We start from the raw sequence: 57,671 nt of genomic DNA, 5'->3' as shown, positions 1-57,671 counted from the left end.
ATCAAGAAATGCCTTTGGACCTTGCGTCTACTGGGATGTTGCAAGTGATACAAATCCTTGCATACTCTTGTTTCTTTGAGCCGCCGCTACTGTTGCTTGATGAACCAGATGCTCACCTTCATGCCGACAGCCAGACTAAGTTGTTGATAGCTCTACAAGGGCTTTCAGAGCGGCTCAATATTCGTATTCTCCTAACCAGTCATTCCCCTCAACTCATTCAGAAGATGAATAGGCAAACGGAGATACAAGTGGTCTGGTTGGAAGATGGCGCAAAAGTCGAACTAGATGACAATAACTTACCTGCAGTACCCCTAATGATGAGTTTAGGGGCCATGGGAATCGGAGCTGACGCGTTTGCACCGGAAAAAACAGCCATAATACTTACTGAAGATCGTAATGCGGACTTGGTAAAAATATATGCAGAGGCAAATGGTGCCGGTGATAGCTTTGCCATTCTGTCATACAATGGCTGTGGCAATTTACAAGGAGCGCGGCAGTTGGCTGTGTTACTTCGAGACCTGAGGCCCGAAACTTGTGTAATCATTCATCGGGATCGTGATTTCCGAACCCCTGAAGAATTGCTCTTCGAACAACTTTTGTTCGAAAGTTGGCTAAATGAAGAAGGTGCTTCTGATATCGTGGAAGTGTTCACTGAGCTTAACGATATCGAACACAAATTCGCTTCCATTGAACATCTTCAAAACAAGTTTCCCGACAGTGATGAGAATGACCTTCAACAATGCATAGACGACGCAATTTCGGAAAAACGAGATGATTTTGTGAGCGCTCTAGATCGGGCGCGTCTTGTTATCGCTGACCGACTCTACACCCAACGGATGCGGGGTAAGGTGAATAAGTGGGGTGAAGCTGGAATGCCTCAGAATTGTCCGGCAGCGAGCAGCTTTCGACCGGCAAACGGCAACGACCCGTTCCCTTTCGAAGTTTGTCATGGAAAAGGTCTTGAAATGCGAGTCCGTGAAAAACTTCATGCCTTGTTAGGCGGCAGCACAGCGGATATTAAAGTCAAACTACAGACCTCCTCACAGGCGTTACGGGATGAGGGATGGGCGGCAGTAATTGAACCAATAGTGAATTAAGATTTGCTATCTAATCCCGAACTTAAGATAAGAAACGGCCAAGTCAATATTAGACCAAGATCCGCTACAGTATCGATCTAGCCGCACCCTAGTTTTGGAAGGCTTGGAGAGAACTGAATTGAATTGGAGTTTGTAATGACTCTCAGTGTCTCCTATTGGCACTTCGCGACATCAGTGGCGTGTCGTTCGCTGGACAATTGTCAAAATTAAAAACGGTAAAAAGTCCGCAAAGCAGACACTACTCTTTGCCCCCCCCAAAGATTCAAAAAACTTATCCCCGCGCACAAATCCCATGCCTAAACTACACCCATCTTCTTTGAAGCCTTTGGGGTGCTGACGAGCATTCGGGCGGTGAAAATGGCACGGCGAACAAATCCAATATTGCGCTCAGACCAATCACCAAAGGAAGAGGCTAAGATATGACAGGGGGCGCCCTTCATATCGTTTATGTTGATTTATCCAGCCTGACACCGATGGCAGCTGTAAGTCGCATGGTGGGTATTGTTTCTCACCTTCACCCTTAACGGGTGATCATCAAATGATCGCAAGAGATCAAAACAGTTTTGATGGTGTGCTCGAAAAGGGGATAGAAGGGTTTAGCACCCCGGGGTATTTCAACATATGCGTCAAAAACTTAGTTGCACGAGGCGTTTATTGTCTCATTTTTTACTCTACTCAAACGAGCCAATATGCGCCTCGTGCTCCCAATCTCTTATCCCGCAAATGGCATGCGCCATGTTGCGCTAAAGCTGTTTGAATCGTTGACAGGTTGGATTGGGAATACTAGAACAAAATAAGAACAAGAGGCGGGGCGAAAAGTGAGCAAGCACACAACCAATTACGAGAATGCGTTTATTCAGGTTTCGCCTGATAGTGCGGCAATGGTTGGCACTTCGCCAACACGCGCCGGTACAATTGCCGCCATGCAATATGAGCGATTGATCAACGCCCCTTATCAAATAACAAGTGATGAATTGCTCTTTGGCATTTATGCGGATCGTGGTGGGTTGTCGCAAGAGGAATGGGGGGCAGAAAGAGTGGCGTTCTTTGCAAAGGGCCAGCCCTGTTTGCGGGTTTCGCCCTTGGTCAAAACATTTGGCTGGGGCGTGCACCACGACAAAAACGGTCGGGTAGCGATTTACCCCGTTGAGGGTGATCGATATGCGCAATTTGTAGCTGATCCCAATATAGAAAACATCAAAGGAATGCGTAACAAGCGCAAAGGGAACTGACATGCCAACTCTATTAAAAATTGATTATGTGGAACTGCCCGGTTCAGATTTGACTGCCTCCAAACACTTTTTTGCAAAGGCGCTCGGGTGGAAGTTCACCGACTATGGGCCGGAGTATTTTTCATTTGATAATGCGGGTCTTGACGGGGGAATGGATGGCACCAAAGACGCGGTAACCAAGCCGCTTGTTGTGCTTAAGGCTGACGATTTGGAAGCAGCACTTGCCCAAATTGAGGCGGGTGGCGGAGAAATCGTGCGTCCCATTTTTGCCTTTCCCGGTGGACGCCGGTTTCACTTTAAAGAACCTAGTGGCAATGAAATGGCAGTTTGGGGTGAATAATGGGTGATGACGTAAAAGCCTTTGTGCGGTTGGCAGACTTAGAGACCACACCGTTCTCGCACGGCAAATCCTATGAATCATACGATGCGCCGGTTGCCAAAGCGCTGGGGCTGACCAAACTTGGGGCCGCCTATACTGTTGTGCCGCCGGGCAAAACGGCATGTCCTTATCATGTGCATCATGCTGAGGATGAGATGTTCATTGTTCTGTCTGGTAGCGGAGAATATCGATTTGGCGACACTGTCCATCAGGTGCAGGCAGGTGATGTGTTGGGTGCCCCGGTTGGTGGCGCAGAATTTGCGCATCAATTGTGGAATAGGGGAAACGAGCCGCTGATTTATCTCGCGATATCGTCCAAAGCCGATGTTGATGTTTGTGAATATCCAGATACGGGCAAGTTCGCCGTGATGAGCGGCAGCGGGAAAACCCGTCGGCATGGGCAATCTGCTTTTGCTTTTGTTGGTCGGGCTGAGCAGGGGCTGGACTATTTTGACGGCGATGCGGACGTCTAGGTTGGGCCGATTATTGGAAATGTGTGATTTTGCCGTCTTGCCGAACTTTCATTAATAACGCACACTCAATTTGTCGAAAGGAGAAATGCAAATGAAAGTTAGCGATATTCTTCACGCGAAGGGCAGTAACGTTCTCACAGTGACACGTTCAGATACGGTGGCCAAGGCCGTTGATATTCTGGGTGAACACAACATTGGTGTTGTTTTGGTTCTGGGTGATGTTGGCGAACTTTGTGGTATTCTTTCCGAGCGCGATATCGTGCGCCGATTGCGCGAATCGGGGAGCTCTGCACTTGAGGGTGCAGTAGGCAAATGTATGACCCCGGATCCATTTACTTGCGATATGGAAGCCACAGTGGATGAACTGATGGGCATTATGAGCCAAAAGCGCATCCGGCATATGCCTGTTGTGGATGGCGGCAAGCTGGTTGGTATGATTTCCATCGGTGATTTGGTCAAACGCAAAATCGAGCAGGCCGAACGCGAAGCGGCGGCAATGCGCGAATATATAGCCTCTTAGGCAACACGGTTTGGGAGCGGTGGGGTTCTACCGCTCTGCGACGTTTATGGGGTTGGCCTCGCGGCCCATGAGTTCTTGGATTTGGGCGATCGTTTGCTCAAATTTCCGGCGATATTTATTGGGCAAAGCCTTGTCGCGTGGCAAACGCACTTTGAGTGGGTCAACCGTGCGGCCGTTGATTTTGATTTCGAAGTGGAGGTGAGGGCCGGTTGAATAGCCGGTGGAGCCAACATAACCAATGACCTGCCCCTGTCGAACGCGAACGCCTGGTTTCATACCTTCTGCGATGCGGGTCATATGCGCGTAGGCAGTTTCATAGCCATTGGCATGACTAAGCGAAACGAAACGGCCATAGCCTGAAACCCATTGCGCGCGTTTAACAACGCCATCGCCGGAAGCATAAATTGGTGTGCCTGTTTTTGCTGATAAATCAACACCGGTGTGCAGCTTATAGGTTTTAAAGATCGGATGACGGCGATAGCCGTAATTCGAACGCAGATTGCCCCCACCCTGCAGCGGCCGACGCATCAAGAACTTCTTGCCGGTTTGGCCGTTCTCGTCAAAATAATCCACTATGCCGTCGTCGGACTGGTGCCGATACATATGCCGTTCAACATTGGCCAGTTTTAAGCCAACATAAAGCAATTCCTTTTGTCCTTGCTGGTCTGGTTCGGAAAACAACAATTCGACAGAATCACCGGCGTTAATTTTTTTGGTGAGGTCCAAGTCATAAGCAAACATGGCGATTATGCGCTCAATGGTTGCATCCGGGATGTCATGCTTGCGGCCCGTTTCAAAGATCGAGCGATAAAGCGAGGGAAGATTGGCAACATCGATTTCTTCACTATCCTTTTCAGGAAAGTCGATGGCCGGTGGCGCGAGCCCCAATACATATTGTCCCTTATCTGTTCGGGCAACGGTGACGATATGCTGGGCGGCGCTGGTATAAACACTCATGCGATATGGCAGTTGGGTCGGAGCACCGGTTTCACTTCCAAACAGAATGCGCAGCTTGAGGCCCTTGTTCAGCGTGGTTGAAGGGAAAACATTCTTGATCGCACCTTCAATGCTGTCGACCATTCCTTGGGTGAAGCCGTTTTTAAGCAGGACATCTGCCAGTGGTGCATTCTTGCGCACAGTCAACACACGTTCAGTTCGTGAAATGGAATTGGAACCATCAATATTGGTGCGCGGCACGATAGAGACGTTTTCTGCTACCGACGAAAATCCATCCCGCACAATAGAAAGTGGGTTGATGTTTTCAACGTCTGTTGATGCATAAGCAAGGGCAGCACCATCAAAACCGGTATAGGCGCCTTCCACTGTTGAGCGCACGAAGTCGGCGGCAATCGCATCGGTAATTGAAGCCCTGGGCGCATTCACAAGAGACAAAGACGCCTGTACAACGGTAACTTCGCCTTCCACTTCAGCCCCATAGATATCTGTATTGATGGTGCGCGTGTCACTTGGCAAACTCACCGGTTGGTTGCGGCTCAATAAAGCCACGGGATCGTAGACGGGGATGTCTTGGGAAAGGGCGGTCGCCGATGTGGCCAATGTGGCGCGGATGCGCTCAAAAGGCTGGCGCTTGATTTTGGCCACGCCGTCCACAGTTTCCCGGATCGAGGCTTCAATCGTCTCTTTGTCCGAACGGCTAGCGGCAATAGGCCGGACACGATCGGTCTTCATCACCACAACAGCCTGTGTCGGTGTTGGGGCTGGCTCGATGCCTAGAGCATCATAAGGAGTGGAAAATGTGCCTTTGCCGTCAAACGACACATAAAGCACCGCCGCCATTAGGAGCGCGCCAGTCAAACCAGTTAAAATGGTGCCGCTGAGCCATTTTAAAGAAACCTCACCGCTTTCGGGCAATTTCGAGCGCAGCACATTCACACTTAATGCTGCAGCGTCACGGAACCCGGCAGACTTAAGAAGTGCTCGATCTTGTTTGCGTTTAACTGCGTTCAAAACGTAACTTGCCTTCTAGCGTGCTGTTCTTGGCGCTTGATCGCCAAATTAGTTGCTTCTGGTGTAACGGACCGGCGATTTATGACACGAGTTCGGACCCATATTCAATGCACCATATGATCGTGTGGCGCTCACTCGTGGATATAAACCTCCACCATAAGCTGTATTGGGCGGCAAATGCGGCGAAACTTCGTCGGTATTTCCAATTATATTATGATCGATTTGACCAAGGTTTGGGGCCCAAAACCCCAGCTTTGCTGAGGTCCTGTGCTAAGGGGGGCAAGTGAGCAATAGAGATTGTCAAAAAACCTTCATTTTTCTGCCCAGCACCTGTTGACTCTGAAAAGGCCCAGCCCTATAACCCCCCAGCACTGAGAGAAACGACGTCGCAAGATGCTGTAGACACTCAGTTAACTGGTTGAAAGATAAATAGAACTTTGACTTTCAATTGAAGATGGATGGGTACTTTCAAGTACCAAAATTCATCAAGACCTTTGTTATCGTGTTCAAACGTAAGTTCGAATTTGTTAATAAGGTAACTGTTTGAAGAATATGAATTATTTTTCAAATGGGCATTGTAAAGCCTCGTTATTTGGTTTATCAATGTTTTTCTTGGAAATGAGCTGGCTCTGTCCGCTTGGTTTTAAGAAAATGTTTCATCGAAAAACAGTTTGTTTTTTGTTGAAATTGGTGGTTGACAGGTTGGTTTGCTGATCTTATAACCCCGGAGCGCTGATGAGACTGATTGGTTTTATTGAGTGTTTCCTGAATTGGGCAGCGATTTTGTTGCCGGGCTTGTCCGGTGAGATAGATTGTTGTTGTTGATTTAGGGTGATGATTTTGACGTTTATGCCATTGGTATGAGGGTCTGTTCTTTGACAGTGTGAAGAAGAAGAAAGAGAAACGTGGACGGCGAGGTCCTTGCGGATTGATCGAAAGATTGATCATACAAGACTTCGATGGGTGTACGTTTCTATTAGAGAACACCAAATTACCTTTGCGCTGCGAAGCGCATAGTGACAAGTGGTGTCCTCGTCAAAACGTGCATTGCGTCGACAAAAGTCTATATCAAACTTGAGAGTTTGATCATGGCTCAGAACGAACGTTGGCGGCAGGCTTAACACATGCAAGTCGAGCGCTTCACTTCGGTGAGGAGCGGCAGACGGGTGAGTAACGCGTGGGAACATACCTAATAGTACGGAATAACGATTGGAAACGATCGCTAATACCGTATACGCCCTTCGGGGGAAAGATTTATCGCTATTAGATTGGCCCGCGTTGGATTAGCTAGTTGGTGAGGTAACGGCTCACCAAGGCGACGATCTATAGCTGGTCTGAGAGGATGATCAGCCACACTGGGACTGAGACACGGCCCAGACTCCTACGGGAGGCAGCAGTGGGGAATATTGGACAATGGGCGCAAGCCTGATCCAGCCATGCCGCGTGAGTGATGAAGGCCTTAGGGTTGTAAAGCTCTTTCGCTAGGGAAGATAATGACGGTACCTAGTAAAGAAGCCCCGGCTAACTTCGTGCCAGCAGCCGCGGTAATACGAAGGGGGCTAACGTTGTTCGGATTTACTGGGCGTAAAGCGTACGTAGGCGGATTAGTAAGTTAGGGGTGAAATCCCGAGGCTCAACCTCGGAACTGCCTTTAATACTGCTAATCTAGAGATCGGGAGAGGTGTATGGAACTCCTAGTGTAGAGGTGGAATTCGTAGATATTAGGAAGAACACCAGTGGCGAAGGCGATACACTGGCCCGATACTGACGCTGAGGTACGAAAGCGTGGGGAGCAAACAGGATTAGATACCCTGGTAGTCCACGCCGTAAACTATGAGAGCTAGCCGTTGGGAAGTTTACTTTTCAGTGGCGCAGCTAACGCATTAAGCTCTCCGCCTGGGGAGTACGGTCGCAAGATTAAAACTCAAATGAATTGACGGGGGCCCGCACAAGCGGTGGAGCATGTGGTTTAATTCGAAGCAACGCGAAGAACCTTACCAGCTCTTGACATACCTATCGCAGTCTCCAGAGATGGAGACCTTCAGTTCGGCTGGATAGGATACAGGTGCTGCACGGCTGTCGTCAGCTCGTGTCGTGAGATGTTGGGTTAAGTCCCGCAACGAGCGCAACCCTCGCCCTTAGTTGCCAGCATTTAGTTGGGCACTCTAGGGGGACTGCCGGTGATAAGCCGGAGGAAGGTGGGGACGACGTCAAGTCATCATGGCCCTTACGGGCTGGGCTACACACGTGCTACAATGGCGGTGACAGAGGGCAGCCACTCCGCGAGGAGGAGCTAATCCCTAAAAACCGTCTCAGTTCGGATTGCACTCTGCAACTCGGGTGCATGAAGTTGGAATCGCTAGTAATCGTGGGTCAGCATACCACGGTGAATACGTTCCCGGGCCTTGTACACACCGCCCGTCACACCATGGGAGTTGGTTCTACCCGAAGGCGCTGCGCTAACTTTTGAGGCAGGCGACCACGGTAGGGTCAGCGACTGGGGTGAAGTCGTAACAAGGTAGCCCTAGGGGAACCTGGGGCTGGATCACCTCCTTTCTAAGGATTGACCTTCAAAGCTTCGGCTTTATTGGACTTTCATTGGATAAGATTGGTTTAGTCAAAACCGATCGCAAAATACAAGCGGGATTTCGCCGCCTTCGTTTCTCTTTCTTCACATTAAGTGACGTTCATCACGTGATAGTGTTTTACGTGCCGCCGTCGCAGCCTTTGGCTGCTACCCCGGCATCCCCGCCAATTGGTTGGGTAAAACGTGAGCACTATAGGCTTCGGGCCTGTAGCTCAGTTGGTTAGAGCGCACGCCTGATAAGCGTGAGGTCGGTAGTTCAAATCTACCCAGGCCCACCATATTCCTTAATTAAGATCCGCCAACTTGTTTGTTGGGTCTAAATAAGGGGCCATAGCTCAGCTGGGAGAGCGCCTGCTTTGCAAGCAGGAGGTCGTCGGTTCGATCCCGTCTGGCTCCACCATTTATTTTGGATGCTGGATGTTGGTATCGCCGGTTGAACATTAAGTCACTTAATAGAAAGAACAAGTTTTGCATAACTGACGCGAGTTGGTTTTGCATGATCTTATATATCGTAAAGAGAAAGATAGTTTGTTTGTTTGACCCACACCCGGGGAGAACGAATTATCTTCGTGAAGTTAAATTTAAATATGATCTAACCTTATCATATTCGACGGTCCATTATGCCTTGCACGAGGCGGATTGCGGATATTGATAATGAGAACAATCAAGTGTCTTAAGGGCATCTAGTGGATGCCTTGGCGCACACAGGCGATGAAAGACGTGATACGCTGCGATAAGCGTCGGGGAGCTGCGAATAAGCTTTGATCCGACGATTTCTGAATGGGGCAACCCACTCCGTAAGGAGTATCCCGCAAGGGAAGCAAACCCGGGGAACTGAAACATCTAAGTACCCGGAGGAAAGGACATCAACCGAGACTCCGTTAGTAGTGGCGAGCGAACGCGGACCAGGCCAGTGGCCTATATGTAAAAACAGGAAAGAGCTGGAAAGCTCTGCCATAGTGGGTGATAGCCCCGTACTGGTAAAAAGCATATAGGTCCTCGAGTAAGGCGGAACACGTGAAATTCTGTCTGAACATGGGGGGACCACCCTCCAAGCCTAAGTACTCGTGTGCGACCGATAGTGAACAAGTACCGTGAGGGAAAGGTGAAAAGCACCCCGACGAGGGGAGTGAAATAGTTCCTGAAACTGGATGCCTACAAACAGTCGGAGCCCGCAAGGGTGACGGCGTACCTTTTGTATAATGGGTCAGCGACTTAATTTAACATGCAAGCTTAAACCGTTAGGTGTATGCGCAGCGAAAGCGAGTCTGAATAGGGCGTTGAGTATGTTGGATTAGACCCGAAACCAAGTGATCTAGCCATGGGCAGGCTGAAGGTGCAGTAACATGCACTGAAGGGCCGAACCCACTTCTGTTGAAAAAGAACGGGATGACCTGTGGCTAGGGGTGAAAGGCCAATCAAACTTGGAAATAGCTGGTTCTCCGCGAAATCTATTTAGGTAGAGCGTCAGACGAATACTCCAGGGGGTAGAGCACTGGATGGGCTAGGGGTCCCCAACGGATTACCAAACCTAACCAAACTCCGAATACCTGGAAGTAATATCTGGCAGACACACCACGGGTGCTAAGGTCCGTGGTGGAAAGGGAAACAGCCCTGACCGACAGCTAAGGTCCCAAAGTCATGGTTAAGTGGGAAAGCTTGTGAGATTGCACAGACAACCAGGAGGTTGGCTTAGAAGCAGCCATCCTTTAAAGATAGCGTAACAGCTCACTGGTCAAGCGATCTTGCGGCGAAAATGTAACGGGGCTCAAACCATGCACCGAAGCTTCGGGTTTACAATTTATTGTAAGCGGTAGCGGAGCGTTCTGTAAGTCTGCGAAGGGATACCCGCGAGGGGTCCTGGAGGTATCAGAAGTGCGAATGCTGACATGAGTAGCGATAAAGAGTGTGAGAGACACTCTCGCCGAAAGTCCAAGGGTTCCTGCGCAATGCTAATCAGCGCAGGGTTAGTCGGCCCCTAAGTCGAGGACGAAAGTCGTAGACGATGGGAAACAGGTTAATATTCCTGTACCTGGTGGTAGTGACGAATCTATAGATCTGTCAGTCCTTATCGGATTGGTTCTGGCAGTGAGTAGGTTCCAGGAAATAGCTCCACCAACAAGACCGTACTCTAAACCAACACAGGTGGACAGGTAGAGAATACTAAGGCGCTTGAGAGAACTATGCTGAAGGAACTCGGCAAATTACATGCGTAACTTCGGGATAAGCATGACCATATGGGAGGCAACTCTCATGTGGTGGCACAGACCAGGGGGTGGCGACTGTTTACTAAAAACATAGGGCTCTGCGAAGTCGTAAGACGACGTATAGGGTCTGACGCCTGCCCGGTGCCTGAAGGTTAAAAGGAGAGGTGAGAGCCTTGAATTGAAGCCCAGGTAAACGGCGGCCGTAACTATAACGGTCCTAAGGTAGCGAAATTCCTTGTCGGGTAAGTTCCGACCTGCACGAATGGCGTAACGACTTCCCCACTGTCTCCAGCATAGACTCAGCGAAATTGAATTCCCCGTGAAGATGCGGGGTTCCTGCGGTTAGACGGAAAGACCCCGTGCACCTTTACTATAGCTTCACACTGGCATTCGTGTCGGCATGTGCAGAATAGGTGGTAGGCTTTGAACTATAGACGCCAGTTTATAGGGAGCCAAAATGTGAGATACCACCCTTATCGTCATGTATGTCTAACCGCGGCGTAACAGCGTCCGGGACAGTGTGTGGTGGGTAGTTTGACTGGGGCGGTCGCCTCCCAAAGAGTAACGGAGGCGCGCGATGGTGGGCTCAGACCGGTCGGAAATCGGTCGTCGAGTGCAATGGCATAAGCCCGCCTGACTGCGAGACTGACAAGTCGAGCAGAGACGAAAGTCGGTCATAGTGATCCGGTGGTCCCGCGTGGAAGGGCCATCGCTCAACGGATAAAAGGTACGCCGGGGATAACAGGCTGATGATGCCCAAGAGTCCATATCGACGGCATTGTTTGGCACCTCGATGTCGGCTCATCGCATCCTGGGGCTGGAGCAGGTCCCAAGGGTTTGGCTGTTCGCCAATTAAAGCGGTACGCGAGCTGGGTTTAGAACGTCGTGAGACAGTTCGGTCCCTATCTGCCGTGGGTGTAGGAATGTTGAGAAGAGTTGCCCCTAGTACGAGAGGACCGGGGTGAACAGATCTCTGGTGGACCTGTTGTGGCGCCAGCCGCATAGCAGGGTAGCTATATCTGGACGGGATAACCGCTGAAAGCATCTAAGCGGGAAGCCTCCTTCAAAACTAGCATTCCCTTGAGAGCCGTGGGAGACCACCACGTTGATAGGTCAGGTGTGGAAGCGCAGCAATGTGTGAAGCTTACTGATACTAATAGCTCGATTGGCTTGATTGTTCTCATTAATCAATGCCCGTAATACACCAATACCAACAACATCATCCTAGGCATCAAAACCTAGAAAATATGTTCCTGTATTACATTTGCAAAAATGTAGCGAATATGGTTCGTAAAGAACCAAACAAATTTAACTTCACAGCTTTTGTTTTTTGCTGACTTGGTGACTATGGCGAAGCGCCCAGAACTCGATCCCATTCCGAACTCGAATGTTAAATGCTTCAGCGCCGATGGTACTTTGTCTTAAGGCACGGGAGAGTAGGTCGTCGCCAAGTCTGCTAAAAACAAAAGCTAGCTCTTTACGAAATATAATTTAAAAAAACGCCCTCCAGTGAAAACTGGGGGGCGTTTTTGCGTGCTAAAGGGAGAAGGGGGGAGAGGAGATAATGTCATTGTTCAATAGTGTTCCCGTCTATATTGCCGCATTTTTTTTGATCATTAATGTTTTGACCTTCTTTGCGTTCGCGCTAGATAAATATTTGGCAAAGAGGGCCTTGTGGCGCGTATCAGAGAGTGCGCTTCTAACGCTTGCTGCGTTTGGTGGGGCAGTGGGCGCCACGTTGGCTCAACGTCTTCTTCGACATAAAACTCAAAAGCAACCCTTCAAAACGATTTTGATGTTCATTTCAGTCATCCAGCTGTTGCTCATTACTTGGTTTGGATTCGCTTCCTGATGAAACTGCTCATTAACTTGGTTCCAATTGTGCGTGTGTCTGTAGATAAGTGTCGCCCGAATCAAAAGATAATGCAGGGTGCGAACGGCTTTCCTTCAATGTGCTGCAAGCACAGCCGATTTTATGGAGGCAGAATCAGATGATCACGCCTTCAATGACGTTGGAAATTCCGGCAATTAGCGGCGTCCGAATCGGAAACGCTTGTTAATTGAATGTCGTACGGGTGCAAAAAGCGACAAATAGGCCCGGCGGAGGACAAAAGAATCATGCCCGAACTCTCATAGGGGCGCGAAGTCTGAAGCACTGAAGTCGATGTTTCTCTCGAACCACGGCGTCGCTGACTATCTCAAAGCTCTTAAGTCTGAAAACGAACGTGATGTTCCAGGTCTAATACATAGCTCTTGGCGCCGATATTGATTTGGATAATGCAGTAATCTGTACCCCTCCGACGGGAACCTTGTGAACGCGAACTAGAATCGGCTGGCTGGAGATTATCGTTTGCGCTCTGGGAATCGGCGCATCCATCTCCAGGAAGCGGAATTCCATCAAAGATATGTATGCGGTGTGGCAGATAACTAGGGTGTTGAACGTGTAGCTAACCCACAAAACCCCCGGTTTTCTTGATTTGATTGAGGACTGTCAAAAAAGGTTCAATTTTCTCGTTTGTGTTGTTGACTCTATGAAGGTGCGGTCCTATAACCCCCCAGCACTGAGGGAAACGCACCGCAAGGATGTTGGTCTCTTTAGTTAAGCTCTTGAAAAATATAAGCAATTGTATGATTGAGAACTTAAAGGTTAGAACAAACTACTCGTTCTAACACTTGCTTGGCTCGGAGAGTAGTGAAGTTACAAACTTCATTAAAAAGATGAGCTAACTATTTGAAAGACCGACGAAAGTTTTTCAGATAGGGTGTTGACAAGTCATTTGGTTGACCTTATCAACACCGACACTGAGTTAGATTGGTTTTAAACCAATTTGGTTTGGTTCTTAGTTAGAAACTAGATTGGTTTTTATCTCAGAAAAGTGGTTGACAGGTTGGTTTGCTGATCTTATAACCCCGGAGCGCTGATGAGACTGATTGGTTTTATTGAGTGTTTCCTGAATTGGGCAGCGATTTTGTTGCCGGGCTTGTCCGGTGAGATAGATTGTTGTTGTTGATTTAGGGTGATGATTTTGACGTTTATGCCATTGGTATGAGGGTCTGTTCTTTGACAGTGTGAAGAAGAAGAAAGAGAAACGTGGACGGCGAGGTCCTTGCGGATTGATCGAAAGATTGATCATACAAGACTTCGATGGGTGTACGTTTCTATTAGAGAACACCAAATTACCTTTGCGCTGCGAAGCGCATAGTGACAAGTGGTGTCCTCGTCAAAACGTGCATTGCGTCGACAAAAGTCTATATCAAACTTGAGAGTTTGATCATGGCTCAGAACGAACGTTGGCGGCAGGCTTAACACATGCAAGTCGAGCGCTTCACTTCGGTGAGGAGCGGCAGACGGGTGAGTAACGCGTGGGAACATACCTAATAGTACGGAATAACGATTGGAAACGATCGCTAATACCGTATACGCCCTTCGGGGGAAAGATTTATCGCTATTAGATTGGCCCGCGTTGGATTAGCTAGTTGGTGAGGTAACGGCTCACCAAGGCGACGATCTATAGCTGGTCTGAGAGGATGATCAGCCACACTGGGACTGAGACACGGCCCAGACTCCTACGGGAGGCAGCAGTGGGGAATATTGGACAATGGGCGCAAGCCTGATCCAGCCATGCCGCGTGAGTGATGAAGGCCTTAGGGTTGTAAAGCTCTTTCGCTAGGGAAGATAATGACGGTACCTAGTAAAGAAGCCCCGGCTAACTTCGTGCCAGCAGCCGCGGTAATACGAAGGGGGCTAACGTTGTTCGGATTTACTGGGCGTAAAGCGTACGTAGGCGGATTAGTAAGTTAGGGGTGAAATCCCGAGGCTCAACCTCGGAACTGCCTTTAATACTGCTAATCTAGAGATCGGGAGAGGTGTATGGAACTCCTAGTGTAGAGGTGGAATTCGTAGATATTAGGAAGAACACCAGTGGCGAAGGCGATACACTGGCCCGATACTGACGCTGAGGTACGAAAGCGTGGGGAGCAAACAGGATTAGATACCCTGGTAGTCCACGCCGTAAACTATGAGAGCTAGCCGTTGGGAAGTTTACTTTTCAGTGGCGCAGCTAACGCATTAAGCTCTCCGCCTGGGGAGTACGGTCGCAAGATTAAAACTCAAATGAATTGACGGGGGCCCGCACAAGCGGTGGAGCATGTGGTTTAATTCGAAGCAACGCGAAGAACCTTACCAGCTCTTGACATACCTATCGCAGTCTCCAGAGATGGAGACCTTCAGTTCGGCTGGATAGGATACAGGTGCTGCACGGCTGTCGTCAGCTCGTGTCGTGAGATGTTGGGTTAAGTCCCGCAACGAGCGCAACCCTCGCCCTTAGTTGCCAGCATTTAGTTGGGCACTCTAGGGGGACTGCCGGTGATAAGCCGGAGGAAGGTGGGGACGACGTCAAGTCATCATGGCCCTTACGGGCTGGGCTACACACGTGCTACAATGGCGGTGACAGAGGGCAGCCACTCCGCGAGGAGGAGCTAATCCCTAAAAACCGTCTCAGTTCGGATTGCACTCTGCAACTCGGGTGCATGAAGTTGGAATCGCTAGTAATCGTGGGTCAGCATACCACGGTGAATACGTTCCCGGGCCTTGTACACACCGCCCGTCACACCATGGGAGTTGGTTCTACCCGAAGGCGCTGCGCTAACTTTTGAGGCAGGCGACCACGGTAGGGTCAGCGACTGGGGTGAAGTCGTAACAAGGTAGCCCTAGGGGAACCTGGGGCTGGATCACCTCCTTTCTAAGGATTGACCTTCAAAGCTTCGGCTTTATTGGACTTTCATTGGATAAGATTGGTTTAGTCAAAACCGATCGCAAAATACAAGCGGGATTTCGCCGCCTTCGTTTCTCTTTCTTCACATTAAGTGACGTTCATCACGTGATAGTGTTTTACGTGCCGCCGTCGCAGCCTTTGGCTGCTACCCCGGCATCCCCGCCAATTGGTTGGGTAAAACGTGAGCACTATAGGCTTCGGGCCTGTAGCTCAGTTGGTTAGAGCGCACGCCTGATAAGCGTGAGGTCGGTAGTTCAAATCTACCCAGGCCCACCATATTCCTTAATTAAGATCCGCCAACTTGTTTGTTGGGTCTAAATAAGGGGCCATAGCTCAGCTGGGAGAGCGCCTGCTTTGCAAGCAGGAGGTCGTCGGTTCGATCCCGTCTGGCTCCACCATTTATTTTGGATGCTGGATGTTGGTATCGCCGGTTGAACATTAAGTCACTTAATAGAAAGAACAAGTTTTGCATAACTGACGCGAGTTGGTTTTGCATGATCTTATATATCGTAAAGAGAAAGATAGTTTGTTTGTTTGACCCACACCCGGGGAGAACGAATTATCTTCGTGAAGTTAAATTTAAATATGATCTAACCTTATCATATTCGACGGTCCATTATGCCTTGCACGAGGCGGATTGCGGATATTGATAATGAGAACAATCAAGTGTCTTAAGGGCATCTAGTGGATGCCTTGGCGCACACAGGCGATGAAAGACGTGATACGCTGCGATAAGCGTCGGGGAGCTGCGAATAAGCTTTGATCCGACGATTTCTGAATGGGGCAACCCACTCCGTAAGGAGTATCCCGCAAGGGAAGCAAACCCGGGGAACTGAAACATCTAAGTACCCGGAGGAAAGGACATCAACCGAGACTCCGTTAGTAGTGGCGAGCGAACGCGGACCAGGCCAGTGGCCTATATGTAAAAACAGGAAAGAGCTGGAAAGCTCTGCCATAGTGGGTGATAGCCCCGTACTGGTAAAAAGCATATAGGTCCTCGAGTAAGGCGGAACACGTGAAATTCTGTCTGAACATGGGGGGACCACCCTCCAAGCCTAAGTACTCGTGTGCGACCGATAGTGAACAAGTACCGTGAGGGAAAGGTGAAAAGCACCCCGACGAGGGGAGTGAAATAGTTCCTGAAACTGGATGCCTACAAACAGTCGGAGCCCGCAAGGGTGACGGCGTACCTTTTGTATAATGGGTCAGCGACTTAATTTAACATGCAAGCTTAAACCGTTAGGTGTATGCGCAGCGAAAGCGAGTCTGAATAGGGCGTTGAGTATGTTGGATTAGACCCGAAACCAAGTGATCTAGCCATGGGCAGGCTGAAGGTGCAGTAACATGCACTGAAGGGCCGAACCCACTTCTGTTGAAAAAGAACGGGATGACCTGTGGCTAGGGGTGAAAGGCCAATCAAACTTGGAAATAGCTGGTTCTCCGCGAAATCTATTTAGGTAGAGCGTCAGACGAATACTCCAGGGGGTAGAGCACTGGATGGGCTAGGGGTCCCCAACGGATTACCAAACCTAACCAAACTCCGAATACCTGGAAGTAATATCTGGCAGACACACCACGGGTGCTAAGGTCCGTGGTGGAAAGGGAAACAGCCCTGACCGACAGCTAAGGTCCCAAAGTCATGGTTAAGTGGGAAAGCTTGTGAGATTGCACAGACAACCAGGAGGTTGGCTTAGAAGCAGCCATCCTTTAAAGATAGCGTAACAGCTCACTGGTCAAGCGATCTTGCGGCGAAAATGTAACGGGGCTCAAACCATGCACCGAAGCTTCGGGTTTACAATTTATTGTAAGCGGTAGCGGAGCGTTCTGTAAGTCTGCGAAGGGATACCCGCGAGGGGTCCTGGAGGTATCAGAAGTGCGAATGCTGACATGAGTAGCGATAAAGAGTGTGAGAGACACTCTCGCCGAAAGTCCAAGGGTTCCTGCGCAATGCTAATCAGCGCAGGGTTAGTCGGCCCCTAAGTCGAGGACGAAAGTCGTAGACGATGGGAAACAGGTTAATATTCCTGTACCTGGTGGTAGTGACGAATCTATAGATCTGTCAGTCCTTATCGGATTGGTTCTGGCAGTGAGTAGGTTCCAGGAAATAGCTCCACCAACAAGACCGTACTCTAAACCAACACAGGTGGACAGGTAGAGAATACTAAGGCGCTTGAGAGAACTATGCTGAAGGAACTCGGCAAATTACATGCGTAACTTCGGGATAAGCATGACCATATGGGAGGCAACTCTCATGTGGTGGCACAGACCAGGGGGTGGCGACTGTTTACTAAAAACATAGGGCTCTGCGAAGTCGTAAGACGACGTATAGGGTCTGACGCCTGCCCGGTGCCTGAAGGTTAAAAGGAGAGGTGAGAGCCTTGAATTGAAGCCCAGGTAAACGGCGGCCGTAACTATAACGGTCCTAAGGTAGCGAAATTCCTTGTCGGGTAAGTTCCGACCTGCACGAATGGCGTAACGACTTCCCCACTGTCTCCAGCATAGACTCAGCGAAATTGAATTCCCCGTGAAGATGCGGGGTTCCTGCGGTTAGACGGAAAGACCCCGTGCACCTTTACTATAGCTTCACACTGGCATTCGTGTCGGCATGTGCAGAATAGGTGGTAGGCTTTGAACTATAGACGCCAGTTTATAGGGAGCCAAAATGTGAGATACCACCCTTATCGTCATGTATGTCTAACCGCGGCGTAACAGCGTCCGGGACAGTGTGTGGTGGGTAGTTTGACTGGGGCGGTCGCCTCCCAAAGAGTAACGGAGGCGCGCGATGGTGGGCTCAGACCGGTCGGAAATCGGTCGTCGAGTGCAATGGCATAAGCCCGCCTGACTGCGAGACTGACAAGTCGAGCAGAGACGAAAGTCGGTCATAGTGATCCGGTGGTCCCGCGTGGAAGGGCCATCGCTCAACGGATAAAAGGTACGCCGGGGATAACAGGCTGATGATGCCCAAGAGTCCATATCGACGGCATTGTTTGGCACCTCGATGTCGGCTCATCGCATCCTGGGGCTGGAGCAGGTCCCAAGGGTTTGGCTGTTCGCCAATTAAAGCGGTACGCGAGCTGGGTTTAGAACGTCGTGAGACAGTTCGGTCCCTATCTGCCGTGGGTGTAGGAATGTTGAGAAGAGTTGCCCCTAGTACGAGAGGACCGGGGTGAACAGATCTCTGGTGGACCTGTTGTGGCGCCAGCCGCATAGCAGGGTAGCTATATCTGGACGGGATAACCGCTGAAAGCATCTAAGCGGGAAGCCTCCTTCAAAACTAGCATTCCCTTGAGAGCCGTGGGAGACCACCACGTTGATAGGTCAGGTGTGGAAGCGCAGCAATGTGTGAAGCTTACTGATACTAATAGCTCGATTGGCTTGATTGTTCTCATTAATCAATGCCCGTAATACACCAATACCAACAACATCATCCTAGGCATCAAAACCTAGAAAATATGTTCCTGTATTACATTTGCAAAAATGTAGCGAATATGGTTCGTAAAGAACCAAACAAATTTAACTTCACAGCTTTTGTTTTTTGCTGACTTGGTGACTATGGCGAAGCGCCCAGAACTCGATCCCATTCCGAACTCGAATGTTAAATGCTTCAGCGCCGATGGTACTTTGTCTTAAGGCACGGGAGAGTAGGTCGTCGCCAAGTCTGCTAAAAACAAAAGCTAGCTCTTTACGAAATATAATTTAAAAAAACGCCCTCCAGTGAAAACTGGGGGGCGTTTTTGCGTGCTAAAGGGGAAATGAACGGGGGGCTCAGTTTAAGGAGCGCGCACTTCCTTTAAACGGGTTTAAGACCTGCTTCGAAGTTATCCGTGGTTTTGGTCTGAACGCCTGTCGCGGACCCTTCCACTGAGCACCCTACAATATGAAATCGAGTGCTAGTGGACTTAGTAGCTTTGCCGTTGTGAACGGCTGATTTGATTGTGTGCTTCTACTGCTTTTTGCGCGTTGCCGCGTCTATGTTGCTTGAGTTCTAATTTTGTCTGAGCGGTTGAACTCATCATCCGCACGTAAGCCTACAAACTTGAACCACAATTGAGCTTGGAAACCCGTGTTGGTTTAAGCCTCAGGTTCCAATATCTGTAAGACTTACATTCAATGCTGTGCTTGCGTCTTGGTGTTTGTGCGCACATTCGCCGCTAAGCCGTAAAGACCGGCCACTGAAACTGCGAGGCCCGCCATTACCATCCACATGGTGAAACCACCAAACTGATGCAACAAGAAGCCGCCAACCACCGGGGCGGTTACAAAACCCATAGAGGCTAAAGAGGCCGCGCCGACATAGCTGCCTTTAAGGTGCTCTGGGGCCATACGATCAATAATGATGTTAAGGGTGGGGAAGAGGATCGTTTCACCTATGCTTAAGACAAACATCGCGCCGATAAGCCAATAGGTCGGGGAGGTAGGCACAAACGCAAATCCCAAAAAACCGAGGGCAAATAAGACGACACCGGCCATGGCTCGAACGAGAGGGCGCACGTTCTCTAAAAGTTTGAGGAAAGCGAATTGGAAGATGATGATGGTCGCGCCATTTACAAAAATCAGCGTGGCATAGAGGGTGGTCAGGTTGAGCACGCTTTCTTGACGCAAATATTGAACAAGGCCGGCATCAATTTGCCCATAGGCGATGTGTGAGATGAGCGTTGCTGCGACGAACAGCATGAAGGCCTGATCTTTGCGCAAAACCCCCAAGGCGTCGCCAAAGCGCATGGCTGTACCTGCTTTGGTTCGCTTTATCGGTCGCTCCACCCGGAAAATGATGGCGGCAATGACAAAGTAGACGACATATAGACCTGAAACGATCAAGAAGGTGGATTGCTGACCTGTTGCCCCTGCAAAAGTGCCCAACAGTGGGCCGGTGGCTGCCCCGATATTGAGGAAGAAATAGCGCATATGCAGCGCCATGTCTTTGACTTGGCGGTCTTCCACCATATCGGTCATAAGGGCGCGACCCGGGCTTTCCACCATGCCGCGGCCAAAACTTTGAATAACGGTGCCGGCAAATAGCCACCACAAATGATCCGCAACACCCAAAATGAACATGGAAATAATATTGATGGCCAATCCAGCCAAAATGATCTTTCGACGGCCAATGATGTCTGAGAGGAAACCTACGTAAAAACCGAAGAATACACCCACGGCTGCAGACCCGGCGAGAAATATGCCGATTTGAAATTCGTTCAGACCGAATTTTTGATGCAATAATATGGCAAGAAACGGCCAGACCATAAACAGCACGAAGCGCGAAGCAAAAGTGGCTAAAATGATCAACCAAATGGTTTTGTTAAAATGGCGCACCGCGGCAAACATGGCCAAAGTCCGATCGGTTTGATGATGACGTTAGGGGCGTTGAAAACGCGAAGGATGGCGACCAAATCAGTCGCGCTTAATATGTGAGAAATCTTTAAATGGCGCAATAGTCAGTTTTGCGCGATGCGCCGATCCGCAAGTGTCGAGGTTGTAAATCATATTTTGGCAAATTGATCGGTTCAATCACCTCATATTAGGAAAAGACTGTTTCCAATTGTTGGGTTATTCTTGCTGATTGTACAACTATATTGAACCGATGAATGGGGCGGCGCATGGACCGCCCATCAACGTCGGGAGACAGATATGTCTATTCGTCCAGTTAAGAAAACAGTTTTGGCAAAGCCTACAATGGAAGGCGCGGGGGTGAAATTGCACCGCGCATTTGGGTTCCATGAACCGCGTGAGTTGGATCCGTTTTTGTTGTTCGATGATTTTCGCAATGAACAGGAAGAAGATTTTATCAAGGGCTTTCCTTGGCATCCACATCGGGGCATTGAAACAATCACCTATGTGCTTTCTGGCTCTGTGGAGCATGGCGATAGCCTGGGGAATAAGGGTGAGTTGAATGCAGGCGATGTGCAATGGATGACCGCAGGGTCGGGCATTATGCACCAAGAAATGCCTAAGGGTAATGCCGATGGGCAAATGCACGGGTTTCAGCTCTGGGCCAATCTGCCCGCGTCAATGAAAATGACGTCACCACGCTATCAGGATGTAGAAAGCAGCGATGTCCCCACTATTGTTGATGATGACGGCACGTCGGTTCGCGTTGTTGTTGGTGATTTCTGGGGAAAAAAAGGCCCGGTGGATGGCATTGCAGCTGACCCCCAATATTTGGATATTTCGGTGCCTGCCGGGGTGCGCAAAACCTTCAAGGTGGATACCTATCGCAATACGTTTGCCTATGTTTTTGCAGGGGCTGGCAGCTTTCGAGATGCGTCAAATCCGGTTGGGGTGTTGACCGAAAAAGAGGTGGCGGGCGAAGAATTGCACATTCGCGATTTGAGTGGCGACCGCACACTCGTCTATTTTGATACCGGTGATGAGGTGGTGGTGCAAGCTGGTGATGAAGGCGTGCGCTTTTTGCTGATTTCGGGCAAACCTTTGCAAGAGCCGGTCGCTTGGCACGGCCCGATTGTGATGAACACGCGCCAAGAATTGATTGAAGCGGTGAACGAATTGCAGGCGGGTACATTCATCAAACAAAGCGGCGCCAACTGGCTTGAACAATAAGTCTTTCGGCTCCGGATATTGCGTATATGCACATATTCAGAGCCGTATTCGATGCTTGAAATTCTGATTGGGAATCAACGCAGTTAGATTTTTCAAGAGTAGAAATGAAGCAAAAAGGAAAAAAGTTCGCTATATGTTCTGGTCTTGTTGTGGCATATGAGGGCTATGAACCATTTAAGATTTTGCGATTTGCCATTTGACGAACAAAGCTGCGCGCTTAAGGAAATCATCCGCTCCTATCCTGAATTGATGGATGTGTTGGCGCGCGCACGCGACATGGATTTGCCCGATCATTGGATTGTGTCCGGTGCTATTTACAACAATGTTTGGAACTATCTCACCGAGCGCCCCTATATGCACGGGGTGAAGGATGTGGATGTTTTTTATTTTGATTCCAAAGACTTGAGCTATGAGGCCGAGGACAAAGTGATCAAGCGTGCGGATGCGGTTTTTGCGGATTGTAATCCACCGGTTGAGTTGCGCAATCAGGCACGGGTGCATCTTTGGTACAAGGACCATTTTGGTCAGGACTATTCTCCGCTTGTTTCCGCGGAAGAAGGTATTGATCGCTTTGCGTCAATCACGCATGCGGTTGGGGTGCGTTTGCGGAAAAACGACCAGTTGGAGCTTTATGCGCCCTACGGGTTGAACGAGATTTTTTCGTTTCGGATCACCCCGAACTATGTGCTGCATAACGAAAAAACGCATATCGAAAAGGGCGTGCGTGCCCTGCAACATTGGCCTGAACTGACCATTGTGCCATGGGACGCTCAGGCGCTAGATTTCAAGGATAAACGGCAAGCTTCCTAACGATTTTCCATTGGCAAGAATTTCGATTTTGTGGCTACCAGGATAAAAGGTGCGCGTGGTTATGGGCTTAATCATGTGCGTCTTTTTAATTTTTAGCACGTCGTGTGGCTTTAGAGTGCCCGTTTTCAGCTTGAACACTTTTGGTGCCAAAGTCCCGTTGGCTTTCATAAAATGAATGGCGTAATCCAATATGATTGGCTGCGGTTTATCGCTTTTGTTTTCAATGACAAATTGAAACACCAAGGCTTCACCCAGTTTGACTTTGTCGCTTTGCACTTCGAAGTCTGAGAACCTAGCATCAAGCGCTTGGTAGCCAAGGGCTTCAAGCGTTGGCTGATGGCCCTGTTTGATTAAGGTGCGGCAGGCATGACGAACCAAACGTTCCCGATTTTTGCTCGCGCCTTTGAGCCAGTCCTTTGCAATCTTTGCTACCAAGTCGGGTTGGTTTTTGGCAATGTCGTTTAAGTTGTTGGCCACAGATCTGCGTACATATTCTTCCGGGTCGTCTTTAAGCTTTTCCAAAATGTTTAGAACGGGCGTTGGGTCCTGAACAAATGTTTGTAGGCGTATGCCCCAAGGCAATAAGGGGCGACACCCTTCAGAAGCGAGGCGTCTAACGTGCGCGTTGTTGCTTTTTGCCCATTTGGCGAACTGGCGCATAGCACCTTCTTGGTTAGCTATGATGAACGGGCGCACCGCAAATTCTGCGCTGAAGCGTTTGGTCAGCTCTTCTAAAACATCAAAGCTGGTGGTTGGGTTGTTTAAACCAACTTGAGCCACAAAATCAGCCATGGGCATAATGGCAAAACCTGAAAGCCCGCTGTCTTGTTCTTGTGTAGTGCCCCCATCAATTGGGGCTTGTGACCCTAGTGTTTGAATGAGAATAGGGCCGGATACATCTATTGTATTTGGTAGAGTTGCAACCAATGCGTCGCGAATTTGGTTGGATCGTTGTTTGAGTTCGAGATTTTCAAAATCAGCACTTGCGAGGGCAATAAATTTGTCTTGATCAAAGGCGGGGTAGGCGTTGCACAGCAACGCCCCCATTTTTTCAATCAGCGGAATATTGAAGAAATTCTTGAACGGTTCGGGCATGGATTACATGTTGGTCCAGTCAAGATAACCAGCAAGCGCAATCGCGCGGTTGGCCGTTTTGTCGAGCACGCAACCGGTGAAAAATGTGGTGCGGATTGTGCCTTCTTTCCAATAGTCATAATTGAAGTCACAGTCTGTGTCCCGGAAAGTGATCCAAGCCCTTTGTGCGTCGCGCAATTTGCTAAACTGTTCAGCGGATAGGTTTGCTTTGAGATCTTGATAGAGAAAGTTGAGATAGCTGTCCCACCATGCATTTTCGCGCATGGTGCATTCAGCCATGCCTACGGTGGAGGAGCCGTCGGGCGCGTCCATGCAAACGCGTGATGCAGCGCCAATGCATTCACGCAAGGAGACATCATCGCCAGAGCTTTGGATATCGTGCACGGTTTCAATGCATTGTTGCATTTGAATTTCGTCTTCACTGGTAAAATCGTCTGCGACGCTGGCGCTTGCAGGGATAAGAAGAACAGTGGCGGCAAGTGGCAACAGATATTGTTTCATGCTTCAGTCCTCGATTTGGGTTGTGCTGCTGGGCAGTTGCGAAATGGCGCGTCGAGCAGCTGAAAAATATTCGCGGTAGATGATAAAGCCAATGGTGCCCACGGCCATGACAATGCCCACAGTGCTTGAAAGGAACCAACCAACGTTCGCGATGGAAAAATAGTAGGCGCGAATGCCTGAATTAAAGTGGCGCGCCCCTTGGGTGTTCAAATTGGCCATGGCCCGCACTTCTGCTGGATCGGCGTTTGTGGAATGGTCCGCTGCGCCCATCAAAATGCAAAAATGATTGAAGTGGCGCAACGACAGGGTAAATGACAAAAAGGCCATAACGGTCATCACCAGCATCACCACAAAGTGGGACTGATAGTCAAAATCTGTGTAGACATCACCCCAGCTCAAAGACCGAAGGGTGGGCAAAAGTTCGTTTAATTGTCCGATGACGGCGAACATGGCCAGAATGAGCAACACCGAAGTAGAGGCGAAAAATGAGACCGCGCTCATGATGTTGCCGGTCAAAATGCCGTCAATTGGGGTGTCGCGCCGCACAGCATTTTGTACCCAGCGCAGCCGCTGGCGCGCCATAAGGGCGGACATTGAGGTGCGTCGGGTTTCAATCGCCTTGCTCAATAGGCCATAGAATGCCCAAAAGATCAGCGGCAAAAATGTAGATAACAATGTCATGTGTAAGCGATTTCACTCCCCAGTTGCACCAATAATAGCGCAATTGGGGGGCTTGGCGAGATGATAATTTGTCAAAGTTTTTCGGTACGCTGCACAGCGGTTTTCAGCAACCATGCAAGAACAAGGATGTGCACAACAATTGCCACTGCCAGAACGAGCGCAGTTGGCAGGTAGCTTTGTGGGGAGAGCGCAAAAATCTCACCTATCCAATAGCTCGGAAAGAGCCCACCCAACAGTCGCCAAGGCGAAGGAATTGCAGCGATCAAGGGGAAGAGCATTAAAAGGTTGAGGAGCTTGGACAATGCAAGCCCTTCAACTTTGTTCCCGGCAAGGGAAAGCAAAGTAAGCGCCACAATTGCCGTTTCAATGGCGACAAGAAGGGCGGCGAACAGTTGGGTGCTAAGTGCGTGTTCTGGGTATATTTGTATCATACCAAAAAGCCCGAGCATGCCGCCAATCGCGCTAGCGATGGCAAGGCGGTAGCTCATAAACCCGATTTTGCCGACCGATGTTGTTTCGATGGCGAGCAAGGTATGATCATCCCGATCTTCAAGCAGCAAAAAGCCCGCGACCCACCCCACAAGCGAGGCTGGCAACAGCAGCGCCATTGGGGCGATATATGCGGATAAATTTGGAATTGAGAATAACCCAATGCCCAATTGGTCCAACTTGGCACTATATGCGGCAAACAAGGGGGCAGGCACGGCGCTTAACAAAGTCGCCAGCAGTAAAATCGGATCGCGCGAAAGATTTTGCGCATCACTTTTGAACAGTAACCAGAACCTTTTCACCGCTGATTGTTGTTGCATCATGGTTTTGATCCTAGTTCCTGTTTAAGGAAATTTGCGCTCCCAATGAAACAGACCGTCGCGGCCACCAAGCAACCAAGGGCGCAAATTCCTAAAACTGGAAATGCTGTTGGTTCTGGGTCAAAAGCGACGAGCAGAAGTTTGAGCTGGGCGACAGGCGGGATTGCATAAACAAATAGTGGCAAAGGATCAACAATCAGCAGCGCCGCGGGTGCCACGAGCGGTGTGATGATAGGAACTGAACCAATGAGATAGCCGCTGACGGTTTTGAACTTCAGGGCAGCGATGGCCCCTGCGGATATGAACATAATGGAGGTGCAAATGGTGGCGAAAATCACAAGCGCGGCATTGTGCCATGCCAATTGCGCGGCGACTGAAAGCACGCAAACTGCTGCCACAGCCACAATGGTGAGGCTGATGGATTTTGCCGCGAGATATTGAGTGGCTGAAATGGGTGACATGGCTAGTGCCAGGCGCACATTTTCGCTTTTCTCGAGCATCATCAAGCCGCCCAAAAAGAAGAAGCCAAGCACGGCCGGGTCAGAGTAAATGATGATCGCGATCACCCAGTGGGGCAATGCGTCTTGAGCAACAAGAATGATGGTGGTGTATAGCCCAATAACAACAGCATAGGCTGCGATTATGCGATATCGCCATTGCAGCTGAAAATCTGTGAGCAACAGTTTTATGAAAGGGCCATTCATTGGTTCACAACCTTGATGAAAACCTCGTCAAGGCTTGCCTCTTTGGTGTGTAAACTCAAGATATTATCGTTGTGCATGAGTTCAAGGAATGCTGGATTGCGTCCAATATTGGACATTGGAAATTCGTGATGTTGTTGGGCCGATTGTGTGCCGGTTATAACTTCCAGCGTGCGGCTGCCGAATTTTCGTTTCAGCTCAGATGGTGTGCCCGTTAAGGGAATGGTGCCTTGATGCAAAAAAGCAATCCGGTCGCACACTTCGTCGGCTTCTGCCATATTATGCGTGGTCAAAAAAATGGTCTTGCCTTCTGACTTTAATCTTTTGATGAGATCGCGGGTAAGGCGCGCACGTGCCGGATCTTGCCCCGTCGTTGGCTCATCTAGAAATAAAAAGTCGGGATCGTGCAATAAAGCGCGGCAAAGGTTGAGCCGCATTTTCATGCCTTTTGAAAAACTTGCGACACGTTTGTCGGCATCGTTGGCAAGGTCAACAAGCGACAGACAATCGATTATTGGCATGGTGGGTACATTGTATAGCGCGCTAAAAAGCTGCAAATTTTCGCGTGCAGTTAGTCGCTGATAAAGGGCGGGCAATTCAAAACTAACGCCGATGCGGTCATAAAAGCTTCGATCGATTTGTGTGATGGGTTGGCCAAACATTTCCACTTTGCCCCCATAGCCATTTAATAGGCGCATGAGGATGCTTTGGGTGGTGCTTTTGCCCGCGCCGGATGGTCCCAAAAGGCCAAAAACTTCGCCTTTTGAGATGCGAAAGTTGACGTCTTTGAGCGTTTGAGTGGTTGCTTTTGGGTAGGTGAAACTCAGGTTTTGAACGTTGAGCATAACTTATGCCCCTTTGTTTGAAAGTTTGAAATGCAACAAGTCATTTAGGTGGGCCAAGGACGCATCAAAGGATTCAACGGGCAGCAGATCGGCCTGCATTATTAAGCAAAAGATCAAAACCGAGATTTCCGCCATTGTGTTCACTTGTGCAGAAGTGCAGTAGCCCCGGCTCTGCATTGTTTTGGTGAGATCATCAAAAAAAGCAAAGTCGCCACTTTGGTGCTTGGCCATTTGTTCTGGCCCCATTTTTCTGGCCAAATGCTCTATTTCGCCCGGTTGCAGCATAACGCCGATAAATGGGTCAGTTCTGATGGCATTGACGGTTATGTCAAAAAGACCATCAATCAGGCCTTTCTCTTCGCCACTAAATGTTTCGACAAGTTGTTTCATCGCGTCGCGATAAATGCGTTCGCGCTGCTCAACAATGGCTAAAAACAACTGCTCTTTGGTGTCGTAGAAATTATAAAATGACCCCTTTGATATGCCTACAGCGCGGCAAATGTCTTCAATTCGCGCAGCCCGCAGTCCACGTTTTGAAAACTCAAGGTTTCCAACCTCACAGAGCGTTGCCATGATTTGTTTGCGTTCTTTTTCGCTGAAGTGTTTGGCCATTGCGCGTGCTTTTTCTCGTTACTCAATAAAGTGCGATGTTTTCACCGCGACAGTCGGGGTGTTGTATTCTTGTTTTGCCATTTGTTTTTTGCTTTTTCATTCATGGACTTGGCGGCACAATGTTTGAGTAAACCAGTCAGCTTGTTTGGAACGTTTCAAAACTCGCAAAACATTCTTTTCTAGAACCCATTTTGCTCAAAAAAACACCGACACATGTAGGTCCTTTTCATGCGCACAAAACAACCATATCGGCAGTTGGGAGTCAATGACCAAATAAATCATTTGGTCATTGGCGTGTAATATCGAGTGTTGATGTGTGGGTTTTTTTTGGGGGAGTGACTAGGTCAGTCTTAGGTGGGTTATGCAGCAAGTGGCAGGGGTGGCCCTTAGTGGGGCGCTGGGTGAGGGCGCGCGCTGTGGGGTGTATATGTTGCCTTTTTCAGCCCATCAAAGCTTGTTTTCTCGGCTTGTAACGCGCAGATTTTGATGTGCGCGCCAATTTGTGGAAGCAGTCAGCTGGCAATTTGCTGAAATTGAGTGTCTGGCTGTTACGGATTGAGCTATCTTTTCGCGATGGCGGGTAGTCAACGCATCGCGCTATCATGGTGCGTGGCGGAACGCACTAGGCAAACAGGGCATCAATGGTTTTACAAAGGGCGTTGGTGAGTTCTTTTTTTGAAGAGGTGGCAGCAGAGGCCGCGCGCGCTGTTATGCCGTCAAATAGTGCCAGCAAGCAAAAAATGGCGCTTTCAATATTGGCAGTTTTTACTATGGTGCCGCGCTCTTGCGCGGTTTGAAAAATGGCTGATAGGTCGGTTTTAAATTGTTCTTCGACGGTTTGGAACGCGCTATTTACCTCGGGGTTTCGCGTGGCTTCGCTGCTGATTTCAATCATTAGGCGGGCAAAATCTTCATCAAGGAGCGTGTCAAGAACATCTGGCAGAGCGTTTTTTAGTCCACGCACAGGGTTCTCAAGGGCGCGCAGGAAGTCGATCAGCTCCAAGTTTTGTTCGTGTTCTTGGGCGGCAATCGCTTCGATAATAGCTTGCTTTGACGGGAAATACCGATAAAGCGCGCCCGGGCTAATTTTGCCCGTTTTGCAAATGTGGGCCATTGAGGCATTGTGAATGCCTTTTGCGATGAAACACTTTTTTGCTGCCGCAAGAATTTGTTTTTTGCGGGTCTTGTGTAGCTCTTCGTTTTTGGTGCGGGCCATTCGGATATCCAATTATCAGAGCGATAGTTCTAAAATAGAATTGCGTTCGTCTCAAGTTATGTTATTAAGCGAATGATTGTTCGTTAAATGAGGGCGTTATGCGTTTTAAACATATTTCAATTGGGGCTGGGGCCATTTTGGGTGTCGTTTTGTTGATGCTGACCTTTTTGTTTTTGCTTCCTGATCAGCGTTATTCAGAGAATGATTTCCGGTTTGACTTCCGGGGCACCGAAATTGCGGGAAAGCTGATCTTGCCGTTGGTCCCAACAAACGGCCCCATTGACTGTTTGGTTTTTGTGCATGGGGACGGGGCCATGTCTTTTGATGGGACGGGGTACTTCGAGCCGTACTTTTCTCATTTTGCACAAAAAGGCATGTGCGCGCTTTCGTGGCATAAGCCGGGGGTCGACGGCGCAGAGGGTGAGTGGTTGGACTATTCGATGGCTGACCGGGCAGCATTGGTTGAAGCTGGGGTTGCCGCCCTGCGCTCAAACAGCGTGCAGCCCATCGGGCGGGTTGGTTTGATCGGGTTTTCACAAGCAGGTTGGGTGCTGCCTAAGATTGAGCCGATAAAGAACGACATTGCGTTCTACGTGTTTGTATCGCCAGCGGTGAATTGGATGGAACAGTCTGCCTATATGACCAATTTGCGGAACAAAAACACGACCCCGGATTTAGTGAAAGTGCGAAACAACCAAGCCATCGATGAAATGGTGCTGGCAGGAGCGCCTTATCGTCAGTTCGAACAATATGCTGCAAAGCATAAGGAGATCGACAAAGAGGAGTTTTCGCCAAAAAGGTGGACTTTCATAACCAAGAACGCCCGATCAGATTTATCCCAAGATATAGGTCAACTTAACGATGTGCCCGTGTTGTTGTTGACCGGTGCGCGGGATGGGCAATTGGATGCGGCAAAAACGGATGCAACGTTTAAAAAGCTGTTGGGCGAAAAACTTGTGCGCCACCAATTTGAAACGGCCGGGCACAGCATGATCCAAGTTGACCAACGCAAACCAATGGATGGTTTTGATGGGTTTTGGGTTTTGCTAAAGGTTGGCTTTATGGGCCGAGATGCATTTGTTGAGGGGTATTGGGCGGCAATGGATGAGTTCATCGCCGCCGTTTTGAATTAAGGGCTAAATCGGGCGCGGATATTGCACATAGATTTGTTTGATGCCCTCTAGCACGTCCTCACTGAGCACAATGTCTTTGGCGTCGATATCGGTTTTCAATTGTTCCATATTGGTGGCACCAATAATAACGGAGGTCATGAACGGGCGATCAAGGGCAAACTTTAAGCCCATTTGGCAAACGTCCAAACCGTGTTCTTTTGCCAATGCCATATAGGCACGGATGGCGGGTTCAGATTGGGGAGAGTTGCGGTAGGTTGCACCCACCGATAATTCGCCCCGTGTGCCTTTAGGGATTTGCCCATCCAAATATTTGCCCGACAAGGCGCCCGCTGCCAACGCCGAATAGGCAAGCAAGCCGACATTTTCGTGATGGCTGACCTCTGCCAAATCGTGATCAAAATAGCGGCGTAGCAAACCATATTCGTTTTGAATTGACGCCACACGGGGCAGATCATTTTGTTCGGACAAACGCAAATATTGCATGGTGCCCCACGCAGACTCATTGGATAGGCCAATATGGCGGATTTTTCCGTCGCGCACCAATGCATCTAAGGTTTCAAGCACCTCAAGCATGTTGGAAAGCTCGGCTTGGGTGTCTTGCGAAAACGGGTCAAAATCATGGGCATTGCTGAAATGATAATGGCCGCGGTTTGGCCAATGCAATTGGTACAGATCAATATAGTCGGTTTGCAGCCGTTTCAGGCTATCTTCCACCGCTTTACGAATGGAGCTTGCGTTGATCGGGCTGCCATCGCGAATCCAGGGCACGCCTTCGCCAGCAATCTTTGTGGCTAAAATGACTTTGTCGCGGTTTCCCGAATTTTTGAACCAGGTGCCGATATATTGTTCGGTAAGTCCGTAGCTTTCTGGGATGGTGGGTACAGCATAGAGTTCGGCTGTATCAAAGAAGTTGATTTCCCGATCCAGTGCGTAGTCCATTTGTTGATGGGCTTCTTGTTCAGTGTTTTGTCGGCCCCAAGTCATGGTGCCCAAGCATATCTCAGAGACCTTTAATTCAGTGCGGCCAAGTTTGTTGAATTTCATCTGATGTCTCGCAATTTGGTGAGGACGCACAACCTAGCCCAAAGCCCCCCTAAGACACAAGATTGGACCGGCTCGAACTGGCCGAAAAAGTTTTTTTCAGTTTTATGTCATTAAGGGTTCACATTCAGATCAAAGCACCCTATATAGGCGCTGCACCCGGTAATCACCGGGCACAAAAACGACATCGTCGTTTTCTTCAAGACAGTATCTGTCTTATTTTTGGCGCGGGGTGGAGCAGCCCGGTAGCTCGTCAGGCTCATAACCTGAAGGTCGTAGGTTCAAATCCTACCCCCGCAACCAAAAATTCCATAAATCTTCCAGTTCGTTGCTATTCTTTCAGCAAAATGCTCATGTCAGGCAGCAATCTATTTTGGTTGTTGAACAGGTGAGGAAATTTGATGTTTCGAAATGTTTGTGCCGCCTTGGTTGGGTTTGTCATATTGGTCTTGGGAAGTGCTTCTCCCAGTGTTGCAGTAAACTGTGATGCATCCAAAACAACTTCAGAAATGCAGGTTTGCCAAACGGCCGCTAAAGTTAGTGCGATTGAAAAAATTCGGGCTGCTTATCAAAATGCGCTTGTTGGGTTGAGTGAAGATGATCAGACGTTGCTTTTTGAAACGCAAACAGCATGGGACACCTTTAGAGATAAAGAGTGTGTTCGCCTGTCTAAAATCGTTAGCGAAGGCACGATGCGCAGCTTGGCGGAATTGTCTTGCATAATCAAAATGACCACAGAACGAGCAGATGTGCTGAACACAAACCCACTTACCGGTGAAATTGTTGAACCAGCTGTTGTGCAGGAAAAATCCAGTTTGGATGTGACTAGTCCGGCGCGCGAAATTTTGGACCTCGCCAACGCGCACTTAAGCGGTCAGTCCTCGGAGTCATATTTTTCGAACGATCGAATTGATCGTCTATATAGCGCTGGCTTTGTTGAAAAATATAAAAAAGCGGCGGCTTCGATGGCGGCCAAGGGGTACTCTGTCGTTTTTGATTACGATGTAATTATCCAAGCCCAAGATGGGTGCCCCCTTGAGAACCTGTCGCTTAAGACTTTTCCAAAGAGTGGGCAAACCACGATCGTGATGGCGACGTTCCAATCCAAAGCCTGTTGGGATAATTCAGAACAAAATCAAGCCTATTCAGAAGTGCGCTTTGAAATATTGGAACAGAATGGACGGGCGGTAATTAATGACATTTATGTTGTCGTTGAAGGCGGCGCCTATATGTCGGTCCAAGAGGAAATGGAAAAGTTTTGAGTAAGAACTCCCATCTCTAAGTTGTTTTGATTGGGGCGCCAACTTTGCTTTGCAGCGCGCACGATTTCCAATATGAAGAGTGAATGAAAAAGGTTCTCTCCTCCCTGCCCATCGATGATGTGCTGGACCAACTTTCCACAACGTTGAATGAGCAGGCTTTCGCTATTTTGGTTGCAGCGCCAGGTGCTGGTAAAACCACGCGTGTGCCGCTTGCTTTGCTCGATGCTGAATGGCGCAACGATGGGCGTATCATAATGCTCGAACCTCGACGAATTGCCGCTAGAGCCGCAGCGCATCGTATGGCGCAATCGCTGGGCGAAAAAGTTGGCGAAACTGTTGGCTACCGCGTGCGGCTAGATACGCGCGTGAGTGCAAAGACGCGCATAGAAGTGGTCACCGAAGGGGTTTTTACCCGCATGATCCTTGATGACCCCGAACTCAATGGAGTTGCGGCGGTGATTTTTGATGAGTTCCATGAACGCAGCCTTGACGGCGATCTTGGACTGGCTTTGGCGCTAGATACTGCCATCTTGCGACCTAAATTGCGCATTCTCATTATGTCGGCAACACTTGATAGCGCGCAAATGTCTAAGCTGTTGGCAGATGCACCGCTTATTGTCAGCGAGGGGCGCGCATTCCCTGTTGAAACGCACTATGTGCCGCCAAAGCCAAATGTGTTTGTTGAAGACCATGTGGTGTTAACGGTGTTGAACGCACTACAAGAAGAGCATGGCTCGATCTTGGTGTTTTTGCCCGGCCAAGCCGAAATTCGCCGGGTTGCTGAGCGGCTTTCTTCAGCGGTCTCTGACACTATAGACATTGCGCCGCTCTATGGACGATTAACACCTGAGCAGCAAGATCGGGCGATCGCACCCGCCGTTGAGGGGCGACGTAAAATTGTAATTGCGACATCAATTGCGCAAACTTCTTTGACCATTGAAGGTATTCGCATTGTTGTTGATAGCGGCTTGGCGCGGGTGCCGGTTTATGAGCCAGCGACCGCTTTAACACGGCTTGAGACCCGCACGATTTCGCAAGCGGCTGCCACCCAAAGGCAAGGGCGGGCCGGACGAACCCAAGACGGCGTTTGTTATCGCCTTTGGAGCAAAGGCCAAAATGCAGCACAAGCCGCATTTGATACGCCAGAAATTTTGGCCGCCGACTTAACTGGTTTGGTGCTCAATCTTGCTAGTTGGGGCGTCACCGACCCAAATCAAATGCAATTTGTTGATCAGCCGCCTGCGCCTGCATGGGCAGAAGCTGTTGCGCTGCTAAAGGATTTGGATGCGCTGGACGAGCGTGGACAGATCACTGATCATGGCCGTGCTTTGGTGGGGTTGCCCCTCCACCCGCGCCTTGCGCATATGGTGCATCAAGGCAAAACCTGTGGCAACGCCCAGCTGGCCGCTGACATTGCAGCGCTTGTTTCGGAACATGGACTTGGTGGCGATGCGATTGATATCGAAGAGCGTTTGCGCATTTTTTTGTCAGATCGGAGCCCCCGGGCGACGGACGCGAAGTCTTTGTCAAAGCGATGGGCGAAAGAGGTTGGCGAAGGCGGCAAGCAAACGCGTGAAACGAGCGTTGGACAATTGATCGCTTATGCTTATCCGGATCGCATCGCGCAGGCCGCTGGTCGCCCCGGACGTTTTCGGCTAGCAAATGGGCGCGCAGCTTCATTGCCTGCAACTAACCCGCTCGCGCAGCAAAAGTTTTTGGTGGTCACTGATATTACCGGACAAGCTGCAAATGGGCGCATTCGCGCGGCTGCAGGAATTGATCTTGTAGAGATTGAAGAGAGTTTTTCGGCTCATATAGTTGAAGAAACCCGCTTAGAGTTTGACACTCAATCCCGCAGCGTTCGCGCGCGCCGTGTGCGGGCGCTCAAGCAGGTTGTGTTGGCCGAAGCGCCTGCCAAAATTGAAGATCAAGATGCTGCAGCAGCCGTTCTTTGCACGGCGATAAAGGCGTTGGGGCTAAATGTTTTGCCATGGACAAAGTCACAATTGGCCATTCGAGCGCGAGCGAATTATTTGCATCAAACGCTTGGTGCGCCTTGGCCCGATCTTAGTGACTTGGCTTTGCAAAAAGATGTTGCAAGCTGGTTGCAGCCATACCTTTTTGGGGAAACAGCCATTGCCAAAATCTCCCCGCAAGTTTTGGACAGTGCGTTGTTGGCTTTGTTGCCGTGGGGCATGAGAAACCAGATGGATGAGTTGTTGCCCACTCATTTTGAGGTGCCCACGGGGTCTCGCATTGCGATCAACTACGCGCACGAAACCGCCCCTGCGATTGAGGTGCGGGTGCAAGAATTATTTGGTCTTTCCAAGCATCCAAGCGTTGCTGAGGGTAAAATTCGATTGTTGGTCATACTGTTGTCGCCCGCGCACCGCCCTATACAGATGACCCAAGATTTGCCCGGATTTTGGCAGGGCTCATGGGCCGATGTGGCCAAAGATCTAAAAGGGCGATACCCGCGTCATTTCTGGCCGGATAATCCTGCCGCAGCAAAAGCGACCTCGCGCGCGAAGCCACGGGGGAGTTAGAGGCGTTTGCGTTTGAGCGGAGCCCTGTGCATTTGATCGGGGCCCATCGGATTATTGAAAGGTGGCTTAGCTCGCCAGCTTGATATCAACTGCATCTGGACTTGTGTGCTGTTCTTCTAAAATGAAAATCTCAACTATTTGATCAAGAGCGATTGCTTGCTCTTCAGTTTGTTCGATTGCCGTGTTGGTTTCTTCCACCAGTGCGGCATTGTGTTGGGTCATTTCATCCATTTGCCGGATCGCTGAAGAGACCTCGTCAATTGAAGAGGCTTGGCTTCGGCTTGCTATTGAAATCTCCACGACCAAGTCACGGTTTTCTTGCACCGCCGCTAGCATTTCTTCTATTTTTTTAGATGCGTCGGCAACGAGTTGTGTTCCATTGTCTACCTCTGATGAACTCTGTTCAATCAGTGCTTTAACGTCTGACGACGCTTCAGCTGCGGACTGTGCCAGCCGACGCACTTCAACCGCAACAACGGCAAAGCCTTTGCCTGCTTCGCCTGCCCGGGCAGCCTCGACGGAGGCGTTTAACGCCAGCAAATTGGTTTGGAAAGCAATGTCATCGATCATGCCGATAATATTTGAAATTTTGGCCGATGAAGAGGCGATGCGTTCCATTGCGTTGGTTGCGTTTTCCATGACCTGGCCGCTGCTTGTCGCAATTGTGGCGGTCAGCGCAGTTTTTTGTTTTGCATCCTCGGAGCGGCGGGCGTTTTCGTCCACCGCCGTTGAGAGCTGTTCCATCGCCGCGGAGGTTTGTTCGATTGCGGAAGCTTGGCGGGTTGTGCGATCAGCGAGATCATTGGACCCGGTTAGGATTTCGGATGTCGCAGCTTTTAGACCCCGCGAAGTTACGCGCAATTGGCCAACAATTTCACAAAGTTTTTCAGCAACGTCATTGGTGTTGGATTTCAGTTTATGAAATGCGCCTTCATATTGTCCTGTAACCCGCTTTGAAAGGTCTGCTTTTGAAAGCGCTGCAAGAACTTCGCCCGTTTCGTTCAAGCCTCGGTCAACTGTAGCAACAAGGTCGTTTACGCCCTGTGCGAGATGGTTGAGTTCCTCATCGGGGAATTCTGCGCTGACCCGCTTATCGAAAATACCTGCGCTTGCCGCACTGACAACATTACCAAAGGCGGCTTGTAGTTCTTGCATCATTGACGCTCGTTCAAGCTTGCGCAAATTTTCAGCTTCAACCTCCTGGGCAGCGTTGGCCTCCATTTTGATTGCATTGTCCTTAAACACCAGAACAGCATTTGCCATTTTGCCAATTTCGTCTGCACGATCAGTTTGTGGGACCTCTGTCTCTAATTCGTTTCGCGCAAGAGAGCGCATAGCTGTCGTAAGTCTGGCAATTGGATTGGTGATTGAGCGCGATATTGCAATGGCTAGCCCTGTTGTAATGAGCATTAGGATTAGTCCGGACATCAACATGAAGTTGCGTAAGGCGACAATGCCCATGCTTGCCTCTTGTGTGCCTTGCATGGCAATAACGGCCCACTTGGTGGTGCCAAACTCGATCGGCGTTGCCGCTACCCGGGTGTCCACGCCCAGTTGGTTTTTCCAGTCGCCGACAAAAGTGTTTCCAGCAAGACCCGCTTTGGCGGATTCGCTTTCGTTTGAAGTAGTTAGAATATCATTTTCGGGTGTAAAGCTGCTGTTATTTCTAAGCAGATAATCTTCACCAACAATTATGGTTTCACCGGTTTCGCCAAGACCTGTTTTCTCATTCATAATGTGGTTAATGCGCCCTATAGGCATTTGCATTGCTGCAACCCCGATTTGTTTTTCGTCCATGTAAACCGGTGAAGACATAAAGGCCGCAGGCGCATCAAAGCTTGGGGAGTAGGGTTTGAAGTCAAAGAAGTTGATTGTGTTGGGTGCTTGCTTTAGCGCAGCTCTAAAAGCCTTGCCCAAATCTGTATTCTTCCACTCGTCGCCGCTATTGGAAAAATTCGTCGCAAAGTCGGCTTCCTTAAATACGGAGTATACTAGCTCGCCATTCATGTCGAAAAGAAAGATGTCGTAGTAGCCTTTGGTCTCCAATAACTCTCTGAAGACAGGATGAAATTGGCCATGGGTCGTATCGTATGATGTTTTTGTCGGCGCTTGATCAAGTAAATGCTTTTCGCCAACTTTGTTCTTGTTGTCTGTTATATAAGCCCTTTTTAGTGTGGCATTTGCGCTTGACCCTAACTCTGCATAGTTCGCGGTAAACTCGGCCAGAGCGGTTGCCGTCTGTGGATTGCTGGAGAACAGTCTTAGATCGTCCTCCAAGTCATACAGATAGTTTTCAAGGGTATTGGCGCGGCTTTTTGCAATGGTCTCAAGCTTGTTGGTAGTCGTGTCCATCAGCGCGGAGGATGCGGTGGACAAGCTAATGCCACCCATAATCAATACGGCTGAGAGCGAGATGCCAGCAAAAGCAATGGGTAGTTTTGTAGAGAGGCTTAAGTCTTTAATTGATTGAAACATACTTGCACCATTTTCAGAAATGGCCAGATGACAGTTTGAGCAAAAAAATGTTTTTGTTTCTATTATTGTCGAATGCGCCAAACAGCTCTGGCAAAGAAAAATACTAAATATTGCTTTTTTATACGGATTAATACCTAACCTATTGTTAAAGGCGAAAATCGGCAAATGTGCAGGTTGCGCCTGTTGATGGTGTCCCTACAATGCGATCAACTCAAAAACTGGTTGTAGTTGCAAAATGAAAAATGATTTCGGTGATATCCCGTTTAGCCCGCAAATGTTGCAAAGCCTTTTAAGAGAAATGGGCGACGGGGCCATTGCAATTGATGCGCTGGGGCATATCATTTGGATCAACAATAATTACCATAAAATGTTGGGTATCCCTAAGGGGATAGATCCGCGCGGGCGCGATATTGAAGAGCTTATTCCTGAGAGCCGATTAAAGGAAGTGGTGCGCACAGGAAACTCGATTTTAATCGACATTATGAATTTTGATGATCAACAATTTGTGGTCAGTCGGTTTCCATTAAAAGACAGCGCGGGCGTTGTTGCGGGTGCCATTGGATTCGTGCTGTTCGACAAAGTTGGTCCCTTGGCTCCGTTGATGAAGAAGTTTGAAATCTTGGGCAAACGCTTGAGTTTAGCTGAGCAAAAATTGGCTCAAGCCCGCCAAGCCAAATATAGCGTTGCGAGCATTATCAATCGGTCGCCAAAAATCGATAAGGTGAAAGAGCAAACCCGCGCGGTGGCGCAACATGATAGCCCGGTGCTTTTGCGGGGGGAAACGGGCACCGGCAAGGAGCTGTTTGCCCATGCCATTCACAATGCGTCGGCTCGGCGCTCTGGCCCATTTGTGGCGCTTAATGTGGCAGCAATTCCTGAGGCTTTGCTGGAGGCTGAGTTTTTTGGGGTGGCGCCGGGAGCTTACACTGGGGCCAGTGATCGTCAACCAGAAGGCAAATTGGCATTAGCGCGGCATGGCACCCTATTTTTGGATGAAGTGGGGGACATGCCCTTGGCCTTGCAGGCCAAACTGTTGCGCGTTCTGGAAGAAAAAGAATTTGAACCTGTTGGATCAAACATCATCCAGCCCGTTGATGTGCGCATTGTGGCTGCGACTTCGCTTGATCTAGAGAGCATGGTGAAAAAGGGCACCTTCCGGCGAGATTTTTATTATCGGTTGAATGTGCTCAAGATTGATATTCCGCCTTTGCGACAACGCATCGAAGATGTGCCGGTGTTGTGCGACTATTTCCTTGAAGAATTTGCGCAGCGCGCCAGTGAGCCATTGCGCCTGATGGCGGACAGTGGGGTGCAACATCTGATGCGCTATGATTGGCCGGGCAACGTGCGCGAATTGCGCAATGCGATCGAGCGGGCTTGTGTTTTGTCCAAAGCCCAGGTTCTGGGGGCTGACGCATTTGAGGAAATACTGCCCGCTGATGATGTTTCGTCGCCGAGCAAAGCACCTTATCAAGAGCCGGGCATGGACGCAGCGGATAATCTACCATTGCAAATTGCACAGCTTGAGCGGCGGGCAATAGGAGATGCGTTGCGCATATGCGCTGGGCACAAGGGCAAGGCCGCCAAGCGGTTGGGCATTTCGCGTTCTCAGCTTTACGATAAGCTCAAACTCTATGATTTGTCGTAAAGTCAAACATAATTGTATGTTTTTCAGACGATGCGCGTTTTCTCATTCATTTCAAATAGTTGAGCCTAGTTTTTATCCATTTTGTGTGAGAACAACACATTTTTCAAGCGACATAACCTTGTCCCATCATTGGTATAACTTGCTGAAATAATTACACTAATCCCTTTTCGGAATTGTTGGCACGGCCATTGCAATGAAATGGTGTGGATCGCGCACGCGAAATTTAACAGCGTGCGGTCATTTCCATTAAAGGGAGGAATAAATGGATCGTTCTAATTTCAAAAGTGTTGCGCAAAAAATCGCTGCACCTGCCTTGGCTGCATTGGCAATGTCAACAGCTGTTCTGCCAACCCAAGCTGGTGAGCCGCTGCGTTGGCGTGTGCCGGTGGCGTTTGGTACACATTTGCCAGCGCTTGGCGACAATATCAATTATGTGGCTGAAGCACTTGATGCGGCAACAGCGGGCGAAGTGCAGTTCAAAGTGTTTGAACCTGGCAAATTGGTGGCACCCTTGTCGATCACTGAAGCGGTGAAAGACGGCAAAATGCAAGCCGGTTACACTTGGCTTGGTTATGATCAGGGCCGCATTCCATCTGCCCCTTTGCTTGCGGCGCGTCCGTTCGGCATGGAGCCTTGGGAATATACAGCTTGGTGGTATGAAGGTGGTGGGCAGGCGTTGGCTGAAGCCGTTTATGCTGAGCACGACGTGCATCCAATTTTGTGCGGTATTATTGGCCCCGAAACTGCTGGTTGGTTCCGTAATGAAATCAAATCACTTGAAGATATTGATGGGCTGAAAATCCGCTTTGCGGGTCTTGGCGGCAAAGTGATGCAAAAACTTGGTGCGTCTGTAACGGTGTTGCCCGGTGGTGAGATTTTCCCCGCGTTGGAAAAAGGTGCCATTGATGCGACCGAGTTCTCCATGCCCGCGATCGACCAATTGCTGGGTTTTGATAAGATCATCAAAAACAACTATTTCCCCGGTTGGCACCAAACTTACACAGCCTTCCATTTGGTTGTGAACGCCGAGCTTTGGGCCGGATTGCCAAGCGATCGCAAAGCGTTGATCGATATGGCTTGTACTGCTGGTGTAATTCGCAACCTTTCAAAAGGTGAGGCCATTCAAGGCGCCGTGATTGCTGGTTTCCCTGAAAAAGGCGTGACCGCCAACACATTGCCCGAAGAATTGCTGCGCGAGTTGCAGGTGATTACGCAAGAAGTGTTGGAAGAAGAAGCGGCAAATGACGAGCACTTCAAGACCATCTATGAGTCTCAAGAAGCTTTCTCTGCGGACTACAAGAATTGGAAAAGCCTCGCGTACCTACCACGCGATTTTTAAGCGCACGCGTTCTTAAAAACAGTTGGTCGTTGGGTTGTGGGGAGGTCTGCTGTTCGAGCAGATATGTAAATGACAATTAAAAAAGATCTGGACCATCCAGAACATATGCTCGAAGAGCCGGGCCATGCCTATGGCGAGTTTTTGCCAACAACGGCTTTTTCAAGAATTACCGATCGCGCCTTGCGTGCGATCGGCCATGGTGTCAGCTGGGTTTGGCTGTTGCTGTTGGCCACCATCGTGATCAATGTTGTGTCGCGCTATGTCTTTGGCAAAGGGCGCATTGAGTTTGAAGAAATCCAATGGCATTTTTATGCAGTTGGGTTCTTGGTCGGGCTTTCCTATTGCCTGACCACAGACGATCATATTCGGGTTGATGTGATTGCTGAGGTATTCTCCAAAAAGGTCAAAACATGGGTCGAAACGTTGGGTATTATTTTGCTGCTGATCCCATTTTTGGTGTTTGTAATTATCTACGCTGTGCCGTTTTTCACCTACTCATTGTCGATTAATGAGGTCTCAGGGTCGCCCGGTGGGCTGCCCGCTGTGTGGGCCATCAAGTCTTTCCTCATCATCGGCTTCGTTTTGCTGCTGTTTGCGGCTCTGTCGCGGCTCAGTCGGGCGGTTGCCTTTTTGACCGGAGGCGGTGAAACGCTACCGCCTCAAGATGGAGGGCGATGATCATGGAAATCAATGAAATTATCTGCATTTCGATGTTTGCCTCCTTTATTCTTTTGCTGTTCACAGGCTTTCCCGTTGCTTGGATTTTGGGTGGCTTAGCCGTCGCATTTACCGCGCTGGGTTGGTATTTGGGGGCCTTTACGAATGTATTGGCCAATAGTTTTTTCTATGTCGATTGGGCCTACAGTTCTGCAACAGTCGACCGGATTTGGGACGTGATGCACAATTGGGTGCTGGTTGCTTTGCCTATGTTTGTATTCATGGGGTTGATGCTTGACCGCTCAGGTTTGGCGTCCAAATTGCTTACGGATTTTGCCAAGCTTTTCGGCCGGGTAAGAGGCGGGTTGGCGGTAACCGTTGCGCTGATCGGTATCTTGTTGGCGGCATCGACGGGGATTATTGGTGCCTCTGTTGTGCTGTTGTCGGTTCTTGGATTGCCGGTGATGATGCAAGCGAACTATTCAAAGTCTTTTGCCTCTGGCGTTGTTTGTTCGGTGGGCACTTTGGGCATTCTTATCCCACCATCCATCATGCTTGTGTTGATGGCAGACCGGTTGGCAATTTCGGTGGGCGATTTGTTTTTGGGCGCATTGATCCCAGGTATTTTGCTGGGTTCAATCTATATCATTTACATCTTGGTGGTGGCGAACTTGTTTCCAAGTGTTGCACCTGCGCCAAAGGATGTGGAGCCGATTTCGGGCAAGATGGTGTGGCGTGTGTTTGTGGCGGTACTGCCGCCTGCAGGGCTTATCCTTGCGGTTCTCGGCTCAATTTTTGCGGGCATCGCCACGCCAACCGAAGCATCTGGCGTTGGCGCATTTGGCGCGCTTTTGTTGGCGCTATTTGCGGGCAAATTGAACTACAAGGTTTTGATGGAGGTGTGCCGCGAAACCACCAAAACCACAGCGTTTATTTTTGCTATCTTTTTGGGGGCGACTGCGTTCTCGCTCGTGTTCCGTGGTTTTGGCGGAGATGAGTTGATTGAGGGCGCTTTGCTTTCGCTTCCCTTTGGGCCAACGGGGATCATTATCACCATTCTCTTTTTCACCTTTTTGCTGGGCTTCTTTTTGGATTGGATTGAGATCACCCTGATCATTTTGCCGCTCGTCGGTCCGGTGGTGGCTGGTTTGGGTTTTGATTTGGTGTGGTTCACCGTAATGTTTGCCGTGTGCCTGCAGACGTCTTTTCTCACCCCACCGGTTGGCTTTGCTTTGTTCTATTTAAAGGGAACAGCGCCTGCCGGCATTAGTGTTCGTCACATTTATGCAGGTGTGTTGCCGTTTATTGGTTTGCAATTGCTGGGGCTTGTGCTTGTCTTTGTGTTTAAAGATCTGGTGACGTGGTTGCCTTCAATTGCATATGCAAATTAGCGGCGGAAAAAAACGATGACAGTTTCTATGTTGGATGGGTACAGCGGGCTAAGGGGCAAGCGCGCGCTGATAACCGGTGGCACGAGCGGCATTGGCCTTGGTGTTGCCACGCGCTTAAAAACGCTGGGTGCTGACGTGGTGATAAATAGCCATGAAAGCCCTGCTCAGGTGGCGGCTGTGCTTGAGCAAGTGAACACACTTGAAGGTCCAGAAATGGTTTTTGCCCCCGCGGATATGTCGGATCATTCATCCTTTGACGATTTGCTCGGGGCAATTGGTGCCGTGGACATTTTGGTCAACAATGTGGGCATTCAGCATGTGCAAGCGATCGCAGATTTTCCGGACGAAAAGTGGCAGCAAATATTAAACATCAACCTTTCTTCTGCGTTTTATCTGACCAAGCGTGTTTTGCCCGCCATGCAGTCTCGCAACTGGGGGCGCATCATCAATGTTGCTTCGGCCCACGGGCTGGTGGCTTCGCCTTTCAAGTCGGCTTATGTGGCAGCAAAACATGGGATATTGGGACTAACCAAAGCAACGGCGTTGGAACATGCTGAACACGGCATCACCTGCAATGCAATCTGCCCGGGATATGTTTGGACCCCATTGGTTGAACAGCAATTGGCAGACCAGTGCAAAGTGCATGGTATGAGTGAGCAAGATGTTATCCAAAACATCATGTTGCAACCTCAGCCCACCAAAAAATTTGTGCAGATTGAAGAGGTTGCAGAACTTGCCGGTTTCCTTTGTGGCGACCTTGCGCGCTCAATCACGGGTACATCTTTGTCAATAGATGGGGGCTGGACAGCGGGTTAGAACAGGGTTGAAATTTGATTGATCAATTCAATGATCAACAACCCAGCAGATAGGGCCGCCCCAAGCAAACCAAGATATTTCCAACGTTGCAGGCTTGGGTCTGCTTGTTTTCGGTTGCCGATGCGCCAAAGGGATATATTGACCAAGGTAAAAACCGTTAGAATGACGGCGGCGGTGGTGCGGGCCAAACCGCCAAGTGGGAACGTTAGCGCCAGAACGGTAATTAATACGGCGACACCAATGGTTGCGCGAATTGGGGTTTTTAGTTTTGGGTGCACATGGGACAAGCCTTGCGGGAGCATGCCCTCTTTGCTCATGCCAAATATCACCCGCGCACCCATAATGATTTGCACCAAAATACCATTGACCATGGCAATGGTTGCCGCCGCCGCAATCAACTCGCCACTGCCCCCGGTAAGTTGCGCGTACAAGGTGGCCAAAGGTGCTTTGGAGTGAGCGATGGCGGTCGGATCAGGAGCGGACACCGCAACAAGCGCCACAAGTGCGTAAATGATGACCGTGATGATCAAAGTGGCGATGATGGCGAGTGGTACATTGATGTGCGGATTTATGGTTTCTTCTGCCATGTTTTCAATATCTTCAAATCCGACAAAAGCAAAAAAAGCGAGCAGGGCTGCGGAGAAAATTGCGGGCCATATTTCAAAGCTGGACGGTGGCGCAAAAGCATCAACCCAATTGCTGGGTACGGTCAAACTGTTAGCGCCAAACCACACAATCAGAATGAGGGCGCCAAGTTCGATCGCTGTAATAATGGCTGCAAAAATTACACTTTGTGTGACGCCCAAACAGGCGATCAATGTTAATAGGGCAACAATGCCAATGACCAAAATTGGCGCGGGCAGTGGGATCAGTTGACCCAAATATCCTGCAAATGCAATGGCAATGACGGCGCTTGAAACAATGGCGGTGATGGTGACGCCAATGCCGACCAAGCGCCCCCAATTTTGCCCCATGCCGATGTTTACAAAAACGGCTTCACCAGCGGCGCGGGGATAAACCGCTGCCAATTTGGCGTAGGATAGGCCGGTGGCTGCTGCGATAATGCCCGCTAAAACGAACCCGATTGGGGCTTTGTTGCCTGCGATCGATATCGTCTCGCCAATAAGCGCAAAAATGCCTGCACCAATAGTGACGCCAACGCCGTAAAAAATCAGCAATGGCAATGTCAGCGTGCGTTTTAGTGTGGTTGATTGCTCTGACATTTCAAATTCCCCTATTTGTCTGCCCCAGCTTAACAGTATCAACCATAGTGGTTTTGATTCACCTCAAATTGCAAATGGATGCCGAAAGGTGAACAAGTTGCACTTGACATAGTTACGATTGAAACTAATCTGGGCGCGACTTAAATTTGAGCGAATAGGGGATGATCGCTTGACGGTTGCAAATTGGGGGTGCCTGAAGCGCCTGATGATTTGTAATTGGCAAGAGCTCATTTGTGCGAGGAGAAAACACATGGCAAAAGCATTCGCATCTACTGGAGATATGGCGGACAAAAAGATCTCGTTTACTGAGGTTGGGCGTGATCTGTACGCATTTACCGCTGAGGGCGATCCGAATACGGGGGTTGTTATTGGCGACGATAGCGTGATGATTATTGACGCGCAGGCAACGCCTCGGCTTGCCAACATGGTGGTCGAAAAGGTGCGCAGCGTCACCGATAAGCCGATTTCACATGTGGTTCTAACTCACTATCATGCGGTGCGTGTTTTGGGGGCTTCAGCCTATGGCGCGGGCCAAGTGGTGATGTCTGAAAAAGCGCGCTCGATGGTTGCAGAGCGTGGGCAAGAAGATTGGGATAGCGAATTTGGTCGGTTCCCACGCTTGTTTCAGGGACATGAAAGTATTCCTGGCCTCACCTGGCCAACCACAACTTTTAACAAGCGCATGTCGATTTATTTGGGCAAGCGTCGGGTCGACCTGATGCATTTGGGTCGTGCGCACACGGCGGGCGATATTGTTGCTTATGTGGGCGACGAGAATGTGATGTTTACCGGCGATATTGTTGAATATCATTCAGCTTGTTATTGCGGTGATGGACATTTCCACGATTGGACCAACACGATTGAAGCGATCCGCTCTTTTGACGTTGATGCGATTGCACCCGGGCGCGGTGATGCGCTGGTGGGCAAGAAGCTTGTGAATGCAGCGCTTGATAATACGTCCGATTTTGTACGCTCAACCTATCTGCCTGCAGCGCGCGTTGCCTTGCGCGGTGGTTCGCTCAAAGAAGCTTGGGATGCAGTTCGAGCGGCGTGCGATCCTAAGTTTGGCGACTATGCGATTTATGAGCATTGCCTTCCGTTCAATGTGTCGCGTGCATACGACGAGGCGTTGGATATTGATACACCGCGCATTTGGACCGCTGAGCGTGACATTGACATGTGGAACCAGTTGCAGGGCTAAGAACAGACGCAATCGTTCTTTTGGGGAGGAAGAATGACCAAAATTTTTGAAACACCGCTTTATCCATATAAACGTAGTGTGGATCAGGATGCCGGCGAGGTTGTTCGGCATCCGGTCGTTGTTGTTGGTGCGGGGCCGATCGGTTTAGGTGCTGCCATTGATTTGGCCATGCAAGACGTTCCGGTTGTTGTTGTTGACGACAACGACAAGGTAAGCTGGGGTTCGCGGGCCGTATGCTATGCGAAGCGGCCATTGGAGATTTTGGACCGGCTTGGCTGTGGTGACGAATTTGTCGACAAGGGTGTTTTGTGGAACTTGGGCAAAGTGTTCTTTGATGAACGCCAAGTCTATGATTTTGACCTGTTGCCAGAGGGCGGGCATAAGCGCCCCGCCTTCATTAATCTGCAGCAATATTATTTCGAGCAATATTTGGTGGAGCGGGCGTTTGAATTGCAACGTGAAGGCAAACCCATTGAAATTCGAGGGCGTAACAAAGTCACCCATGTGGACCAACAAGAAGATGGTGCAAGAATTTCAATTGAAACGCCTGACGGTCCTTACCAGCTCGATACAGACTGGCTGATTGTTTGTGACGGGGCTGCTTCGCCGATCCGGCAGATGCTCAACCTAGATTTTGACGGGCGGGTGTTTGAAGATAATTTCTTGATCGCTGATGTGATCATGGAAGCGGATTTTCCGGTGGAGCGTTGGTTCTGGTTTGATCCCCCGTTCAACCGAGGACAATCGGCACTGCTGCATTCTCAGCCGGATAATGTGTGGCGGATCGATTTGCAGCTTGGCTGGAACATCGACAAAGAAAAAGAAAAGCGCGAGGAAAATGTGATCCCGCGCCTAAAAGCCATGCTTGGCGAAGACGCTAAGTTTGAGATTGAGTGGGTGTCGATCTATACCTTCCAGTGTCGCCGGATGGAACAATTCCGCCATGGACATGTCATCTTTGCGGGTGACGCCGCGCACCAAGTTTCGCCTTTTGGGGCACGTGGTGCAAACTCCGGTTTGCAGGACACAGATAATCTGTGCTGGAAGCTCAAATTGGTGATGGACGGGCATGCGCCTGAAAGCTTGTTGGACAGTTATAACTGGGAACGGGTTTATGGTGCGGATGAGAATATTCTCAACTCCACCCGGTCAACCGACTTCATTACGCCAAAATCTGATGTGAGCCGCGCATTCCGCAATGCGGTTTTAGATTTGGCGGAGCATTATGAATTTGCACGCCCCTTGGTCAATTCAGGTCGTTTGTCGGTGCCAGCAATTTATGATGGGTCACCGCTGAATGGGGATGATGACGAAGCATTGCCGGTTGGCACGCGGCCTGGCGCGCCCTATGTGGATGCGCCCTTAGAAGGCGGATGGTTGGGTGATCAGTTGGGCAATAGGTTCCAATTGTTGGCGATCAATTGTGATGTACCTGAGATGTTGGATGTGTGTGGTATTGGGGTTGAAACCTTAAAGATCGATACGTCAAAACACGCCGATAAGGCGTTTGCAGAGCGTTATTTGGGCGCGCAGCCGTCAGCTGTTTATCTGATGCGACCTGATCAACATGTGGCGGCGCGTTGGTGCGCGTTTGATGAAACAAAAGTGCGCGCTGCAGTGGCACGTGCAACCGGACGCGGGTAGGGAAGAAGATGCTCAACACTAAGCCAAATATTGCAAAAGCGGATGATTTTTATGCTGACCTGCTGGCGTTGCATGAAGACAAAACCCCGAAAGAAAGCCAAGACATCAATGCGCGGTTGATCCTATTGTTGGCCAATCATATAGGCGACCGGGATGTGCTAAGAGCGGCGATGGAAGCTGCGGCGCATCCGGGGGGCTAATTCGCCGCGCAGTTAAGAGGGACCAGACATGGCATTTGAAGACCTCAAACTCAGACTAAAAGAGCTCTATCAACCGCCAAGCGATGAGTTTTCTCAGGTGCTTGTGCCAAACTTGCCTTTTGCGATGCTGGATGGGGCAGGCGATCCGACTGCTGGTGAATATGAAGCGGGATTAAAGTGGCTTTTTGCGGCCATTCAACCTATCCGCAAAGAGGCAAAAATAGTCATGGGCAAAGACTTTATTGAACCGCCGCTGGAAACACTTTGGTGGGCTGACGATATGAAGGATTTGATCGAAGGGAACCGCGATAGACTGAAGTGGCGGTTGATGATTCCGCTGCCTGATTGGCTTGAAGAAGACGCGTTTGCCCTTTCGTTGAAAAAAGTGGCTGAACAGCGAGGTCAGCGCCCACCAAAGGGCATGCGTATGGAAAGATTTGAAGAGGGTCTTTGTGTTCAAATCATGCATATTGGTCCGAACGAAGAGGTGCGTCCCACATTGGACCGGCTTTATCACGACTATTTGCCCGCGCAGGAACTAGAAGCTCACGGTCATTATCATGAAATCTATTTAGGTGATCCCAAACGAACAGCGCCGGAAAAGCGCAAAACTATTGTTCGACAGCCTGTTAGAGAGCTAGTGCGATAGGGCTTTGTTTTTTTGCTCTACAGTGCCTTGGTGGAAACGCATTTTCCATTCACCGCCGCGCTTTTGCCAAATCGAGGTGCGCTGGGTTGAGGTTTCCGGAATGCGATAATTCACGATCCAGGTGTCTTCGCTCAATTGTTTTGCGAAGAAGTTTTCAATAGATCTTGGGCCATCAAAACCCGGCTTTTCGCGCAAATGCTCGATGATGTTTGCTCGGGTGTAGCGGGTGCCAGAGGCGCCGACTTCTAGAAAATCTGATGTCAGCATATTCATCAGAAAATCCGTGTTGGCACGATTGTTGGGCGCAAGAATTGCGCGTTCTAGGTCTAATAGTGTTTGGTGCATTCTCATCGACATGTTTTTTCTTTAGCAGGCTCTTGAGTGTGTGCCAATTGATCTTTTGGCGAAAACGGCACTGTTCGTTTTTTAGCAAAAGCGAGTTCGATGAGGTGTGATTGACTAATTAGTCAGTCATACCTACATGGCTGGCATGGAAAAGAAAATGCCGACAAATGTTATTGTGTTCTCACCCGCCGAGTCACGTTCAACCAACAGCGCTGGGGGGCACGGTAAAAACAATAGCCACGCCAATGGGGCTGTGAATAAACGCGAGAAGTTGTTGGAAGCCGCGATTGAGCTTTTTGGGGCCAATGGGTTCTGGAACACTTCTACCGCCTCAATCGCTAAACACGCGGGCGTGGCAACGGGGACTTTGTTTAATCACTTTGCGTCAAAAGAGGCCCTTATCCGCGAGGTTTTGGTTTATCTTAAGCGCGAAATGATCAGCAAAGCTTCGGTTGGGTTTGACCCAAATGCTGACTTGCGGGATCAGCTTGAGCTGCTTTGGTATAATGGCCTGCGATGGGGCATGGCGAATTGGACACGGTTCTATCTGATGGAACAAATTCGTGTGTCTGAGCGCATTGGCAAAAGCGAACTGGATGCTATTGGTGCGCCCTACGAAGATATGATGACGCTTTTTACCCAAGGGGTTGAAGATGGTCGCTTGCAGCCTTTGGCGCCTGAATTGATCGCAGAATTGATGTTTCGGCAAGGCCAAGCAATCGTTGAATATTTATTGTGGAGCGAAGGGCTTACAAAAGCGGATCGCAATGCCCATTTGCAAACGGGTTTCGACGTTTTCTGGAACGGCATAATCAAACGATAACTAACTAAAAAGCATCAGCGGCACAAAGTGCTGTTCGCTGTTGACTGACTAATCAATCATTTTTGGAGTAAGCATGAGCAAAAGCAATATGCCATTTGGCAATCAGGGATGGGATTATAGTCGCACCCCGGACATGAGCAACAAAGTGGTTGTTATCACCGGCGGCAACTCTGGTATTGGATTTGAAGCAGCGAAAGTGTTGGTGGGTAAGGGCGCTCAGGTCACCATATTCTGCCGCAACGAGCAAAAGGCAAAAGAAGCAGTTGCAGAGATTGCAAAACACACCAACGACAAAGGGTCGATTGACTATATTTTGATGGATCTTGCTCGGCTTGATAGCGTGCGCAGCGCAGCTGATCTGTTTATTGCCAATCATGAAAAGTTAGATGTGCTTTTGAACAATGCGGGCTTGATGATGATCCCGACAAAAACACTTACTGAAGATGGTTTTGAAACCCAGTTTGGGGTCAATCATTTGGGCCATTTCTTGTTTGCGCAATTGCTCTATCCGTTGGTCGAGAAAGCACAAGGTCGGATTATTGCAGTTTCTTCGATTGCGCATATGTGGGGATTAAAGCGGATCAAGTTTGAAGATTTGAACTTTGATCATGGTTACAGCTCCACCGCAAGCTACGGGCAAAGCAAGCTGGCGAATATGTTGTTTGTTCATGAGCTGCAAAGGCGTTTAAAAACTGCGGACAGTGCGGTTAACGCCTATGTGGTGCATCCGGGATATGCAGATACCAATTTGCAGCGCACCGGGCCGGGCGGTATCGAAAAGTGGATGATGGTGGTGTTTGGACGGTTCTTTTCGCATCCGCCTTCGCATGGCGCAAAGTCTTTGGTCTTGGCCGCGGCTGACAAAGAGGCACAACCGGTCACTTTTTATGGCCCGGTCAAACGGGGTGGGTTAGGCGGTCCCGTGGGGATTTTCCCCATTGCGCCGCACGGTCAAGATATGGACGCCGCTGCAAAACTTTGGACCGTTTCTGAAGAGCTAACCGGCGCGAAGTGGGCGATCTAAAACAAATGGAGCGGTGGGGTGCCACCGCTCCGATTTAGCTTAGCTGGCGTTGATGAGTTTTGAGAGTTCGACAACCTTTTGGTCGACCAAGGCTTTGTCCCCACGTGCCTCAACATTGATGCGCAACAAAGGCTCTGTGTTGGAGGAGCGAACGTTAAAACGCCAATCATCAAACTCAATGCTCACCCCATCGATATGCTCGACCTTTAGCGCGTTGGGAGCATATGTTTTCTCGATTTCGGCCAAGATTGAAGGCGCATCATTTACGGTGAAGTTGATTTCGCCAGAGCAGGGGAATTTTGCGATCCGCTCTTCAACCATTTCTTTTAGGCTTTTGCCACTTGTTGAGATTTCGGAGACAATGGCCAACCAAGGCACCATGCCCGTGTCACAAAAGCTGAAGTCATCAAAATAGTGGTGGGCACTCATTTCGCCACCATAGATTGCGTTTTCTTCGCGCATGATTTGCTTAAAGAAGGCGTGCCCAGTTTTTGAAATGATGGGCACACCGCCCGCTGCTTGAACCACATCGATGGTGTTCCAGGTTAGGCGCGGATCGTAGACGATTTTGCCGCCAGGATTGTTGTGCAATAGCGTTTGAGCGATTAGCCCAACAAGGTAATAGCCTTCAACGAATTCCCCGGTGTGATCGTAAAAGAAACAGCGGTCAAAGTCCCCGTCCCATGCGATGCCGAGGTCGGCGCCATGTTCTTTTACGGCGTTGGCAGCTTTTGCGCGCTTTTCGGGCAATAATGGGTTTGGAATGCCATTGGGCAAATTGCCATCGGCTTCATGGTCTACCTTGATGAAGGTGAAGGGCAAATGCTCTTCAAGCAAATCAATAATTGAGCCCGCGCAACCATTGCCCGCGTGACAAACGATTTTTAGCGGTTTGAGCGCAACGCCATCAACCTGATTAAGCAAACGCTGGATATAGGGCGCGCGGTCCAACTGGGGCAATTTTTTGCCGCGGTTTTCGTATGAAACCGGGGTGAACGGGGTATCGCTCATCACAAGTTCTTCAAGCGGACCAAGTGCGTTATCCCTTGTGGCCGCATGCGCGCCTTTAAGCACCATTTTGATGCCATTATAATTTTGCGGGTTGTGACTGGCGGTTACCATCAAACCACCATCTGCACCGGATGTGTCTGTGTGAAAATACACTTCTTCGGTTCCACATTGGCCAACCGGGAGCACATTGACGCCGCTGTCCATTAAGCCTTGTGAAATTGCATCGGCAAATGGTGCACTGTCCAAACGCATGTCATGCCCAACAACAACCGAGTTTGCTTTGAGCAAATGGGCAACGGCTTGACCGAAACGATAGGCGAACGGCACGTTCATTTGGTCTGGAATTAAGCCACGGACGTCATAGGCTTTAAACGGGGAGTTGGACATAGTTGCTCACTCAACTTATTCAATGGACGGGCTACTTTTACCCCAATTTCGTTAATCGAAACTGGTGGCAATGGACGAATGTTTGTCAAATATGTGCAATCGACAATTATAGCAAGTTCTAGGCCTCAAACCGTCGCTCAATCGCATCGAGTGCGCGCAGTAAAAGTTGTGCGTCTTGATCTCCGATTGATTGGATGAATTTCTCTTCAAAAACGTTGGCAACGTTCACTAAGTCTTTGTAGGTGGCTTGCCCGGTGGTTGTTAGTTCAAGGTGTTCTAGGCGGCGGTCTGTTGGGTCTTGTGTGCGTTTGACCCAGCGCCGTTTTTCAAGGGCGAATACAGCACGCGAAACCTTGGTTTTGTGCATGGGAGAATGATTGCAGATTTCGCGGGCAGTGATGGTGCCAAATTGGCCGATGGTCGCAAAGGTTCGCCATTCGGGGCGGGTCAGCCCATAGCGTTTTTTGTATTCTTGTGCAAACTTTTGGCTGACCTTTTCCGAGGCTTGGTTGAGCCGGTAGGGCAAAAACTTCTCTAAAGCGAGGATGTCGGCATTTTTGATGTTTGAATCGTCCATTGTATAATTCTCCCTCGTTTGATAGTTACATAATAGATGGTTACATGTGCAACCACAATTTTGCCTTTGGAAAAGATAGATAGGGTCCAACGGTGCCATTATGAGCAAAAACGATCTTCAATATATGCCCGGTTTCGGCAATGACTTTGAAACCGAAGCCTTGCCCGGCGCGTTGCCGCAGGGGCAAAATAGCCCGCAGAAATGCGCTTATGGGCTTTATGCAGAGCAATTGTCTGGTTCGCCATTTACCGCGCCGCGCGGCACAAATGAGCGCTCGTGGCTGTATCGCATTCGCCCAAGCGTAAGGCACACCACGCGGTTTAAGCCGTTTGATCTGCCGCTTTGGAAAACTGCGCCCCACCAGATGAATGGGGAAATGCCGATCGGGCAAACCCGCTGGGACCCCATTCCCATGCCTGAAGAAAGAACAGATTTCTTAGCCGGGGTTAAAACCATTACGACGGCGGGGGACGTTTTCACCCAAGTGGGGATGGCGAGCCACGTTTATGCGTTTAACGCCTCGATGGAAGACGACCATTTCTTCAATGCAGATGCTGAATTATTGCTGGTGCCAGAAATTGGTAGCCTGCACATTTTCACCGAAATGGGAAAGTTTGACGTGGCGCCGGGCGAGATTGTGGTGATCCCGCGCGGCATGGTGTTTAAGGTCAGTGTTGAGGGGCCATCGCGCGGTTATATGTGTGAAAACTATGGCGCGAAATTCACCCTGCCAGATCGCGGCCCAATTGGGGCGAACTGTTTGGCCAACCCGCGTGATTTTAAAACACCGGTGGCTGCATATGAAGAAAAAGACACACCTTGTCGGGTGATTGTGAAGTGGTGCGGAAAGTTTTACGAAACTGAAATCCCCCATTCGCCACTCGACGTTGTGGCCTGGCACGGCAATTACACGCCATATAAATACGACCTGGCGACCTATTCGCCAGTTGGGTCGATCTTGTTTGACCATCCTGATCCTTCAATTTTCACGGTATTGACTGCGCCTTCGGGGGAAGACGGTACGGCGAACATTGATTTTGTGATCTTCCCGCCGCGCTGGTTGGTGGCTGAACATACGTTCCGCCCCCCTTGGTATCACCGCAATATTATGAGCGAATTCATGGGCCTTATTCACGGTCAATATGACGCGAAAGAAGAGGGCTTTGTGCCCGGCGGCATGAGCTTGCACAATATGATGTTGCCGCATGGGCCGGATGCTGGTGGTTTTCACAAAGCCTCAACCGCTGACTTGAAACCGCAAAAACTCGACAATACGATGGCGTTTATGTTCGAAACCCGCTTCCCTCAGCTGTTGACGGAATATGCGGCGACGCTAGAAACGACACAAGACAATTACATTGATTGCTGGGCTGATTTGAAGAGCCATTTTGATGGCACCCCAGAAGGAAAGTGGGACTGATCTATGAAACTTGCAACTCTTTCAAACCAATCGCGTTATGGCGAATTGGTGGTGGTAAGCCGTGATTTGACGCGCTATTTGAGCGCACAAGATGTGGCCAAAACCATGCGCGATGCGATTGATAATTGGGCCGGCGTTGAAGCAGGTCTTCAAGCCCTTTCTGATAAGATCAATGCTGACGCCAGTGTTGGCGATGCGTTTGATGCAACCAAAGCCATGGCACCATTACCAAACCCAAGCCAGTGGGCGGATGGGTCGGCTTATGTGAACCATGTTGAATTGGTGCGCAAAGCACGCGGCGCAGATTTGCCCGCAAGTTTTTGGGAAGACCCCTTGATGTATATGGGCGCACCAGACGCAATGCTTGGCGCAAACCAGAATGTTGAAGTTGGCTCCGAGAGTTGGGGCATCGATATGGAAGCGGAAATCGGCGTGATCTGTGATGATTTGCCGATGGGTATTTCGCCTGAGGCTGCCGCTGACAAAATCAAATTGATCGTGTTGCTCAATGATGTGAGCTATCGCGCTTTGATCCCCGGGGAACTGGCAAAAGGCTTTGGGTTTTTCCAAAGTAAAGGCGCAACAGCGTTTGCACCCGTTGCGGTGACCCCAGACGAGTTGGGCGATCATTGGGCCGACGGCAAAGTGCATCGCGATATGTTGGTGCATTATAATGGCGATGCTTTCGGCAAGGCCAATGCGGGCGTTGATATGACGTTCAATTTCCCCAAAATCGTGTCGCATGCGGCCAAAACGCGCCACGTTGCCGCTGGAGCGATCATCGGGTCCGGCACCGTGTCGAACAAAGATAAAGACGGCACACCGGGCAAGCCCGTGCGTGATGGCGGCTTGGGCTATTCGTGCATTGCGGAAATCCGTATGATTGAAACCATCAACGATGGCGCGCCAAAAACTGAATTTATGAAGTTCGGTGACCAAGTGCGCATTGAAATGCTCAACGATGATGGCAGCACAATCTTTGGTGCTATTGATCAGCAAATCGTCAAATTCGGCTAAAATACTTGGAGCGCCAATATGTCGGAGACACTTTTGTCTGACGTGATTTTATACAATTATTGGCGCTCTTCTGCGGCCTATCGGGTGCGCATTGCTTTGGCCTTGTGTGGTGTTGAGTATGAAGTGGTTGATGTAAACTTGCTTGAGGGGGCGCATAAGGGTGAATCTTATCACCTGCTCAACCCGCAGGGTTTGGTGCCGACCATCGAACTTGACGGTATGTTGCTCACCCAATCCGTTGCGATTATCGAATATTTGGCCGAAATGCACCCAGATCAGGGGCTGATGCCAGGAAATGCGCTGGATCGTCAGCGTGTGCGGGCACTAAGCCACGCTATTGCGATGGATATTCACCCCGTGTGTAATTTGGGTGTGACCCAGCATATCACCAAGACATTCGGTGTTGGCAAAGACGCGGTGCGCGATTGGTTTCACCACTTCATCGGCCAAGGCTTGCACGCCTATGAAGGCATGCTGCTCCAACAATCAGACTCTAAGTTTTCCTTTGGCGACAGTCCAACCATGGCCGATACGTGCTTGATGCCGCAGCTCTATAATGCGCGGCGTTGGGACGTTGACTTGTCGACTTGCGAACGCATTCTCGCCATCGAAGAAAACTGCAAGCAGCATCCCGCGTTTCAGGCTGCCCACCCGGATATGTTCGCGCCAAAGGGGTGAAGCTGGAAGGGCTTTGGAGTGCCTAAATCGGGATACATTGGCCCCATTTTTTGATAGGAGTTATGCTAGACTGAGGCCGATAAGCATCAAAAGGGAAGCTGCAATGATCAGACGAGAGGTATTGATGACCGGCGCCGCGTTTTGTGCAGCCGGTCTGTTGGGAGGTCATGCAATGGCTGAAAATCAAGCTGGTTTGCTGGTGCCACCAGAAGAAAGCCTGCACGAACGCACATTTATGCAGTGGCCGGTAAACCGAGAAGTTCATCCGGAAAAAGCATTTCTTGATCTCTTGCAGAACACCATTGCCGACATTGCCAACACAATCGTCGAGTTTGAACCGGTGGTTATGCTCGCTGCGAAAAAAGATCACGCCAATGCAAGGCGCTACCTTTCTGAGGCCATTGAACTTTGGGATATTCCCACTGAGGATTTGTGGTGCCGTGACTCAGGGCCTCTTTTTGCAAAACAAGCGAATGGGAAGCTCGCCATTTCACATCTCCAGTTTAATGGTTGGGGCGCAAAACAGGTGCACAAACACGATGGGTTGGTGGCAAAACGCATCGCAGAAAAGCTGGGCATCCCCTTAGTCGCAAGCGGATTGCAAGGCGAAGCCGGTGGTGTCGAACATGATGGTCATGGACTGTTGATGGCGCATGAAAGTTCGTGGGTGAACGAGAATCGCAATGCTGGCAAGTCCCGAGAATATATTGAGCAAAAATTGCTCGCCGCTTACGGCGCACAGCGCATGATTTGGTCGCCCGGTGTTTGGGATCAGGATATCACCGATTACCACATCGACAGTCTGGCCCGCTTTACTGGCCCAGGCAGAGTTCTCATAAATTTGCCGGACGATCCTGATTTGACAGATCCATTTCACCTCGCCGCATTAGACACGCATGACCGTTTGGTTGCCGCCAAGCTGGATGTAACAATTATTCCAGAACCCAAAAAGCGGCGGGTCAATAGCATCGACTTTGTAGCGTCTTATGCGAATTATTATGTTTGCAATGGCGGTGTGATTGCAGCGCAATTTGGTGACAAAGAAACAGATGATATTGCCGTTGAGACGCTGAAAAATCACTATCCCAACCGAGAAGTGATCACCCTAAATGTGGACGCCCTTGGTGAGGTCGGTGGTGGTATTCATTGTGCAACTCAACAAATGCCAGCTCTATGAACTGGTTCTCTAGACACGCAAACCTAATTGAAGCAGGCGCGGCGGCCATAACCGCATTGGTGGCCCTTGCGGCATTGATTGGCGTTAAAGTTCAGTTGGATGCCACTGACTTGCAGCAACGTACACAATCTGCGCGCGATGCATATCGCTCACATTTGGCATTGGCCAGCACCTCGCCAGATTTCGCCAGTCCAACTGCAGCATGCCAGCTGTTGTCGAGCAACAACGCTGGCGCATATGCAGCATTCGTTGACCATCTCCTTTACTCAGCGGAGCAAATGCTGGAAGTTGAACCGGGTTGGGAGGACACATTTGTCCAGGCTTTGTTGCCCCACTCAGAATACATGTGTTCCGAAATTGCACCTACTGGCAGTACATTGGAAACCAAGCGCTTGCTCAGCGGGTTTAAGGCGCAATATTGCACCAACGTAATCCCATGCCTTTAAAGAACAAAACTTTCGGAAAATGCGCTCATTTGATTTAGCCCCTAATTCTGTGTTGTGAAATTTTTCCATGTCTACTTTGGGCTCGGAGCGGCCGTTTCTAAAAATCTTATCCCCGCACATTTCCACTCACCCTATAATGATCGCAGCTTTCTTGAAGACCCTGCGGACAGCGGACGCGTTGTTGGGGTCGTGTGGAGTTTGTTTGGTTGTTGGTGGATGATCCGGCGGTGTGTTGAAAGTGAGTAGGTCCCGCATCAAGTGCGGGACGGTGCGAGACGGAAGGCGTAATTGTCCAACCCAACCGCACCACCCCGGACTTGATCCGGGGTCAACTGCAATCATCCCAACACGGGTGTAATGCACCAACAGGCGGGGGTGCCGGGGAAAGCCCTGAAAGGGCCGACGGCGGCGTGAAAGACCCGGGGGCCAGTCGAGCAGCCGAAAGGCTGCGACGGCGGCACGCAAAACCCTCATAAAG

General features: G+C 49.8%; 44 protein-coding genes, 5 tRNA genes and 6 rRNA genes (1 of these 55 running past the window's edge). 38 read left to right on the top strand and 17 right to left on the bottom strand.

Translation table 11 applies throughout. The features are described from left to right. The 5 genes from O4H47_RS16090 to O4H47_RS16070 all read left to right on the top strand — a co-directional run. Positions 1-1,097 carry the 3' portion of an AAA family ATPase gene (locus tag O4H47_RS16090; protein WP_269395032.1) on the top strand. The gene continues 781 nt to the left of window position 1, outside the view, so the window shows 1,097 of its 1,878 coding nt (coding positions 782-1,878); its start codon lies beyond the left edge, outside the window; the stop codon is at positions 1,095-1,097. An 818-nt stretch (positions 1,098-1,915) separates the two neighbouring features. Then, on the top strand, positions 1,916-2,329 hold the full coding sequence (locus O4H47_RS16085; protein ID WP_269395031.1) for a DUF6157 family protein: 414 nt from the start codon (positions 1,916-1,918) through the stop codon (positions 2,327-2,329). A 1-nt stretch (position 2,330) separates the two neighbouring features. After that, the gene (locus O4H47_RS16080; RefSeq protein ID WP_269395030.1) at positions 2,331-2,669 is read left to right on the top strand and encodes a VOC family protein; all 339 of its coding nucleotides are present in this window, start codon (positions 2,331-2,333) and stop codon (positions 2,667-2,669) included. After that, positions 2,669-3,181: a cupin domain-containing protein gene (locus O4H47_RS16075; RefSeq protein WP_269395029.1), complete on the top strand. Its 513-nt coding sequence runs from the start codon at positions 2,669-2,671 to the stop codon at positions 3,179-3,181. Before O4H47_RS16080 ends, O4H47_RS16075 begins: the two co-directional genes overlap by 1 nt. Positions 3,182-3,272: 91 nt before the next feature. Continuing rightward, a complete protein-coding gene (locus tag O4H47_RS16070) occupies positions 3,273-3,701 on the top strand; it encodes a CBS domain-containing protein (protein ID WP_269395028.1) in 429 nt (142 codons plus the stop codon). 27 nt (positions 3,702-3,728) lie between these two features. Here O4H47_RS16070 and O4H47_RS16065 read toward each other — a convergent pair whose 3' ends face one another. After that, complete coding sequence (locus O4H47_RS16065) at positions 3,729-5,669, bottom strand: M23 family metallopeptidase (protein WP_269395027.1); 1,941 nt, start codon at positions 5,667-5,669, stop codon at positions 3,729-3,731. A gap of 600 nt (positions 5,670-6,269) precedes the next feature. Further along, positions 6,270-6,617, bottom strand: coding sequence for a hypothetical protein (locus O4H47_RS16060; protein WP_269395026.1), 348 nt, complete (start codon positions 6,615-6,617; stop codon positions 6,270-6,272). A 122-nt stretch (positions 6,618-6,739) separates the two neighbouring features. Between O4H47_RS16060 and O4H47_RS16055 the strand changes: the two genes are divergently transcribed. The 11 genes from O4H47_RS16055 to rrf (O4H47_RS16005) all read left to right on the top strand — a co-directional run bounded on the left by O4H47_RS16055 (position 6,740) and on the right by rrf (O4H47_RS16005) (position 18,896). Then, positions 6,740-8,225, top strand: a 16S ribosomal RNA gene (locus tag O4H47_RS16055). Between the two features lie 232 nt (positions 8,226-8,457). Then, positions 8,458-8,534, top strand: a tRNA-Ile gene (locus O4H47_RS16050). Positions 8,535-8,580: 46 nt separating this feature from the next. Continuing rightward, positions 8,581-8,656: transfer RNA gene (locus tag O4H47_RS16045), tRNA-Ala, on the top strand. Between the two features lie 262 nt (positions 8,657-8,918). Further along, positions 8,919-11,641, top strand: a 23S ribosomal RNA gene (locus tag O4H47_RS16040). A gap of 159 nt (positions 11,642-11,800) precedes the next feature. Beyond that, positions 11,801-11,916, top strand: a 5S ribosomal RNA gene (gene rrf, locus O4H47_RS16035). A gap of 111 nt (positions 11,917-12,027) precedes the next feature. Next, on the top strand, positions 12,028-12,315 hold the full coding sequence (locus O4H47_RS16030; RefSeq protein WP_269395025.1) for a DUF1294 domain-containing protein: 288 nt from the start codon (positions 12,028-12,030) through the stop codon (positions 12,313-12,315). Positions 12,316-13,719: 1,404 nt separating this feature from the next. Beyond that, a 16S ribosomal RNA gene (locus O4H47_RS16025) occupies positions 13,720-15,205 on the top strand. Positions 15,206-15,437: 232 nt separating this feature from the next. Beyond that, positions 15,438-15,514, top strand: a tRNA-Ile gene (locus O4H47_RS16020). A 46-nt stretch (positions 15,515-15,560) separates the two neighbouring features. Further along, positions 15,561-15,636 (top strand) — tRNA-Ala (locus tag O4H47_RS16015). 262 nt (positions 15,637-15,898) lie between these two features. Next, positions 15,899-18,621: ribosomal RNA gene (locus O4H47_RS16010) — 23S ribosomal RNA — on the top strand. Positions 18,622-18,780: 159 nt separating this feature from the next. Further along, positions 18,781-18,896, top strand: a 5S ribosomal RNA gene (rrf, locus tag O4H47_RS16005). The 16S, 23S and 5S rRNA genes sit together here with 4 tRNA genes alongside, the layout of an rRNA operon. Before the next feature lie 449 nt (positions 18,897-19,345). On the opposite strand, the gene O4H47_RS16000 is transcribed toward rrf (O4H47_RS16005), so the two are convergent. Further along, positions 19,346-20,560 carry an MDR family MFS transporter gene (locus O4H47_RS16000; protein WP_269395024.1) on the bottom strand — a complete coding sequence of 405 codons (1,215 nt, stop codon included), beginning with the start codon at positions 20,558-20,560 and terminating at the stop codon, positions 19,346-19,348. Positions 20,561-20,863: 303 nt separating this feature from the next. Here O4H47_RS16000 and O4H47_RS15995 point away from each other — a divergent pair, with 303 nt between their 5' ends. Then, positions 20,864-21,793 (top strand): pirin family protein, encoded by a 930-nt coding sequence (locus tag O4H47_RS15995; protein ID WP_269395023.1) that lies wholly within the window; start codon positions 20,864-20,866, stop codon positions 21,791-21,793. 165 nt (positions 21,794-21,958) lie between these two features. Next, positions 21,959-22,603: a nucleotidyltransferase family protein gene (locus tag O4H47_RS15990; RefSeq protein WP_269395022.1), complete on the top strand. Its 645-nt coding sequence runs from the start codon at positions 21,959-21,961 to the stop codon at positions 22,601-22,603. Here the strand turns inward: O4H47_RS15990 and O4H47_RS15985 are convergent. The 8 genes from O4H47_RS15985 to O4H47_RS15950 form a co-directional block, all read right to left on the bottom strand. Further along, complete coding sequence (locus O4H47_RS15985; protein ID WP_269395021.1) at positions 22,571-23,698, bottom strand: DNA alkylation repair protein; 1,128 nt, start codon at positions 23,696-23,698, stop codon at positions 22,571-22,573. The two genes, O4H47_RS15990 and O4H47_RS15985, sit on opposite strands and share 33 nt — an antisense overlap. Before the next feature lie 3 nt (positions 23,699-23,701). Next, positions 23,702-24,199 (bottom strand): lysozyme inhibitor LprI family protein, encoded by a 498-nt coding sequence (locus tag O4H47_RS15980; protein WP_269395020.1) that lies wholly within the window; start codon positions 24,197-24,199, stop codon positions 23,702-23,704. Between the two features lie 3 nt (positions 24,200-24,202). Then, positions 24,203-24,880: a DUF599 domain-containing protein gene (locus O4H47_RS15975; RefSeq protein WP_269395019.1), complete on the bottom strand. Its 678-nt coding sequence runs from the start codon at positions 24,878-24,880 to the stop codon at positions 24,203-24,205. Positions 24,881-24,951: 71 nt separating this feature from the next. After that, complete coding sequence (locus tag O4H47_RS15970; RefSeq protein ID WP_269395018.1) at positions 24,952-25,692, bottom strand: hypothetical protein; 741 nt, start codon at positions 25,690-25,692, stop codon at positions 24,952-24,954. Further along, positions 25,689-26,393, bottom strand: coding sequence for a hypothetical protein (locus O4H47_RS15965; protein ID WP_269395017.1), 705 nt, complete (start codon positions 26,391-26,393; stop codon positions 25,689-25,691). Before O4H47_RS15965 ends, O4H47_RS15970 begins: the two co-directional genes overlap by 4 nt. Next, positions 26,390-27,235, bottom strand: coding sequence for an ABC transporter ATP-binding protein (locus O4H47_RS15960; RefSeq protein ID WP_269395016.1), 846 nt, complete (start codon positions 27,233-27,235; stop codon positions 26,390-26,392). Before O4H47_RS15960 ends, O4H47_RS15965 begins: the two co-directional genes overlap by 4 nt. Positions 27,236-27,238: 3 nt before the next feature. Further along, positions 27,239-27,847, bottom strand: coding sequence for a TetR/AcrR family transcriptional regulator (locus tag O4H47_RS15955; protein WP_269395015.1), 609 nt, complete (start codon positions 27,845-27,847; stop codon positions 27,239-27,241). 622 nt (positions 27,848-28,469) lie between these two features. Then, on the bottom strand, positions 28,470-29,063 hold the full coding sequence (locus tag O4H47_RS15950; RefSeq protein WP_269395014.1) for a TetR/AcrR family transcriptional regulator: 594 nt from the start codon (positions 29,061-29,063) through the stop codon (positions 28,470-28,472). 98 nt (positions 29,064-29,161) lie between these two features. Between O4H47_RS15950 and O4H47_RS15945 the strand changes: the two genes are divergently transcribed. After that, a complete protein-coding gene (locus O4H47_RS15945; protein WP_269395013.1) occupies positions 29,162-30,196 on the top strand; it encodes an alpha/beta hydrolase family protein in 1,035 nt (344 codons plus the stop codon). 3 nt (positions 30,197-30,199) lie between these two features. Here the strand turns inward: O4H47_RS15945 and O4H47_RS15940 are convergent, their stop codons facing one another. After that, on the bottom strand, positions 30,200-31,240 hold the full coding sequence (locus O4H47_RS15940) for an aldo/keto reductase (protein WP_269395012.1): 1,041 nt from the start codon (positions 31,238-31,240) through the stop codon (positions 30,200-30,202). Between the two features lie 223 nt (positions 31,241-31,463). Between O4H47_RS15940 and O4H47_RS15935 the strand changes: the two genes are divergently transcribed. The 3 genes from O4H47_RS15935 (at position 31,464) to hrpB (ending at position 35,045) form a co-directional block, all read left to right on the top strand. Next, positions 31,464-31,540 (top strand) — tRNA-Met (locus O4H47_RS15935). A 98-nt stretch (positions 31,541-31,638) separates the two neighbouring features. Beyond that, a complete protein-coding gene (locus O4H47_RS15930; protein WP_269395011.1) occupies positions 31,639-32,499 on the top strand; it encodes a lysozyme inhibitor LprI family protein in 861 nt (286 codons plus the stop codon). 83 nt (positions 32,500-32,582) lie between these two features. Further along, the gene (hrpB, locus tag O4H47_RS15925) at positions 32,583-35,045 is read left to right on the top strand and encodes an ATP-dependent helicase HrpB (RefSeq protein WP_269395010.1); all 2,463 of its coding nucleotides are present in this window, start codon (positions 32,583-32,585) and stop codon (positions 35,043-35,045) included. 66 nt (positions 35,046-35,111) lie between these two features. On the opposite strand, the gene O4H47_RS15920 is transcribed toward hrpB, so the two are convergent. Continuing rightward, complete coding sequence (locus O4H47_RS15920) at positions 35,112-37,520, bottom strand: methyl-accepting chemotaxis protein (RefSeq protein ID WP_269395009.1); 2,409 nt, start codon at positions 37,518-37,520, stop codon at positions 35,112-35,114. A gap of 235 nt (positions 37,521-37,755) precedes the next feature. Between O4H47_RS15920 and O4H47_RS15915 the strand changes: the two genes are divergently transcribed. The 5 genes from O4H47_RS15915 (at position 37,756) to O4H47_RS15895 (ending at position 43,371) form a co-directional block, all read left to right on the top strand. After that, on the top strand, positions 37,756-39,168 hold the full coding sequence (locus tag O4H47_RS15915) for a sigma-54 interaction domain-containing protein (protein ID WP_269395008.1): 1,413 nt from the start codon (positions 37,756-37,758) through the stop codon (positions 39,166-39,168). 262 nt (positions 39,169-39,430) lie between these two features. After that, positions 39,431-40,507 (top strand): TRAP transporter substrate-binding protein, encoded by a 1,077-nt coding sequence (locus O4H47_RS15910; protein ID WP_269395007.1) that lies wholly within the window; start codon positions 39,431-39,433, stop codon positions 40,505-40,507. A 69-nt stretch (positions 40,508-40,576) separates the two neighbouring features. Beyond that, positions 40,577-41,185, top strand: a complete 609-nt coding sequence (locus O4H47_RS15905) for a TRAP transporter small permease subunit (protein WP_269395006.1) — start codon at positions 40,577-40,579, stop codon at positions 41,183-41,185. 2 nt (positions 41,186-41,187) lie between these two features. After that, entirely contained in the window at positions 41,188-42,555 is a 1,368-nt protein-coding gene (locus tag O4H47_RS15900; RefSeq protein WP_269395005.1) for a TRAP transporter large permease, read from the top strand. A 15-nt stretch (positions 42,556-42,570) separates the two neighbouring features. Next, a complete protein-coding gene (locus O4H47_RS15895) occupies positions 42,571-43,371 on the top strand; it encodes a 3-hydroxybutyrate dehydrogenase (RefSeq protein ID WP_269395004.1) in 801 nt (266 codons plus the stop codon). Here O4H47_RS15895 and O4H47_RS15890 read toward each other — a convergent pair. Further along, positions 43,368-44,594, bottom strand: a complete 1,227-nt coding sequence (locus O4H47_RS15890; protein ID WP_269395003.1) for an APC family permease — start codon at positions 44,592-44,594, stop codon at positions 43,368-43,370. The two genes, O4H47_RS15895 and O4H47_RS15890, sit on opposite strands and share 4 nt — an antisense overlap. A 250-nt stretch (positions 44,595-44,844) precedes the next feature. On the opposite strand from O4H47_RS15890, the gene O4H47_RS15885 reads away from it, so the two are divergent. From O4H47_RS15885 to O4H47_RS15870, 4 genes are read left to right on the top strand one after another with little or no spacing between them, the layout of a single operon-like run. Continuing rightward, positions 44,845-45,795, top strand: a complete 951-nt coding sequence (locus O4H47_RS15885) for an MBL fold metallo-hydrolase (RefSeq protein WP_269395002.1) — start codon at positions 44,845-44,847, stop codon at positions 45,793-45,795. A 33-nt stretch (positions 45,796-45,828) separates the two neighbouring features. After that, complete coding sequence (locus O4H47_RS15880; protein ID WP_269395001.1) at positions 45,829-47,439, top strand: FAD-dependent oxidoreductase; 1,611 nt, start codon at positions 45,829-45,831, stop codon at positions 47,437-47,439. Positions 47,440-47,447: 8 nt separating this feature from the next. Then, positions 47,448-47,639: a DUF2783 domain-containing protein gene (locus O4H47_RS15875; protein WP_269395000.1), complete on the top strand. Its 192-nt coding sequence runs from the start codon at positions 47,448-47,450 to the stop codon at positions 47,637-47,639. Between the two features lie 28 nt (positions 47,640-47,667). Then, positions 47,668-48,288 (top strand): GyrI-like domain-containing protein, encoded by a 621-nt coding sequence (locus tag O4H47_RS15870; RefSeq protein WP_269394999.1) that lies wholly within the window; start codon positions 47,668-47,670, stop codon positions 48,286-48,288. Here the strand turns inward: O4H47_RS15870 and O4H47_RS15865 are convergent. Beyond that, positions 48,277-48,645 carry a nuclear transport factor 2 family protein gene (locus O4H47_RS15865; protein ID WP_269394998.1) on the bottom strand — a complete coding sequence of 123 codons (369 nt, stop codon included), beginning with the start codon at positions 48,643-48,645 and terminating at the stop codon, positions 48,277-48,279. The genes O4H47_RS15870 and O4H47_RS15865 overlap by 12 nt on opposite strands. A 145-nt stretch (positions 48,646-48,790) precedes the next feature. Between O4H47_RS15865 and O4H47_RS15860 the strand changes: the two genes are divergently transcribed. Together O4H47_RS15860 and O4H47_RS15855 are read left to right on the top strand one after the other, a co-directional pair. Beyond that, positions 48,791-49,456 (top strand): TetR/AcrR family transcriptional regulator, encoded by a 666-nt coding sequence (locus O4H47_RS15860; protein WP_269394997.1) that lies wholly within the window; start codon positions 48,791-48,793, stop codon positions 49,454-49,456. Positions 49,457-49,529: 73 nt separating this feature from the next. Further along, positions 49,530-50,480: an oxidoreductase gene (locus O4H47_RS15855; RefSeq protein ID WP_269394996.1), complete on the top strand. Its 951-nt coding sequence runs from the start codon at positions 49,530-49,532 to the stop codon at positions 50,478-50,480. 39 nt (positions 50,481-50,519) lie between these two features. On the opposite strand, the gene O4H47_RS15850 is transcribed toward O4H47_RS15855, so the two are convergent. Next, positions 50,520-51,878: a phosphomannomutase gene (locus tag O4H47_RS15850; protein WP_269394995.1), complete on the bottom strand. Its 1,359-nt coding sequence runs from the start codon at positions 51,876-51,878 to the stop codon at positions 50,520-50,522. A gap of 118 nt (positions 51,879-51,996) precedes the next feature. Next, on the bottom strand, positions 51,997-52,455 hold the full coding sequence (locus O4H47_RS15845) for a MarR family winged helix-turn-helix transcriptional regulator (protein WP_269394994.1): 459 nt from the start codon (positions 52,453-52,455) through the stop codon (positions 51,997-51,999). A 100-nt stretch (positions 52,456-52,555) separates the two neighbouring features. Here O4H47_RS15845 and hmgA point away from each other — a divergent pair, with 100 nt between their 5' ends. The 5 genes from hmgA to O4H47_RS15820 all read left to right on the top strand — a co-directional run bounded on the left by hmgA (position 52,556) and on the right by O4H47_RS15820 (position 57,193). After that, on the top strand, positions 52,556-53,875 hold the full coding sequence (gene hmgA / locus O4H47_RS15840; RefSeq protein WP_269394993.1) for a homogentisate 1,2-dioxygenase: 1,320 nt from the start codon (positions 52,556-52,558) through the stop codon (positions 53,873-53,875). Positions 53,876-53,878: 3 nt separating this feature from the next. Continuing rightward, positions 53,879-54,892, top strand: a complete 1,014-nt coding sequence (locus O4H47_RS15835; RefSeq protein ID WP_269394992.1) for a fumarylacetoacetate hydrolase family protein — start codon at positions 53,879-53,881, stop codon at positions 54,890-54,892. Between the two features lie 18 nt (positions 54,893-54,910). Further along, positions 54,911-55,570 (top strand): maleylacetoacetate isomerase, encoded by a 660-nt coding sequence (maiA, locus tag O4H47_RS15830; RefSeq protein WP_269394991.1) that lies wholly within the window; start codon positions 54,911-54,913, stop codon positions 55,568-55,570. A 172-nt stretch (positions 55,571-55,742) separates the two neighbouring features. After that, positions 55,743-56,747 carry an agmatine deiminase family protein gene (locus O4H47_RS15825; protein ID WP_269394990.1) on the top strand — a complete coding sequence of 335 codons (1,005 nt, stop codon included), beginning with the start codon at positions 55,743-55,745 and terminating at the stop codon, positions 56,745-56,747. Further along, a complete protein-coding gene (locus O4H47_RS15820; RefSeq protein ID WP_269394989.1) occupies positions 56,744-57,193 on the top strand; it encodes a hypothetical protein in 450 nt (149 codons plus the stop codon). Before O4H47_RS15825 ends, O4H47_RS15820 begins: the two co-directional genes overlap by 4 nt. Positions 57,194-57,671 lie beyond the last annotated feature (478 nt).

Source organism: Maritalea porphyrae (assembly GCF_027213965.1).
Lineage (GTDB): Bacteria > Pseudomonadota > Alphaproteobacteria > Rhizobiales > Devosiaceae > Maritalea > Maritalea porphyrae_A.
The sequence above is the reverse complement of the archived record's forward strand: the minus strand, read 5'-3'. Positions and strand labels throughout refer to the sequence as shown.

What these genes read in the sequence shown, in the direction of transcription:
- O4H47_RS15910 (WP_269395007.1), top strand. Translation starts at nt 39,431, where the DNA reads ATGGATCGTTCTAATTTCAAAAGTGTTGCGCAAAAAATCGCTGCACCT.
- O4H47_RS15940 (WP_269395012.1), bottom strand. Translation starts at nt 31,240, where the DNA reads ATGAAATTCAACAAACTTGGCCGCACTGAATTAAAGGTCTCTGAGATA.
- O4H47_RS15920 (WP_269395009.1), bottom strand. Translation starts at nt 37,520, where the DNA reads ATGTTTCAATCAATTAAAGACTTAAGCCTCTCTACAAAACTACCCATT.
- O4H47_RS16060 (WP_269395026.1), bottom strand. Translation starts at nt 6,617, where the DNA reads ATGATCAATCTTTCGATCAATCCGCAAGGACCTCGCCGTCCACGTTTC.
- O4H47_RS15965 (WP_269395017.1), bottom strand. Translation starts at nt 26,393, where the DNA reads ATGAATGGCCCTTTCATAAAACTGTTGCTCACAGATTTTCAGCTGCAA.
- O4H47_RS16080 (WP_269395030.1), top strand. Translation starts at nt 2,331, where the DNA reads ATGCCAACTCTATTAAAAATTGATTATGTGGAACTGCCCGGTTCAGAT.
- O4H47_RS15960 (WP_269395016.1), bottom strand. Translation starts at nt 27,235, where the DNA reads ATGCTCAACGTTCAAAACCTGAGTTTCACCTACCCAAAAGCAACCACT.
- O4H47_RS15835 (WP_269394992.1), top strand. Translation starts at nt 53,879, where the DNA reads ATGAAACTTGCAACTCTTTCAAACCAATCGCGTTATGGCGAATTGGTG.
- O4H47_RS15845 (WP_269394994.1), bottom strand. Translation starts at nt 52,455, where the DNA reads ATGGACGATTCAAACATCAAAAATGCCGACATCCTCGCTTTAGAGAAG.
- O4H47_RS15825 (WP_269394990.1), top strand. Translation starts at nt 55,743, where the DNA reads ATGGCTGAAAATCAAGCTGGTTTGCTGGTGCCACCAGAAGAAAGCCTG.
- O4H47_RS15820 (WP_269394989.1), top strand. Translation starts at nt 56,744, where the DNA reads ATGAACTGGTTCTCTAGACACGCAAACCTAATTGAAGCAGGCGCGGCG.
- hrpB (WP_269395010.1), top strand. Translation starts at nt 32,583, where the DNA reads ATGAAAAAGGTTCTCTCCTCCCTGCCCATCGATGATGTGCTGGACCAA.
- O4H47_RS16000 (WP_269395024.1), bottom strand. Translation starts at nt 20,560, where the DNA reads ATGTTTGCCGCGGTGCGCCATTTTAACAAAACCATTTGGTTGATCATT.
- O4H47_RS15975 (WP_269395019.1), bottom strand. Translation starts at nt 24,880, where the DNA reads ATGACATTGTTATCTACATTTTTGCCGCTGATCTTTTGGGCATTCTAT.
- O4H47_RS15855 (WP_269394996.1), top strand. Translation starts at nt 49,530, where the DNA reads ATGAGCAAAAGCAATATGCCATTTGGCAATCAGGGATGGGATTATAGT.
- O4H47_RS15865 (WP_269394998.1), bottom strand. Translation starts at nt 48,645, where the DNA reads ATGTCGATGAGAATGCACCAAACACTATTAGACCTAGAACGCGCAATT.
- O4H47_RS15905 (WP_269395006.1), top strand. Translation starts at nt 40,577, where the DNA reads ATGACAATTAAAAAAGATCTGGACCATCCAGAACATATGCTCGAAGAG.
- O4H47_RS16070 (WP_269395028.1), top strand. Translation starts at nt 3,273, where the DNA reads ATGAAAGTTAGCGATATTCTTCACGCGAAGGGCAGTAACGTTCTCACA.
- O4H47_RS15870 (WP_269394999.1), top strand. Translation starts at nt 47,668, where the DNA reads ATGGCATTTGAAGACCTCAAACTCAGACTAAAAGAGCTCTATCAACCG.
- hmgA (WP_269394993.1), top strand. Translation starts at nt 52,556, where the DNA reads ATGAGCAAAAACGATCTTCAATATATGCCCGGTTTCGGCAATGACTTT.
- O4H47_RS15915 (WP_269395008.1), top strand. Translation starts at nt 37,756, where the DNA reads ATGAAAAATGATTTCGGTGATATCCCGTTTAGCCCGCAAATGTTGCAA.
- O4H47_RS15890 (WP_269395003.1), bottom strand. Translation starts at nt 44,594, where the DNA reads ATGTCAGAGCAATCAACCACACTAAAACGCACGCTGACATTGCCATTG.
- O4H47_RS15955 (WP_269395015.1), bottom strand. Translation starts at nt 27,847, where the DNA reads ATGGCCAAACACTTCAGCGAAAAAGAACGCAAACAAATCATGGCAACG.
- O4H47_RS15980 (WP_269395020.1), bottom strand. Translation starts at nt 24,199, where the DNA reads ATGAAACAATATCTGTTGCCACTTGCCGCCACTGTTCTTCTTATCCCT.
- O4H47_RS15950 (WP_269395014.1), bottom strand. Translation starts at nt 29,063, where the DNA reads ATGGCCCGCACCAAAAACGAAGAGCTACACAAGACCCGCAAAAAACAA.
- O4H47_RS15985 (WP_269395021.1), bottom strand. Translation starts at nt 23,698, where the DNA reads ATGCCCGAACCGTTCAAGAATTTCTTCAATATTCCGCTGATTGAAAAA.
- O4H47_RS15885 (WP_269395002.1), top strand. Translation starts at nt 44,845, where the DNA reads ATGGCAAAAGCATTCGCATCTACTGGAGATATGGCGGACAAAAAGATC.
- O4H47_RS15880 (WP_269395001.1), top strand. Translation starts at nt 45,829, where the DNA reads ATGACCAAAATTTTTGAAACACCGCTTTATCCATATAAACGTAGTGTG.
- O4H47_RS15970 (WP_269395018.1), bottom strand. Translation starts at nt 25,692, where the DNA reads ATGATGCAACAACAATCAGCGGTGAAAAGGTTCTGGTTACTGTTCAAA.
- O4H47_RS15930 (WP_269395011.1), top strand. Translation starts at nt 31,639, where the DNA reads ATGTTTCGAAATGTTTGTGCCGCCTTGGTTGGGTTTGTCATATTGGTC.
- O4H47_RS15990 (WP_269395022.1), top strand. Translation starts at nt 21,959, where the DNA reads ATGAACCATTTAAGATTTTGCGATTTGCCATTTGACGAACAAAGCTGC.
- O4H47_RS15860 (WP_269394997.1), top strand. Translation starts at nt 48,791, where the DNA reads ATGCCGACAAATGTTATTGTGTTCTCACCCGCCGAGTCACGTTCAACC.
- O4H47_RS15875 (WP_269395000.1), top strand. Translation starts at nt 47,448, where the DNA reads ATGCTCAACACTAAGCCAAATATTGCAAAAGCGGATGATTTTTATGCT.
- O4H47_RS15945 (WP_269395013.1), top strand. Translation starts at nt 29,162, where the DNA reads ATGCGTTTTAAACATATTTCAATTGGGGCTGGGGCCATTTTGGGTGTC.
- O4H47_RS16075 (WP_269395029.1), top strand. Translation starts at nt 2,669, where the DNA reads ATGGGTGATGACGTAAAAGCCTTTGTGCGGTTGGCAGACTTAGAGACC.
- O4H47_RS15850 (WP_269394995.1), bottom strand. Translation starts at nt 51,878, where the DNA reads ATGTCCAACTCCCCGTTTAAAGCCTATGACGTCCGTGGCTTAATTCCA.
- O4H47_RS15995 (WP_269395023.1), top strand. Translation starts at nt 20,864, where the DNA reads ATGTCTATTCGTCCAGTTAAGAAAACAGTTTTGGCAAAGCCTACAATG.
- O4H47_RS15900 (WP_269395005.1), top strand. Translation starts at nt 41,188, where the DNA reads ATGGAAATCAATGAAATTATCTGCATTTCGATGTTTGCCTCCTTTATT.
- O4H47_RS16030 (WP_269395025.1), top strand. Translation starts at nt 12,028, where the DNA reads ATGTCATTGTTCAATAGTGTTCCCGTCTATATTGCCGCATTTTTTTTG.
- O4H47_RS15895 (WP_269395004.1), top strand. Translation starts at nt 42,571, where the DNA reads ATGACAGTTTCTATGTTGGATGGGTACAGCGGGCTAAGGGGCAAGCGC.
- maiA (WP_269394991.1), top strand. Translation starts at nt 54,911, where the DNA reads ATGTCGGAGACACTTTTGTCTGACGTGATTTTATACAATTATTGGCGC.